Raw genomic sequence first — 57,671 nt, forward strand, 5'->3', positions numbered from 1 at the left:
GGAAGGTGCCGGCAGGCGTCGACTTCGGCGCCCCCGACGGGCCCGCGACGCTCGTCTTCCTCATCGCCGCCCCCGACAGCGGGGACGCGGCGCACCTGCAGATCCTCGCGGCGCTCGCCCGCCGCCTGGTCCACGAGTCGTTCCGTCAGTCCCTCAAGGACGCCACCGACCCCGCGACGGTGGCCGAGATCATCACCCGAGAGGTGGTCCCCTCATGAAGCTCGTCGCCGTCACCTCGTGCCCCACGGGCATCGCCCACACGTACATGGCCGCCGAGGCCCTCGAGCAGGCCGGCAAGGCCGCCGGTCACGAGGTCCACGTCGAGACCCAGGGCGCCGCCGGGTCCACGCCGCTCGACCCCGCGATCATCGCGGCCGCGGACGGCGTCATCTACGCCGCCGACCTCGAGGTCAAGGACAAGGAGCGCTTCGCCGGCAAGCCGTTCGTCGACGTCGGCGTGAAGAAGGCCGTGCACGACGCACCCGGCGTCATCGCCGCCGCGACGGCCGCCGTCGAGGCCGGGGTGCCCGCGCCCGTCGCCGGTGCACCCGCGGCACCCGCCGCCCCCGCGACGAAGGTCGACGCCAACGCCGGCGTCGGCACGCGCGTGCGGCAGTGGCTCATGACGGGCGTGTCGTACATGATCCCGTTCGTCGCCGCCGGCGGGATCCTCATCGCGCTGGGGTTCATGGTCGCCCAGTTCGCCGACGGCAGCCAGGGCGTCATCGACGTGACGCAGGTGCCGATCAGCCACCTGCTCAACGACTTCAGCGTGCTGTCCGGGATGGACTGGGCGGCGCTGCTGTTCCACACGGGTGCCCTCGCGTTCGGGTTCCTCGTGCCGGCGCTGTCCGGGTTCATCGCGTACGCGATCGCCGACCGGCCGGGCATCGTGCCCGGGTTCGTCGGCGGCGCCGTGTCCGTCGCGGTGGGCGCCGGGTTCCTCGGCGGCCTCGTCACCGGGTTCATGGGCGGCTTCCTGGCCCTGTGGATCTCCCGCTGGAAGGTCCCGAAGGGCGTGCGCGGCATCATGCCGGTCGTCGTGATCCCGCTGCTGTCCTCGTTCGTCGTGGGTCTCGTGATGTTCGTGATCATCGGGCAGCCGATCGCGTCGCTGATGGAGGGCCTGAGCAGCTGGCTCAACGGCCTGTCCGGCTCCAACCTCGTGATCCTCGGCGCGCTGCTCGGCGCGATGATGGGCTTCGACCTGGGCGGACCGATCAACAAGGTGGCGTACACGTTCGCCGTCACGGGCCTCGCGACCGAGGGCCTCGCGGCCGACGCGGTGCAGTACCGGATCATGGCCGCGGTCATGGCCGCCGGCATGGTGACGCCGCTCGCCATGGCGCTCGCGACGACCGTCCGCAAGAGCCTGTTCACGCACGCCGAGCGCGAGAACGGCAAGGCCGCCTGGCTGCTGGGCGCGTCGTTCATCTCCGAGGGCGCCATCCCGTTCGCGGCGGCCGACCTGTGGCGGGTCATCGTCTCGTCCGTGGCCGGCTCCGCCCTCACCGGTGCGCTCGTCATGGCCGGTGGGTCGGCGCAACGCGCGCCGCACGGCGGCATCTGGGTGCTGCCGCTCATCTCGCACCCGTGGTGGTTCGTGCTCGCCGTCGCCGCGGGCATGGTCGTGACGGCGCTCGTCGTCATCGCGCTCAAGACGACCCGTCGCGACCCTGTCCTGCAGGCCGAGCACGTCGCCGACGAGCAGGCCGAGCTCGTCGCCCAGACCGCCTGATCCCCCTCTTGTCGAACCGAGGAGCCACCATGGTCCAGCGCACCGTCGTCGTCGCCTCCCGCGTCGGCCTGCACGCCCGTCCCGCGATGCTGTTCACGCAGGCCGTCGCCGCGAGCGGCGTCCCCGTGACGATCGCCCGCCCCGGCGGTGAGCCCGTGGACGCGGGCAGCATCCTGTTCGTCATGTCCCTCGGCGTCCCGCACGGCGAGGAGGTCACGCTCGCCGCGGAGGGCGACGGTGCGGAGGCCGCGCTCGACGACCTCGTCGCGCTGCTGGCGACCGACCTCGACGCCGAGGACGCGCCCGCATCACCGGGCGGCGCGTCATGACCGCCCCGACCGTCGAGCGCGTGCTGCACGGCGTCGGCGTCGGCCGGCGCGGCGTGGTCGGACCCGTCGCGCAGGTGCAGCCCGCGCCGCACGTCCCGGCCGACGCGCCGCTGCTGGTCGACGGGGTCGAGGCCGACGTCGAGACGCGTCGCGAGGTCGTCGACCGGGCGTTCACCGACGTCGCCGAAGGCCTGCGCGACCAGTCGTCGCGGGCCACCGGCACGGTGCGCGACGTGCTCGCCGCGACCGCGCAGATGGCCGACGACAAGGCGCTGCGCAGCCAGGTCCTCGCGAAGATCGGCGCGGGCGAGCCCGTGGTGAGCGCGGTCGACGGCGTCGTCGAGATGTTCGCGACCATGTTCCAGCAGGCCGGCGGCTACCTCGCCGAGCGCGTCACCGACCTGCGCTCCGTGCGCGACCGGGTCGTGGCGCGTGCGCTCGGCCTCCCGGCGCCCGGCGTGCCCGAGCTGCACCGGCCGTCCGTCGTCGTCGCGAAGGACCTCGCGCCCGCCGACACCGCGGCGCTCGACCTGGCGAACGTGCTCGCGATCGTCACGGAGCTCGGCGGGCCGACGGGCCACACCGCGATCATCGCGGGCCAGCTCGGCCTGCCGTGCGTGGTCCGGGTGGCCGGCGCGACGGCGCTCGTCGACGGCACCGAGGTGGCCGTCGACGCCGCCGCCGGGACCGTGACGACCGACCCTGACGAGGCGCAGCGCGCCGACCTCGACCGCCGCGCCGGTGTCGAGCAGGCGCTCGCGGCCGACACCGCGCCGGGCGGCACCGCCGACGGCCGCAGGGTCCAGCTGCTCGCGAACATCGGCACCGCCGAGGACGCCGAGCGGGTCGCGACGGGCGCAGTCGAGGGCGTCGGGCTGTTCCGTACCGAGGTGCTGTTCCTCGAGCGGACCACCGCGCCGACCGAGGAGGACCAGGCCGCCGTGTACGCGCGGGCGCTGGCAGCGCTGGGGGACCGCAAGGTCGTGGTCCGCACGCTCGACGCGGGCGCCGACAAGCCGCTCGCGTTCGCGACGCAGCCCGACGAGGAGAACCCGGCGCTCGGCGTCCGTGGATACCGCCTCGTCCGGACGCACCCTGAGCTGCTCGAGACGCAGCTCGCCGCCCTCGGGCGCGCGCAGTCGCAGGCCGAGGCCGCGCCGTGGGTGATGGCACCGATGATCGCGACGGCCGCCGAGGCGCGGGACTTCGCGGCGCGGGCCCGGGCGCACGGCATCGCGAAGGTCGGCGTGATGATCGAGGTCCCCGCGGCCGCGCTGCGGGCGGGCGAAATCCTCGCCGAGGTCGACTTCGTGTCGCTCGGCACGAACGACCTCGCGCAGTACGCGATGGCCACCGACCGGCTCCGCGGCGAGCTCGCCGACCTGCTGGACCCGTGGCAGCCTGCGGTGCTCGACCTGGTCGACGCCACGGCACGTGCCGGGATCCAGGCGCACAAGCCCGTCGGGGTGTGCGGCGAGTCGGCATCGGACCCCGTGCTCGCGCTCGTGCTCGTCGGGCTCGGCGTGACGAGCCTGTCGATGTCCGCGGGAGCCGTGCCGGCGGTGCGGTACGCGCTGCGGCACCACACGGCGGCGCAGTGCCAGACGATGGCCGCCGCGGCGCTCGCGGCCGGGTCCGCGGTCGCGGCCCGGGGCGCCGTCGTCGGCCTGCTCGTCCCGGAGGTGCGCGCGACCCTGGGGCTGTAGGCGACGAAGCGACCCCCGAACGGCGGTGTCGCGGGGCGGACCCCACACCCCCCGCGGCATCGCTCGGCCGTGTCCCCGGGGCGGGGCGCGTGGCTTCCACGGGTGGCGCGCGTACCCTGGCGCGCATGGCGCACGACCCCGGACATGCGGAGCTCCACGACCCCGAGACCGACCCGCTCGCCACCTACGTGCTCGAGCCCGACGACGTGCGCACGCTGCTCGCGCGCGTGGTCGCGTCGCCCGGTGCGGCGACGCACACCTCGTACGCCCCGTTCACCGGCGGCCCCATCGCGGCCGTCCCGCTGTCCACGCCCGACGACGTGGCCCGGGCGGCACGCCGGGCGCGCGCGGCGCACCGGCTGTGGGCCGCGCGCCCGCTCGGCGACCGCACCGCGGTGCTGTCCCGCGTGCACGACCTGGTGCTGGAGCGGCAGAGCGAGGTGCTCGACCTCATCCAGCTCGAGTCCGGCAAGGCGCGCGTCTCGGCGTTCGAGGAGGTGTGCGACATCGCGATCGTCGCGCGCCACTACGCGGCACGTGCCGGCCGGTACCTCGCGCCCCGGCGCGTCCCGGGCCTGATTCCCGGCCTCACGACGACGAAGGTGCTGCGCCACCCGGTCGGCGTGGTCGGCATCGTCGCGCCCTGGAACTTCCCGCTCACGCTCACGCTGGGCGACGTGCTGCCCGCCCTGGTCGCGGGCAACGCCGTGCTGCTGCGGCCTGACCCCCAGACGGCGCTGACGGCGCTGTGGGCGGCCGAGCTGCTCGAGGACGCCGGGCTGCCCGAAGGGCTGCTGCAGGTGCTCGTCGGCGACGGCCCGACGGTCGGCGCCGCGGTCGTCGAGCACTGCGACCACGTGAGCTTCACCGGCTCGACGCGCACCGGCCGGGTCGTCGCCGCGCAAGCGGGGGAGCGGCTCGTGCCGGCCACCCTCGAGCTCGGCGGCAAGAACCCGATGTACGTCGCGGCCGACGTCGACGTCGAGGTCGTCGCCGAGGGGGCCGTGCGCGCGAGCTTCGTCGGCACCGGGCAGGTGTGCGTGAGCATCGAGCGCATCTACGTGCACGAGGACGTGGCCGACGAGTTCCTCGACGCCTTCGCCCGCCGCACGCGCGACCTGCGGCTCGGTGCCGGGCTCGACTACCGCTCGGACGTCGGGTCGCTCACGTCGGCCGCACAGCTCGCGACGGTCGTCGAGCACGTCGAGGACGCGATCGGCCACGGTGCGACCGTGCTGGCCGGCGGCGTGCACCGCACCGACCTGGGTCCGTGGTTCTACGAGCCGACGATCCTCACCGACGTGCCGCCCGAGGCCCGGCTGTTCCGGGAGGAGACGTTCGGCCCGGTCGTCGCCGTGTACCGCGTCGCGTCGGACGACGAGGCCGTCGCCGCGATGAACGACACCGAGTTCGGGCTCAACGCGAGCATCTGGACCGCGGACACCCGCCGGGGCGCCGCGCTCGCCGCGCGGGTCCGGGCGGGGACCGTCAACGTCAACGAGGGCTACGTGTCGACGTGGGGCTCGATGGCGGCGCCGCAGGGTGGAGTCGGTGCGTCGGGCCTCGGTCACCGGCACGGCCGTGAGGGCCTGTGGGAGACGACCCGGGTGCAGACGGTCGCGGTGCAGCACGGCGTGCACGGCGTCCTCGGTGGACCGGGCGTCGGCCTGCACCGGCTGTTCGACCTCGGCACCGAGACGTGGCCGCGCGTGTACACGCAGGTGCTGCGGGCCATGAAGGCGGCGCGGCTGCCCTGACCCGTCGGGCACGCCGGCGGGTGCCGCCCCGGCCCGTCACGCCTCGAGTCCCGTCACGCCCCGCGCGCGGCGAGGAGCTCCCAGCGGGCCACGGCCTCGCTGCGCGAGGAGACGCCGAGCTTGCGGTACGCCGAGATCGCCTGCGTCTTCACGGTGTTCCGCGACACGCCGAGCCGCTCCGCGATACCCGGGAACGTGAGGTGCGTCGACAGCAAGGGCAGCAGCCGGGTCTCGGCCGGGGTGAGCGTGTCCGGCAGGAGCGGTGCCGCGGCGACCTCCCGGACGAGCACGTCGACGGCCGCGACCCGGTCGGGCAGGTCGCCGCGCTCGGGGCGCCGCCGCAGCACGTCCCGCGCCTGACGGATCACCGAGGAGGCGGTCGGCAGGTCGCCGAGCCCGACGAGCACGCGCGCCGTCTCGACGAGCGCCTGCGTCGAGACGACGGGCAGCGCGTGCGTGAGCAACGGGCGCAGGGCCAGCGCGCGGTCGATGTGGACGAGCGCGTCGCCGCGGCGGCCTGCCCGCAGCGCGATCCGGGCGGCCCAGGCGTGCACGAGCGCGCTCGACCAGTACGCGTCGTACCGTCCGTCGCGCAGCAGGTCGGTGGCCGCGTGCACGAACCGGTCGACGTCCGGCCAGCGGTCCTGCGCGGCGGCCACGGTCGCGCGCTCGCACAGGGCCAGAGCGGCGAGCGGCTCCGCGCCCGACGCGACGGCCAGGTCGACGGCGTCTGCGAACAGGACGTCGGCGCCGTCCTCGTCGCCGTCGAGCAGCGCCGCCAGGCCCGCGGTGTGCCGCATCGTCGCGCGGAACGGGCTCGCCGGGGACAGCCCCGCCCAGCCCTCCTGCGCGTCCGTGCGCATCGCGTCGAGCCCGTGCCGAGCCTCGATCGCCCGCAGGTACGCGACCGTGCCCTCGATGGTGCTCCCGTCGGCGAGCGTGCCCGGGTGGACGGCGCGGGTCGCCAGGTCCGACCAGCGCTCGGCCTGCACCGGGTCGCCGACCAGCGCGAACGTCAGCGCGGCGTGCGCCGCGACCGCGGGGAACGTGTCGAGCTCCGTCGCCTCCTCGAGCCAGGCCATCCAGCGCCGCACACGGTCGACGCGCCCGACCGCCCACGTGCGCTGCGCCCAGCCGAGGACGAGCCCGGCCAGCAGCGCCTGGTCGCCGCTCGCGTGCGCGTGCTCGATCGCGGCGCCGCCGACACCCGCGTCGGCGTACCAGGCGGCGGCCCGGCGGTGCAGCGCCCGCAGGAGCGCGGGCTCCTTGCGGTGCAGCTCCGCCCGGAGCAGGTCGCGCAGCAGCGGGTGGCACCGGTAGCGCTCGCCGCCGCGGTCGACCGGCAGCACGACCCCGCACCCGGCGAGCCGCTCCAGGTCGGCGCCGCTCGACCACGTGAGGAGCACGGCGTCGCACAGCGGACCGCAGAGCTCGTCGAGGATCGAGGTGCGCACCAGCAGAGACGTGTCGCGCGGCGACAGGCCGGCCAGCAGCTCGGTGCGCAGGTAGTCCCGCATGAACCGGTCGTCGCCCGTGAACGGCGCCGGGTGCGGGCCGGACGCGCCGGGCCGGCGGGACGACTCCTGCACGGCCATCGCGGCCAGCGCGAGCGCGACCGGCCACCCCTCGGTGCGCGCGAGCAGGTCGCCCAGCTCCTCGAGGCCGAGCTCGACGCCGGTCCCGGCCAGGAGCTCGGCGGCCTCGTCGACGTCGAGCACGAGGTCGTCAGGACCGATCTCGAGGAGCTCGCCGTGCACGCGCAGGCGGGCGGTGGCGACGGGCAGGGTCGACCGGGAGGCGAGGGCGAGCCGCCACCTCGGCGGCAGCCGGTCCACGAGCCGGGTGAGCGCGTCGAGGCTCGCGGCGTCGCTGAGCGCCTGCACGTCGTCCACGAGGAGCGTGCGGGGCGGACCGGCCAGCAGGTCGGCCAACGCGCCGTCGAGCACCCCGGCGTCCGTGCCCGGCCGGCACGTGAGCACCACGACGTCGTCGCCGAGACGGTCGGCCCACTGGGTCAGGAGGGTCGTCTTCCCGTACCCCGGTGGGGCGACGACCGCCACGACCCGGGCCGGTGACGTCGTGACGAGGTCGAGCAGCGCGTCGCGCCGGACGACGACGAGCGCGGGGCGGCTGCGTCGCGCGCGCGGGCTCGGCGGCGTCTCGGTGGCGAGGGCGGTGGCGGACGAATCGTGCGAATCGGGAGGAGTCGCATCCACGTCTCTGGACGCTACCCCCGAACGCCTGGCGCGGCACCGCCCGGGCCCCGGGTCCAGGGTGGGGGACCGGCGGGACCGGCGCGGCGTCGGCCGAGGTCAGACCCTGGGCGGCTCCAGGTCGATGTGCGGGACGTCGTCCGTGGCGTCGCCCCAGGCGATCCGCCGGGGGCTGTCGTGCGACTCCACGGTCGCGGCGTGGTCGCGGTCGAAGTAGTCCCACGCCCAGCTGAGGAACGCGTCGGTGCGGCTGTGCACGCCGCTCAGCAGCATCGCGTGCACGCCGAGCCACGCGGCGAACGCGACGGGCCCGTCGACCTCGTGCCGGTGCCGGCCGACCTCGGCGACGGCCGCGTTCCGGCCGATCATCGCCATGATGCCCTTGTCCTTGTAGCGGAACGGCTCGGTCCCCTCGCCGCGCGTGGTGCGCAGGATGTTCTCCGCGGCCCAGCGCCCGGACTGCTGCGCGACGGAGCCGAGCTGGGGGAGCGTCGGGACACCCTCGCCCGGCCCGGACGGCACGTTGGCGACGTCGCCGACGGCCCACACGCCGGGGAAGCCGTCGACCGAGAGATCGGCGCGGACGTCGAGCCGGCCGCCCCGGCCGGTCGGCGCACCCGCCGCCGCGAGGACAGCGGGCCCCTTCTCGCCGCCGGCCCAGATGACGGTCCGGGTGGGCAGGTGCGTGCCGTCGCTGAGCTCGACGTGGTCGGGGTGCACGGCGTCGACGCCGGTGCCGAGGCGCAGCAGCACGCCGTCGTCGGTGAGCTTGCGGTGCGCGTACTGCTGCGCGCGCTCGGAGAACGGCCCGAGCACCGCGGGACCGCGGTCGACGAGGTGCACGCGGCCCTCGTCGGGCAGCCGGCCTGCCTTGCGCAGCGCCGTGAACAGCTCGGCGAGGGCGCCGGACACCTCGACGCCCGTCGGGCCGCCGCCCACGACCACGATGTCCAGGGCACCCGGCTCGACCGGTGCGCCGGCGGCCTCCGTCACCAGGGCGCGGTGGTGGCGGCGCAGCCGTTCGGCGTCCGCGACGGAGTACAGCGGGAACGTGTGCTCGGCCGCGCCCGGGATCCCGAAGAAGTTCGGGCTGCCGCCCGCGGCGACCACGAGGTGGTCGGCGGTGAGCGTGCGGCCGTCGTCGAGCGTGAGGCTGCGGTCGGCGAACGACGCGGCGACGACATCCTGGACCAGCACCTCGACGCCCGGGGCGGACGCGAAGATGGTGCGCAGCGGCCGGGCGACGTCCTCGGCCGGGAGCTGCGACGTGGCGACCTGGTACAGCAGCGGCTGGAACTGGTGGTAGTCGGCGCGGTCGACGAGGGTCGTCGTGACGCCGGCCGCGCCGAGCGTCTGCGCGGCCGCCACGCCGGCCAGCCCGCCGCCCAGCACGAGCGCGGTCGTCACAGCGACATCTCCCGCAGCCGTTCCGCCAGGATGATCCGGGCGGACGCCTCGAGGAGCGCGAGGTGGGAGAAGGCCTGCGGGAAGTTCCCGAGGTGCCGGGCCGCGCCGACCTCGAACTCTTCGGCGTAGAGGTTGAACGGCGACGCGATGCGCAGCAGCCGCTCCATGAGGTCGAGCGCCCGCTGCTCCTCCCCGACGACCATGAGCGCCGAGACGAGCCAGAACGAGCAGATGATGAACGTGCCCTCCTTGCCCGACATGCCGTCGTCCGTCTCGTCGGTGCGGTAGCGCAGCACGAAGCCGTTCTCGGACAGCTCGTCGGCGATGGCGAGCACCGTCGCGTGCAGCCGCTCGTCGGTCCCGGGGAGCAACCCGAAGTGCGCGGCGAGCAACGTCGAGGCGTCGAGCGCGTCCGTGTCGTAGTGCTGTCGCAGCACGCCACGGCCGTCCACCCCGTGCTCGAGGATGTCGGCCTTGATCTCGTCGGCCGTGGCGGACCACTGCGCCTCGAGGTCGGGCTCGCCGCGGATCTCGGCCAGCCGCGCCGCCCGGTCCATTGCGACCCAGCACATGATCTTCGACGACACGTAGTGCTGCGGCTTGCCGCGCGCCTCCCAGATCCCCTGGTCGGGCTCACGCCAGATCTCGGACGCGCAGCGCGCCTGGGCCTCGACGAGCGGCCACAGCCGCTCGGGCAGCCGCTCGCTGCGCCGGGTGTGCAGCAGGATCGAGTCGAGCACCGAGCCGTACACGTCGTTCTGCCGCTGGTCGAACGCGCCGTTGCCGATCCGGACGGGCCGGGCGTCCTGGTACCCGGTCAGGTCGTCGCGCGTCGACTCCGTGAGGTCCCGGCGGCCGTCGATGCCGTACATGATCTGCAGCCCGCCGTCCGCGACCGGCTCGACGTCCGCGACGAACTGCATGAACTCGTCGGCCTCCCAGTCGAGCAGCAGGTAGTGCAGCGCCTGGAGCGTGAACGTCGAGTCGCGGATCCAGGTGTACCGGTAGTCCCAGTTCCGCTCGCCGCCCGGCGTCTCGGGCAGCGACGTGGTCAGCGCCGCGACGGTCGCGCCGGTCGGCATGTACGTCAGACCCTTGATGGCCAGGGCCGACCGTTCGACGTACGGGCGCAGCCGGTGGTCGGGGATCCGGGCCCTGCTGAGCCAGCGGCGCCAGAAGTCGCGGGTCCGGCTGATCCGGTCGACGGCGTCGGCGGCGTCCTTCGGCCCGTCCAGGGACGTCGCCCAGGACAGCGTGACGAACGCGGTGTCACCGGCCGACAGCACGTGCCGCCCGCGGACGGAGTCGCCGCCCTCGACCCCGAGCGCGAGGTCGCTGTGCAGGCGCAGGTGCACGTCGCCGACGCTGATGTCGGCCGTGCTGCCGCCCGGTGCGTCGAGCGTCCACGTGCCGCGCGTGCGCCCGTAGTCGAACGCAGGCTCGCAGACCAGCTCGATCTCGACGTTGCCGTCCAGGCACGTGACCGTCCGGACGAGCAGGTGCTCGGCGTCGTCGTCGGCGGGCGGCCGGGTGTGGGGAGTCGTGTCGTCCTCGCCCGTGCGCGGGCCCATCGTCAGGGCGTCCCGGACCTCGACCCAGCCGTTCACGCCGTGCCACGTGGTGACGAGCACGTTCGTGCCGGGGTCGTACGCGCGCGACGTCGGCACGTTGATGCCGTAGGGCGCGAACCGGAACGAGCCGGCGCCGCGGTCGAGCAGGCTGCCGAAGATGCTCGGGCTGTCGAACCGTGGCACGCACAACCAGTCGACCGAGCCGTCCGGTGCGACGAGCGCACCGGTGTGGCAGTTCGACAGGAACGCGTACTCGGCGATCGGCGGGAAGGGCGAGGTGGGGCTGTTCGAGGTCACGACGACTCCTGGGAGGTCCGAGGGCTCAGCCGAGGCGGGCGAGGAGGTGGTCGCCGACGCGCAGCGCGTTGGCCATGGCCGTGAGCGCGGGGTTCACGGCGCCGATGCTGGGGAAGAAGCTCGTGTCGACGACGTACAGGTTGTCCACCTCGTGCGCGCGGCAGTCGGTGTCCAGCACCGACGTCGTGGGGTCGGTGCCGAACCGGACGGTGCCGGCCTGGTGCGCGCAGCCCGCGACCGGGATGTCGTTCTTCATGTAGACGTCGCGCGGCACGAGGTGGTGGGGGTGCATGCCGAGGTGGCCGAGGTTGTCCTTGACCCGCCGGTACAGCTCGTCGAGCGGCTGCCGGTTGTTCGGCGTGTAGCTCAGGGCGACGTGCCCGTCGGGGGCGAGCGTCACGCGGTTGTCGGGATCGGGCAGGTCCTCGGTGGACAACCAGAAGTCGACGGCGTGCTCGGCGACGTCCTGCAGCGCGAACAGCGGTGCGAGCCTCGCCTCGACGGGCTTCTCGCCGCGGTACATCGGCGCGGACGACTTCCCGACCATCTGCACGTTGCCCATCGGGTAGGGGAAGGCGTCGTCGCCGAAGTAGTAGTCGTTGAGGCCGAGCGTCTTCTGGAACCGCGTGTCGTTGCGTTCCAGGGAGATCGCCAGGAACGCGCGGCTGTTGTGGAACATGTAGTTGCGGCCCACCTGGTCGGACCCGTTCGCGAGGCCGCGCGGGTGGCGGTCGTTGGCGCTGGCCAGCAGCAGGCGCGCGGAGTTCGCCGCCCCGGCCGACACGACGACCACGTCACCGCTGAACCGACGTTCCTCGCCGTCGACCACCGCGACGACGTCCGTGACCGTCCGCCCGCTCGCGTCCGTCTCCAGGCGGCGCACCTCGGCGTTGCGCACGAGCGTCACGTTGGGGTGCTCGATCGCGGGCCGCACCGCGACGACGTCGGCGTCGGACTTGGCGTGCAGGAGGCACGCGAAGCCGTCGCACGTGCCGCACCGGATGCACCGGCTGAACGCCGGGTTCGCCTCGTCGAGCTGGACCCCCGACGGCGAGTGGAACGGGTGCAGACCGATCGCCGTCAGGTCGTCGAACAGCCGCTGGATGCGCGGCTCGTGCGAGACCGGCGGGTACGGGTACCCGGCGCTCGCGGGCGGCTCGGTGGGGTCCTCCCCGCGGGCACCGTGCACCTGGTAGAGCGACTCCGCCTGCGTGTAGTACGGCTCGAGCTCGTCGTACCCGATCGGCCACGCCGGCGACAGCCCGCCGTGGTGGTGCAGCTCGCCGAAGTCCTGCTCGCGCAGCCGGTACAGCGCCGCCCCGTAGAACTTCGTGGCGCCGCCGACGACGTAGTGCACCTGCGGCTGGAACGGCGTGCCGGCGCCGTCGTACCAGGTGTCGGGGGACACGTACCGGTTGTCGACGAACACCGCGGTCGCGTCCCAGTTCTCGATCTCGCGCGGCAGCCAGTCGCCGCGCTCGAGCACGAGCACCCGCTTGCCCGACGGCGCGAGCCGGTGTGCGAGCGTGCCGCCCCCCGCACCCGAGCCGACGATCACGACGTCGTAGTGGTCGGCCATGTCACAGTCCCGGGCTGCTGTGCATGATGCCGCCGTCCGCGAACACCGTCGTGGCGGTGAGGTACGAGGCGCCCTCGTCGGCGAGGAACGCCACGAGCGAGGCGATCTCGCTCGGTTCCGCCATCCGGCCGAGGGGGATCGCGGCGTCGAGCGTCTTCATCTTCTCGGGGTCGGCCATGGTCGAGGTGTTGATCGGCGTCGCCACGGCACCGGGACCGACGCCGACCACCTGGACGCCCTGCGGCCCGAGCTCGACGCCCGCGGTCCGGGTCAGCATCCGCATGCCGCCCTTGGACAGGCAGTACGGCGTGTTGCCCGGCATCGGCCAGTCCTCGTGCACCGAGGTCATGTTGATGATGCGGCCGCCCGTGCCCTGCTTGATCATCTGCTTGGCGGCGATCTGGGTGCCGAAGAACGCGCTCTTGAGGTTGATCTCCATGACCTTCTCGTACTGCTCCTCGGTGGTGTCGAGGATCGACGTGCGGGTCTCGATGCCGGCGTTGTTCACCATGACGTCGAGCCGCCCGAACGTCTCGACGGTCGTCGCCACGAGGCGTTCGAGGTCGGCGACCTTGCTCACGTCCGCCTGGACGCCGATCGCCTTGTCGCCGAGCGCGGCGACCTGCTTCTCGAGCAGCTCGGTCGCCTCGGGGTTCGCCACGTAGTCGATGACGACGTTCGCGCCGGCCTCGGCGAGGGCGAGCACGACCGCCTTTCCGATCCCGCTGTTGCCGCCGGTCACGACGGCCACCTTCCCGTGCAGGGTCATGTCAGGGCTCCTTCGTCGAGCGGGGTGGACGGACCCGGCACCGGGTCCGGGCGTGCGGGGACCGGCGGGCCCGTGACCCGACGGCGGAAGACGACGTACGACCAGCCCTGGTAGAGCAGGACGACGGGGACGAGGAACGCGGCGACGACCGTCATGACCTGCAACGCGTACTCGCCGGACGCGGTCCCGGTGACGGTGAGCGTGTACGCGGGGTCGGTGCTGGAGACGAGCACGCTGGGGTAGAGGGCCGCGAACACGGACCCGACCGTGAGGCCGACGGCGGCGGCGGTCGCGCCGAACGCCCAGCCGTCCCGGTGGGCGCGCAGGAGCAGCGCGGCGACGAGCACGGCGACGACCGCGAGCGCCGAGGGGACGACGCTGCGCACGGCCGGCGCGTCGGACAGGCTGGGCGTCCAGACGGCGAACGCGACGAGCAGGAGCGCCGCCGGCCACAAGGTGACGGTCGCGACGCGGTGCGCCCGGAGCCGGACCTCGCCGTCGGTGCGCAGCACGAGGAAGGTCGCCCCGTGCAGCACGCACAGCGCCAGCAGCGTCACCCCGACGAGGAGCCCGTAGCCCGTGACGGTGTCGGCGACGGTGCCCGTGAACTCCTCGTCCTGGCCGACCGGCAGGCCCGCGAGGAGGTTGCCCAGCGCGGTGCCGAGCAGCAGGGGGATCACGGCGCTGCCGACGGCCAGGCACCACGACCAGGTGTGCCGCCATCGTGCCGCGTCCACGCGGCCGCGGAACTCGAACGAGACGCCCCGGGCCATGAGCGCGACGAGCAGCAGCACGACGACCAGGTAGAGCGCCGAGAACCACGTCGCGTACCAGCCGGGGAACGCTGCGAACACACCCGCCGCACCGACGACGAGCCAGACCTCGTTGCCGTCCCAGAACGGTCCGACGGTGTTGATCGCGACCCGCTGCTCGAGGTCCGTGCGGCCGACGACCTTGTGCAGCATCCCCACCCCGAAGTCGAACCCCTCGAGCACGAAGAAGCCGGTCCACAGGAACGCGACCACCACGAACCACACCGTCGGCAGCGTCATCGACATCCCCTCAGAACGTGAGCACCGGGACGCCCGGCTGCCCGTCGGCCGGCTCGTCGGCGTCGTCGGGCTCGAGCTCGAGGCCCCGGCGCGCGAACCGCAGCATGAGGAACACGTTCACGGCGCCGAGCAGCGCGAACACCCCGTAGAACACCGCGATGCTGAGGACGAGCTCGGTGGTGCTGACCGACGGGGAGACGCCGTCGGTCGTCTTCATGAGGCCCTGCACGATCCAGGGCTGGCGGCCGTTCTCGGTGAGCATCCAGCCGGCGGTGTTCATGACGAGCGGCGCGGCGACCGCCCACGTCGCGACCCACAGGAACACGCGCGCGGTCGGCAGCCGCCCGCGCCACCACAGCCACGCGCCCCACAGCGCGAGCAGGGCGGCCAGCGAGCCGAGGTAGGCCATGACCCGCATCGACCAGTACTGGACGAAGACGTTCGGCACGTAGTTGCCGGGCCCGAACTCCTCCTGGTACTGCGCGTTCAGCTCGTTCATGCCGGCGACGTCGCCGTTCCACGTGCCCGTCGCGAGCACGGACAGCAGGTGCGGGATCGCGATGATCTTGGTCGGGTCCTGGTCGTTCTCGCCGCCGCCCACCTGGAACGCGGAGAACGAGCACGGCCCGCAGTCGGTCCACTGCGCCTCGGCGGCGGAGATCTTCATCGGCTGGTACGTCGCCTCGATCACGCCGAGGTGGCTGCCGACGCCGAGGTTGAGCAGGATCGCCGGCAGCAGCACGACGAGCGAGAGCTTCGCGGAGCGGGTGAAGAGCGGGACGTGCTCGCCGCGGCGCAGGTACCAGGCGGACACCCCGAGCATGACGAACGTCCCCGTCACGAGCGCCGCGAGGATCACGTGCAGGTAGCCCCAGACGAACACGGGATTCGTCATGACGGCGCCGATGTCGGAGAGCCGTGGCCGCCCCGACGAGTCGAGCGTGTACCCGACCGGGTGCTGCATCCACGAGTTCGCGGCCATGATGAACGCCGCGGACCCGGCGGCCCCGAGCGCGACGAGCCACGCAGACAGCAGGTGCACGCGCGGCGGCAGCACCCGCCAGCCGAACACCCACAGCCCGATGAACGTGGACTCGAGGAAGAACGCCGCGAGTCCCTCCATCGCGAGGGGCGCACCGAACACGTCGCCGACGAACCGGGAGTACGACGACCAGTTCATGCCGAACTGGAACTCCTGCACGAGCCCGGTGACGACGCCGACGGCGACGTTGACGAGCAGCAGGGTGCCGAAGAACTTGGTCAGCCGGCGGTGCTCGGGGTCGCCGGAGCGGAACCACATGGTGTGCAGCACCGCGACGAGGAACCCCAGGCCGATGGTGATGGGCACGAACAGGAAGTGGTAGATGCTCGTCGACGCGAACTGGAGCCGCGCCAGGTCGAGGTCGGACACCCCTGCTCCTCGAGGTCCTGGAGGCCCCGGGGGCGTGTCCCGCCCCCGGCGACCCGTTCGCCTCCAGCGTCCGACCGGCGCCGAGGCGACCTCATCACCCCGGGAGGATGAAACGGGCCGCCGCCCGTCCCCTCACCCGCACGGGATGAGGCCTCCGACGGTCGCGGGTGCTGGACTCGTCGTGCACCCCGCTGCCGTCGAGGAGGACGACGCGTGAACGACACCCCGCCCTCGGGCCGGCAGTACCGCATCCGCTCGGGCGGCCACGAGGCGGTGGTCACGCAGGTCGGCGCCGGCCTGCGCGAGTGCGCGCTGGGTGGCCTGGCGGTGCTCGACGGCTACGGCGTCGCCGAACGCGCGCAGGACGGGCGCGGGCAGGTGCTGGCACCGTTCCCGAACCGGCTGGCCGGCGGCCGCTACACGTTCGGCGGCCGCACGTGCCAGGTCGCGCTCGACGAGCCGCAGCAGGGCAACGCGATCCACGGCATGGTCCGCTGGCTCGACTGGGTCGAGGTCTCCGCCACGGAGCACGACGTCGTGCTGTCCTGCACCCTGCGACCCCAGCCGGGCTACGCGTGGGAGCTCGACCTGCAGGTGCACTACCGGCTGTCCGACGACGGCCTCACGGTGGCCTCGTCGGCGCGCAGCTCGGGCGACGAGCCCGCACCGTTCGGGCTGGGGTTCCACCCGTACCTCGCCCTGGGACCGCGGATCGACGACCTCGAGCTCCAGGTGCCGGCGCGCAGCCACTTCCCGGTGCCGGCGGACCGTGACGAGCGGCCCACGGCGACGGCCGTCGACGGGTCCCACCTCGACCTGCGGACGCCGCGGGCGATCGGGCCCGAGGTGATGGACGTCGTGCTCGGCGACCTCGTCCGGGACGGGGACGGGCGGGCGGTCGTGCGGCTGGTCGACCCGGCTGGCGGCCGGCAGGTGCACCTGTGGGTCGACGAGACGTTCCCGTACCTCATGGTCTACACGGCGGACCAGGTGCTCCCGCCCGAGCGCCGGCGGCGGTCCGTCGCGATCGAGCCGATGACCTGCCCGCCGCACGCGCTGCGGTCGGGCGCGGACCTCGTCGTGCTCACGCCGGGGACGGCATGGCACGGCACGTGGGGGCTCACGACGGGCTGACGCGCCAGGCGCTCACGCGTGCCCGGCGGCCGCCGGTGCCGGGTCCGACTCGTCGCTGGTGCCCTCCAGGCCCGCCGCCTCGATCGTCGCGACGGCCTGCCGCGCGATCGCGAGCTCCTCGTTGGTCGGCACGACCATGACGAGCGTGCTGGTCCAGTCGGGCGAGATGCGCGTCGGCGCCTTCTTGCGGCCGGCGTTGCGCTCCGCGTCGACCGCGATCCCGAGCGGTTCGAGCCCTGCCAGGGCCAGCGCGCGCACGATGTCGTCGTTCTCCCCGACACCCGCGGTGAACGTGATGACGTCCACCCGGCCCAGCACCGCGTGGTATGCGCCGATGTACTTGCGCAGGCGGTGGATGTACACGTCGAGCGCGCGCTGCGCCGCCGGGTCACCGGACTCGATGAGCTGGTGCAGCGCCCGGAAGTCGTTCTCCCCGGCGAGGCCCTTGAGCCCGGAGCGGCGGTTGAGCAGGTCGTCGACGTCGTCGACGGACATCCCGGCGTTGCGCTGCAGGTGGATGAGCACGGCCGCGTCGATGTCGCCCGAGCGGGTGCCCATCACGAGCCCCTCGAGCGGCGTCAGGCCCATCGACGTCTCGACGGCCACGCCGCCGCGCACGGCCGACGCGGACGCCCCGTTGCCGAGGTGGAGCACGATCTGGTTGAGGTCCTCGAGCGGGCGGCCCAGCACCCGGGCGACCTCCCCGGACACGTACTGGTGGGACGTGCCGTGGAACCCGTACCGGCGCACGCCGTGCTCGCGGGCCACGTCGACGTCGATCGCGTACGTGGCCGCCGCGTCGGGCAACGTGTGGAAGAACGCGGTGTCGAAGACGACGACGTGCGGCACGTCGGGCAGCAGCTCGCGGGCGACCGTGATGCCCGTGACGGCCGGCGGGTTGTGCAGCGGTGCGAGCGGGGACAGCGCGTCGATCTTGCCGATCACGTCGTCGTCGACGACCGCCGGTCCGGTGAACGTGGACCCGCCGTGCACGACGCGGTGGCCGACGGCGATCACGTGCGCCTCGGACAGCTGCGGCCCCACCTCGTCGAACAGCCCGAGCACGGTGCGCAGGCCGGCGGCGTGGTCGGGCACCGGGTCGGTGCGCTCGGCCGTGGTGTCGCCGAGGGTGTGCTTGACGACCCCCGCGTCCTCACCGATCCGCTCGACGATGCCGGACGCGATCGCCGAGCCCCCGACGGGGTCGACGAGCTGGTACTTGATCGACGACGAGCCGGAGTTGAGGACGAGGACCGTGCCGTGGGTGTGCTGCTGGTTCATCGGGTCGTCGCCTCCGCGGGCTCGTTCGTGGTGCCGGCGGCGAGCGCCTGGGCCTGGATCGCCGTGATGGCGACCGTGTTGACGATGTCCTGCACGAGCGCGCCGCGCGACAGGTCGTTGACGGGCTTGCGCAGGCCCTGCAGCACCGGACCGATCGCCACGGCACCGGCCGAGCGCTGCACGGCCTTGTACGTGTTGTTGCCCGTGTTGAGGTCGGGGAAGACGAACACCGTCGCACGGCCCGCCACGGTCGACTCGGGCAGCTTCGTCTGCGCGACCGACGCGTCGACCGCGGCGTCGTACTGGATGGGTCCCTCCACCGACAGGTCGGGCCGCCGCGCACGGACGAGCTCGGTCGCGGCACGGACCTTGTCGACGTCGGCGCCCGACCCCGACGCGCCCGTGGAGTAGGAGAGCATCGCGATGCGCGGCTCGATGCCGAACTGCACGGCGGTGGCCGCCGACGAGATCGCGATGTCCGCGAGCTGCTCGGCCGTCGGGTCGGGGATGACCGCGCAGTCGGCGTACACCAGCACCCGGTCCTCCAGGCACATGAGGAACGCGCTCGACACGCTCCCGACGCCCGGCTCGGTCTTGATGATCTCGAACGCCGGCTTGATGGTGTGCGCCGTGGTGTGGGCCGCGCCGGACACCATGCCGTCCGCGAGCCCGAGCTGCACCATCATCGTGCCGAAGTACGAGACCGACGGGACGATCTCCTTGGCCCGCTCGACCGTCATGCCCTTGTGCTTGCGCATCTCGGTGTACTCGGTCGCGAACCGCTCCAGCAGCGGGCCCGAGTGCGGGTCGACGACGTCGGCGTCCGTGAGGTCGAGGCCCAGCTCGGTCGCGCGGGCCCGGATCGCGGTCTCGTCGCCGAGGATGGTCAGCCGTGCGACGCCGCGACGCAGCAGCGTGGACGCGGCGCGCAGGATCCGGTCGTCGTCGCCCTCCGGGAGCACAATGTGCCGCTTGTCGGACCGGGCCCGGTCCAGCAGCGCGTACTCGAACATGAGCGGCGTGACGACCTCGGGGTGGGCGACGTCGAGGGCGGCCAGCAGCGCGGCGCCGTCCACGTGGGCCTCGAACAGCGCCAGCGCGGTGTCGACCTTGATCGGCGAGTCGGCGGACAGCCGACCCCGGACCGCCGCTGCGGCACTCGCCGACCGGAACGTGCCGAGGTCCGTCTGGATGATCGGCAGCCGCGTGCCGAGGCCGTCGATGAGGCGCGTGATGACCTCCGGTGGGCGGAACCCGCCGTTGAGCACGATGCCCGCGAGCGACGGGAAGCCCTCCGCCTGGTGCGCCATGAGCAGACCCAGCAGGATGTCGGACCGGTCGCCCGGCGAGATGAGGATGGCGCCGTCGGCGATCCGGTCGAGCAGGTGCTCCACGGACATCGCGCCGACGAGCATGTCGAGCACCTCGCGCGACATCAGGTCCTCGTCGCCGTGGATCAGCTTGCCGCCGACCGCGTCGGCGACCTGCCGCACGGTCGGCGCGGTGAGCAGCGGGTGCTCGGGCAGGGCGAACGACGGCAGCCCGGTGCCCTCGGCGAGCGCCCGCACCACGTCGTCCACGCGGCCCGTCGAGCACCGGTTCGCGACGACCGCGACGACCTGCGCGTGGTTGGCGTGCATCTCCGCGATGACGACCTCGGCGGTCTGGTGCACCGCCGCCGGCTTCTTGCCCGTCCCGTTGACCACGAGCACCACCGGCGCACCCAGGTTCGCCGCGATCCGGCCGTTGTAGGCCAGCTCGGTCGGCCCGGCGACGTCGGTGTAGTCGGTGCCCACCACGACGACCGCGTCGCAGCGCCGCTCCACGTCGTGGAACCGCTGCACGATGACCCCGAGGGCCGCCTCCGGGTCGGCCAGCACGTCCTCGTACGTCACGCCGACGCACTCGTCGTACGTGAGGTCGACGCCGTCGTGCGCGAGCAGCAGCTCGAGGACGTAGTCCCGCGTCTCCGTGGACCGGGCGACCGGGCGGAACACCCCGACGCGCTGGACGGTCCTGGTGAGCAGGTCGACGAGGCCGAGGGCCACGATCGACTTGCCGGAGTCCCCTTCGGGGGACGCGAGATAGATGCTGCGGGCCACGGTGGTCGTCTCCTGGTGCGGTGGTGGATCAGTGCCCGGGCGGCCGGGGTCGCCGGCCGCCCGGGCGTCGTGCGGTCTTACTCGTTGTCGCCGCCCGTCGAGAGCGTGGCGGCGACCTCGCCGGTGTCGGCGGCGTCGCCCGCGTCGGGCCACACCCAGTCGCGGACCTCCGGCAGGTCGTCGCCGTGCTCGCGCGTGTACTCGCGGGCCCGCAGGCGCGCGTCGACCATCTTCTGCCGGAGCCCCGCCTGCGCGGTGCCCAGGTGCGGGACCTGGTCGATGACGTCGATCACGAGGTGGAACCGGTCGAGGTCGTTGAGCATCACCATGTCGAAGGGCGTGGTGGTGGTGCCCTCCTCCTTGTACCCGCGCACGTGGATGTTGCTGTGGCCCGTGCGGCGGTAGGTGAGGCGGTGGATGAGCCACGGGTAGCCGTGGTAGGCGAACACCACGGGCTTGTCGGGCGTGAACAGGCCGTCGAACTGCCGGTCGGACAGGCCGTGCGGGTGCTCCCGCTCGTCCTGCAGCCGCATGAGGTCGACGACGTTGATGACGCGCACCTTGAGCTCCGGGAGCTCGCGCCGCAGGATGTCGGCGGCGGCGAGCACCTCGAGCGTCGGCACGTCGCCGGCGGCGGCGAGGACGACGTCGGGCTTCTCGCCGGGCACCTCCGTGCCCGCCCAGTCCCAGATGCCCAGGCCGCGCGTGCAGTGCGCGATGGCCTCGTCCATCGTGAGGAAGTTCGGCGCGGGCTGCTTGCCGGCGACGACCACGTTGACGTACTGACGGCTGCGCAGGCAGTGGTCGTACGTCGACAGGAGGGTGTTCGCGTCCGGCGGCAGGTACACCCGGACGACCTCGGCCTTCTTGTTCACCACGTGGTCGATGAACCCGGGGTCCTGGTGGCTGAACCCGTTGTGGTCCTGGCGCCACACGTGGCTCGACAGCAGGTAGTTCAGGCTCGCGACCGGCCGGCGCCACGGGATGTCGTTCGTGACCTTGAGCCACTTGGCGTGCTGGTTGAACATCGAGTCGATGATGTGGATGAACGCCTCGTAGCTCGTCAGCAGCCCGTGGCGGCCGGTGAGCAGGTAGCCCTCGAGCCAGCCCTGGCACTGGTGCTCGGACAGCATCTCCATCACACGGCCCGCGCGGGCCAGGTGCTCGTCGACGTCCGCGCCGTAGAACTCGGCGTTCCACTGCTTGTCCGTGACGTCGAACACGGCCTGCAGACGGTTCGACGCCGTCTCGTCGGGCCCGAAGATCCGGAAGTTCTCCGGGTTCTGCCGGATGACGTCCGTGAGCCACTGGCCGAGGACGCGTGGCGCCTCGCTGATCGAGCCGCCGGGCGCGGGCACGTCGACCGCGTAGTCGCGGAAGTCCGGCAGCCGCAGGTCCTTGAGGAGCAGGCCGCCGTTCGCGTGCGGGTTGTCGCTCATCCGCAGCGGACCGACCGGGTTGATCGCCCGGACGTCGTCGTGCACGCGGCCGTTCTCGTCGAACAGTTCCTCGACCTTGTACGACTCGAGCCACTGGCGCAGTACGTCGAGGTGCTCCGGGGTGTCCCGCGCGTTCGCGAGCGGCACCTGGTGGGCGCGCCACGAGCCGGTCGTCTTCTTGCCGTCGATGGTCGCCGGGCCCGTCCAGCCCTTCGGCGTGCGGAACACGATCATGGGCCACATCGGGCGCTGCTCGTCGCCCTCGCGCGCGCGGCGCTTGATCTCCGCGATCTCGTCGAGGACCTCGTCGAGCAGCGTCGCGAACCGGCGGTGGATCTCGACGTGCGACTCGTCGTCGAACCCGGCGACGAACACGTGCGGCTTGTGCCCGTAGCCGACCATGAGGGAGTCGAGCTCCTCGTCGCTGATGCGTGCGAGGACCGTGGGGTTCGCGATCTTGTACCCGTTGAGGTGCAGGATCGGCAGCACGACGCCGTCGTGCTCCGGGTTGACGAACTTGTTCGAGTGCCAGCTCGTGGCCAGCGGGCCGGTCTCCGCCTCGCCGTCGCCGACGATCGCCGCGACGAGCAGGTCCGGGTTGTCGAACGCCGCGCCGTACGCGTGGGACAGCGCGTAGCCGAGCTCGCCGCCCTCGTGGATCGAGCCGGGCGTCTCGGGGGCCACGTGCGACGGGATGCCGCCCGGGAACGAGAACTGCCGGAACAGCCGCCGCAGACCCTCCTCGTCCTCCGTCATGTCGGAGTAGACCTCGGAGTACGTGCCGTCGAGGTACGCGCTCGCGACGAGGCCGGGGCCGCCGTGGCCCGGGCCGATGATGTAGATCGTCGACTGCTGCCGCTCGGCGATCGCCCGGTTCAGGTGCGCGTACAGGAAGTTGAGGCCCGGCGTCGTGCCCCAGTGGCCGAGCAGGCGCGGCTTGACGTGGTCACGGGTCAGCGGCTCGCGCAGCAGAGGGTTGTCCAGCAGGTAGATCTGACCGACCGACAGGTAGTTCGCGGCGCGCCACCACTTGTCGATGCGCTCGAGCGTCTCGGTCTCGACCTCCCCACTTCCGGTGCGCCAGGCGGTGGACGCCGACGTCGTCGTGCTCATGCTTGCTCCCCGTGATCGTCCGAAGGTCCTCCGGCGACAGGGCCGCCGGTGCCGATGCCAGCCTTGCGTGGGACGGGGCCGCGACTCGGGACGTACGTCCCGGTAACCCCCTGCCAGTCACGTCGACGCCCACCAGTCATACAACCGCACTCGCGGCGCGGACGCACTGCTGTGGTCGATGCCACGCCGCCCGTCACCGCCGGTCCACGTGCAGGTCAGTGACCGTTCGCACGCGGTTGCCGGCGCCGCGGGCGACCGAGGTCGACGGTCCGCCGGGTTACCGTGGCGGCGTGACCGAGCCGCGCCCGCAGACGACGCTGCTGCGCGCCGCCGTGCGCCCTCGGATGATCGTGCTGCTGGTCGTGTTCCTGGCGGCCGCGGCGGTGTGCGCCCGGCTCGGGGCGTGGCAGCTCGACCGGGCGCAGGTGCGGGGCGCGAAGGCGGAGGACCGGCACGTCGCCGAGCTCGTCGCCGCACCGCCCGTGCCGCTCGCCGACGTGCTCACGCCGCAGACGTCGTTCCGCGGCGACATGGTCAGCCGCAAGGTGGCGGTGACCGGCACGTACGACGCCGCCGGGCAAGTGCTCGTCGGCGACCGCGCGCACGACGGGGTCACCGGGTACCTCGTCGTGACGCCGCTGCGCGAGCCCGGGGGAGCGGTGCTGCCCGTGGTCCGCGGCTGGGTCGCGACGCCGTCCGACGCCGACGTGCCGCCTGCCGGCGACGTGGCGCTCGTCGGGTACCTGCAGGCGTCCGAGCAGGCCGGCGACGGCGTCCACCTCGGCGACGGGGCATCGTCCGCCGGCCGGGCCGACGCGGTCTCGTCCGCCGAGCTGCTCAACGTGTGGGGCGGCCCCATCTACACCGGGTACCTCGTCGTCGCGTCGTCCGACCCCGCGCAGTCCGGCGCCGTCGTGCTGCTCGACCCGCCGCGCAAGCCCGGCGCCGGGCTCAACCTGCAGAACCTCGCGTACGCGGCGCAGTGGTGGCTGTTCGGCGGGTTCGCGGTGCTGCTCTGGCTGCGGCTGGTGCGCGACGAGGCCGCGGGGGTCCGTCCGGGGCACCCCGGTGCCGAGCCCACGGCGGCCGGGCCGCCGACGCCGCCGCAGGCTCCCGCGTCGGCGTGACGGCCGCGGCGGCTGACCGCGTGATCGTCCGTCGCTGGCTCGCCACGTGGCCTCCCGCGTCGTCGGCCGACTTCGGACGGTAGGCGGCCGCGCTCGCGCACCGGCGCGCGAGCCCTCGGGTCGACGTGCGCGTCGCGTCAGCCGAGCGGTGGCCTGCGGCGCAGCTCCTTGACCGCCCGCCGCTGCTTCTCGCCGGCGGCCCGCCGCTCGCGCGACGCGCGGCTCGGTCGGGTCGCCCGGCGGGGCGGTCGTGGGGGAGTGAGCGCGTCGTCGAGCACGGCGACGACCCGCGCGAGCGCGGCCTCCCGGTTGCGCAGCTGTGAGCGGTGCTCGGACGCGGCGACCGTGAGCACGTCACCCCGCAGCCGGCCCGCGAGCCGCCCCCGGACCCGCTCCTCCTGCTCCGGGACCGCCCACAGCACGGCGGTGAGGTCGACGGAGAGCTCGGCGCGCGAGTCCGCGGTGTTCACCGACTGGCCGCCCGGCCCGCTCGACCGGGAGAAACGCCACGAGAGGGCGTCGTCGGGAAGGACGACACCCCCTCGCAGCGTGATCGGGCCGGTCATGTCACTCGTGCTGCCACGAGTGCCACAAGGCGGCGTAGTCGCCGCCGGCGGCCACGAGCTCGTCGTGCGGGCCGATCTCCGAGATCCGGCCCGAGTCGACGACCGCGACCCGGTCGGCGTCGTGCGCGGTGTGCAGCCGGTGCGCGATCGCGACGACCGTGCGGCCCGCCAGCACGGCCGACAGCGACTTCTCCAGGTGCCGGGCCGCGCGCGGGTCGAGCAGCGACGTCGCCTCGTCCAGCACGAGCGTGTGCGGGTCGAGCAGCACGAGCCGCGCGAGCGCGACCTGCTGGGCCTGCGCGGGTGTCAGCGCGGCGCCGCCGGACCCGACCTCGGTGGCCAGGCCGTCGGGCATCGCGGCGACCCAGTCCCACGCCTCGACGGCCCGCAGCGCGCGCTCCAGGTCGGCGTCGGTCGCGGTGTCGTCGGCGAGCCGCAGGTTGTCCGCGAGCGTCCCGACGAACACGTGGTGCTCCTGCGTGACGAGCGCGACGTGCCCGCGCAGGTCCTCGAGCGGCAGGTCGACGAGCGGCACGCCGCCGACGGTGACCGTCCCGCCGGTCGGCGGGTGGATGCCGGCGAGCATGCGGCCGAGCGTCGACTTGCCCGCACCCGACGGCCCGACGACCGCCAGCCGCTCGCCGTGCCGCAGGTCGAGGTCGATGGAGTGCAGCACGTCGTGCCCCTCGCGATACGCATACCGCAGGCCGCGCGCGCTGATGTCCTCGTCGGCCGGGGTGCCCCCGCGTGTCTCGCGGTCCTGGTCCACGAGCTGCACGCCGACGATGCGCGCGAGCGACGTCGCCGCGACCTGGATCTCGTCGATCCAGAAGATCAGCTCCCAGACGGGGCCGGTCACCTGGTACGTGTACATGACGATCGTCACGACCGCGCCGAGCGAGACGTAGCCGTTCGACGCCAGGTACCCGCCCCACAGCAGCACCGCGACGGGGGCGAGCACGAACGCGAGGTCGATGCCGGGGAACAGGACCGTGCGCAGCCGCAGCGTCTCCTTCTCGGCGAGGAACGCCTCGTGCAGGTCCGCGTTCACGCGGCGCAGCCGGCGCGGGCCGAGCCGCAGCGCGTCGACCGTGCGGGCGCCCTCGACCGACTCCGTGATGGTGCCGTTGAGAGCGGCGTACGACGCCGACTCCCGCTGGTACGCGGGCGTCGCGCGCTTGAGGTACCAGCGGACGACGACGAGCATCCCGGGCACGCCGACGAACATCGCGAGCGCCACGAGCGGGGACATCAGCACGCTCGCGACCACCGTGAGCGTGATCGTGACGACTGCGACGATGACGCGGGGGACACCGAAACGGACGGCGTGCTGCAGCCGGTTGACGTCGTTCGTCGTGCGCGCGACCAGGTCGCCCGTGCCGGCGCGCTCGACGGTGGACAGCGGCAGCGACGTGACGGTCTCGATGAACTCCTCGCGGAGCTGGGCGAACACCATCTCGCCGAACACCATCGACGACTTCTGTGCGAACCGGATGAGCACGGTCTGCGCGAGCACGGCGGCCACGCCGAACGCGATGAGCCGGTCGACGGCCGAGACGGTCGTGCCGTCGTTCACGGCGTCGACGAGCCGTCCGAGCAGCCACGGCCCGGCGAGACCCGCGACCGCGGCGAGCGTGTGCAGCGTCGCGATCCTCGTGAGCGGACGGCGGTGCGTGCGCAGCAGGTGGGCGGCGTACGCCCGCACGGCGGCCGAGTCGGCGATGGGGAGCTTCACGAGCGTCCTCCTCCCTGCGAGACGGTGTCCTGCCCCGAGAGCAGGTCGAGGTCGGCGGCGTCCTCGGCGGCCTCCTCGTCGAGGTGGCGGCCGACGACGCGCCGGTAGGCGTCGGCGGTGAGCGCACCGGCCGCGCCGGAGAGCAGCTCGTCGTGCGTGCCGCGCGCCACGAGCTGCCCGTCCTGCACGAACTGCACCTCGTCGACGTGGTCGAGCACGAGCGGCGACGCGGTGACGACGAGCGTCGACCGTCCGCGTCGGGCGTCCGCGAGCCGCGCCGCGATCCGCGCCTCGGTGTGGGCGTCGACCGCGCTGGTCGGCTCGACGAGCACGAGGATCTCCGGGTCGAGCAGCAGCGCCCGGGCGAGCGCGACGCGCTGCCGCTGGCCGCCGGACAGCGACCGGCCCTTCTCGGGCAGCTCGCCCGCGAGCCCGTCGGGCACGGAGTCGAGCACGTCGTGCGCGTCGGCGAGCGCGACCGCGGCGAGCAGGCGGTCCTCGTCCTGGTCGCCGTGCACGTCGAGCTCCTCGGCGAGCACGCCCGAGAACAGGTGCGGCGTCGCCTCGGCGACCACGATCCGGCGGCGGACGTGGTCCTTGTCGATCTCCGCGAGCAGCACGTCGCCGAGCCGCACCGGCGTGTCCGCCTCGCCCTCGTCGTCGAACCGGCCGAGCCGGGTCGCGATGCGCGCGGACTCGTCCGGGTCGGCGCCGACGAGCGCGACCACGCGCCCGGGCTCGACCGTGACCCCGCTGGTCTCGTCGACGAGCGGCACCGCACCGGCCGGCGCCTCGGCCGTGGCCGGACGCGCACCCGTCGAGGGCACGACCTTGAGGACGTTGATGACCTTGCCGGCGCCGACGTGGGCGCGGGTCGCGGCCTGCAGCATCATCGTCGCGTTCTGCACGGGCCACGCGAGGAACGCGGCGTAGCCGTACGTCGCGACGAGCTGGCCGGGCGTGATCTCGCCCGCGAGCGCCATGTGCGCGCCGAGCCAGATCAGGGCGGCGACGAACAGGCCGGGCAGCAGCACCTGCAGCGCGTCGAGCCACGACTGGGTGGTCGCGACGGCGACGCCTCGCCCGCGCACGACCTGGGACTGCTCGCGGTACCGGGCGTTGAACACGCCCTCGCCGCCGATGCCGCGCAGGATGCGCAGCCCGGAGACGGTGTCGGAGCCGAGCGTGGTCAGGCGCCCCGACGCCTCGCGCTGCGCGACCTGCCGGCGCTGCAGCGGCTTGACGAGCAGGCCGAGCGCGACCGCGACGGTCGGCAGGCCGAGGAGCACGACGAGGCCGAGCGTGACGGACAGCCGCAGCATGACGACGGCGGCGACGCCGTACGCGACGATGCTCCCGATGAACCGGGCGGCAACCGCGTAGACCTCGCCGATGCGCAACGCGTCGTTCGCGACGGCCGAGACGACCTCGCCCGTGGGCAGCTCGGCGGTGATCGCGTGGCCGGACCGCGACACGGTCCGCCCGACGAGCTGGGAGGACGTGAACGCGGCGCGCAGCCAGTTCGCGATGTCGTAGCGGTGGCCGATCGCGGACGCGGTGGCGCTCACCACGCCGAGCACGCCGAGGGCGCCGGCGGCGCGCCACAGGTCGGGGCCGAAGCCGTGCGCGAGCCCGCCGTCGATCGCCCGCCCGGTCAGCGCGGGCAGGGTCGCCTGGCACGCGAACATGACGATGCCCAGCCCGACGGCGACGAGGAGGATGCCCCACTGCCGGCGGGCCAGCCACCACAGGAGCGCGACCGGGCCGGTGAGCGGCGGCGTGCCGGGGTCGTCGAGGGGGAGGGAGCGCACGAGCGTCAACGTTACGGGGCGGTACCGACAGGCCAGCAATCGTTTTCGGGCGCCTCTTGGCACACCGGCCGAAGAGCGGACGCCGTGCCGGAGAGCACCGCTCGCCCGACTACCCTGTGGGGGTGACGCAGACGCCTGAGCACACCGCCGACGCCGCCCCCGCGAACCACCGCCCCGTCCTCGTCGTCGACTTCGGTGCGCAGTACGCGCAGCTGATCGCCCGGCGCGTGCGCGAGGCCAACGTCTACTCCGAGATCGTCCCGCACACGGCGTCCGTCGCCGACCTGCTGGCCAAGGACCCCGCCGCGATCATCCTGTCGGGCGGGCCGTCGTCCGTGTACGCCGCCGGTGCGCCGTTCGTCGACCCGGCGCTGTTCGAGGCCGGCGTGCCGGTGCTCGGCATCTGCTACGGCTTCCAGGCGATGGCGCAGGCGCTCGGCGGCACGGTCGCGCAGACCGGCCAGCGCGAGTACGGCGGCACGTCCGTCGACATCACCGACGCCGGAACCGTGCTGGCGGGCAGCCCCGAGCAGCAGACCGTCTGGATGAGCCACGGCGACGCCGTGCACGCCGCACCCGCCGGGTTCGACGTGCTCGCGACGTCGGCGGGCAGCCCCGTCGCCGCGTTCGAGGACCGCAGCCGCCGCCTGTTCGGCGTGCAGTGGCACCCCGAGGTGAAGCACTCGCCGCTCGGCCAGAAGGCGCTCGAGAACTTCCTCTACGAGGGCGCGGGCCTCGCGCCCGACTGGAACCCCGGCAACGTCGTCGCCGAGCAGGTGGCCCGCATCCGGGCCCAGGTCGGCGACGCGCGCGTGATCTGCGGGCTGTCCGGCGGCGTCGACTCGTCGGTCGCTGCGGCGCTCGTGCAGAAGGCCGTCGGCGACCAGCTGACCTGCGTGTTCGTCGACCACGGTCTGCTGCGGTCGGGCGAGGCCGAGCAGGTCGAGAAGGACTTCGTCGCCGCGACGGGCGTGCAGCTCAAGGTCGTCGACGCGCGCGAGCGGTTCCTGCACGCGCTCGCGGGCCACACGGACCCGGAGACCAAGCGCAAGATCATCGGCCGCGAGTTCATCCGCGTGTTCGAGGACGCGGCGCGCGAGGTCGTGGCGGACGCGGGCGACCACGGCGCCGAGGTCAAGTTCCTCGTGCAGGGCACGCTGTACCCCGACGTCGTCGAGTCGGGCGGCGGCGAGGGCGCGGCGAACATCAAGTCGCACCACAACGTCGGCGGCCTGCCCGACGACCTGCAGTTCGAGCTCGTCGAGCCGCTGCGCACCCTGTTCAAGGACGAGGTGCGGGCCGTCGGCCTCGAGCTCGGCGTGCCCGAGGCGATCGTATGGCGTCAGCCGTTCCCGGGCCCCGGCCTCGGCATCCGGATCATCGGCGAGGTCACGCAGGAGCGGCTCGACGTGCTCCGCGCAGCCGACGTCATCGCGCGCGAGGAGCTGACGAAGGCCGGCCTCGACCGCGACATCTGGCAGTGCCCCGTCGTGCTGCTCGCGGACGTCCGCTCGGTCGGCGTGCAGGGCGACGGCCGCACGTACGGCCACCCGGTCGTGCTGCGACCCGTGTCGTCCGAGGACGCCATGACGGCCGACTGGACCCGGCTGCCGTACGACGTGCTGGCGACGATCTCGACACGCATCACCAACGAGGTGCCCGAGGTCAACCGGGTGGTCCTCGACGTCACGAGCAAGCCGCCGGGCACCATCGAGTGGGAGTGACGGAGCACGGACGCAGCGACGAGAGGACACCAGTGACCGAGACACCCACCAGCGGGCCGGCGGGCGACGTGACCGTCGACCCGTGGGTCCGCCGTGCCCGCGGGGCGCTCACGCGCTACCGGGTCATGGCCTGGATCACCGGCACCATGCTGCTGCTGCTCTGCCTGGAGATCGTGCTCAAGTACGTGCTTCAGGTGAACGGCGTCGACGCCGAGGGCCACGCCAAGCCCGTCATCGGGGCGTGGGTCGCGTTCGCGCACGGGTGGATCTACGTCGTGTACCTCGTCACCGTCGTCGACCTGTGGTCCACGATGCGCTGGCGTCTGGGCCGGCTCGCGTCGCTCGCCGCCGCCGGTGTGGTGCCGGTGATGTCGTTCGTGCTCGAACGCCGGGTCCACCGGCAGACCCTCGCGGCGATCGAGGACGCGGCCGCCCGGTGACGCGCGTCCGGGCCGCCGGGCGACGGACTCACGGTTAGCCTGTCGCGGTGCGGATCGTCCACGTCTCCGACTGCTACGCCCCGAGGACCGGAGGGATCGAGTCCCAGGTGGCGGACCTGGCCGCACGGCAGTCGGCCGCGGGGCACGAGGTGCACGTCCTGACGGCGACGCTCGGGACGGCGGGGGAGCGCGGGGGCGTCGTCGACGTCGAGCACGGCGTGCACGTGCACCGGCTCGGCGCCCGCATCCCGTTCGACCTCCCGGTCAACCCCGTCGGTTCGCGGCTGCTGCGCGACGCCTACGCGTCCCTGGCGCCCGACGTCGTCCACGTGCACGCGGGGCTCGTGTCGCCGTTCGCGTTCGACGGCTCGCGGATCTCGCTCGAGCGCGGGCTGCCCACCGCGATCACGTGGCACTGCATGCTCGACGGCGTGATCCCCGCGCTGCGGACCGCGGTGCACCGCACGCACTGGTCCCACCCCCGGGCGGCCCTCAGCGCGGTGAGCGCCGTCGCCGCCGAACGCGTGCGCCGGGTGTTCGACGCCCCCGTCTCGATCCTGCCGAACGGCCTCGACCTCGACGCCTGGGCACCGTCCGACGACGCGACGGCACCCACGGCCGTCGACGCCGAACGCGGTCCGCTGCGGCTCGTCGCCACCATGCGCCTCGCCCCCCGCAAGCGCGCCGTGCCGCTCGTCGAGCTCGTTGCCGCCGCCCGCGACCGCCTGCCCCCGGGGGCGCTCCGGCTGTCGCTCATCGGCTCCGGCCCCGCCGCGACCCGCGTGCGGGCCACGGTCGCGCGCCACCGCCTGCAGCACGTCGTCGACCTGCGCGGACGCCTCACGCGCGCCGCCGTCCGCGAGGCCTACCGCGAGGCCGACGTGTTCCTCGCCGTCGCCGAGCTCGAGGCGTTCGGCATCGCGGCGCTCGAGGCACGCACCTCCGGCCTCGCGGTCGTCGCCCGCAAGGGCACCGGCGTCGCCGAGTTCGTGCAGGACGGCGTCGACGGGCTCCTCGTCGCCGACGACGCCGAGATGACCGAGGCCGTCGTGCACCTCGCGCGCGACCGGCGCCTTCTCGACGGGATCCTCGCCCACAACCGTGCCGTGCGACCCGCGTTCGGGTGGGCCGACGTGCTCGGCCACGCCGAGGCCGAGTACGCCCGCGCACGCTCGCTCGCCTGACCCGCGACTCGCCCCCACGACTCGCCGCAGCCGCGTTCGTCCCTTTGGTCGTGTGTGTCCCGACCTGCGTCGCTACAGTCGATCTGGCAGGGCGCTTCTCTCGTGAGCTCATCAGGTGACCGGGTCCGGAGCACCGGGCCCCGGCTGTGGGGACAGAAGGGGAACGGGAACATGTCGACAACTGCTGTGGGGGACAAGTCGGGGACCGTCCGGGTCCTCGCGCTGCTGACGATCATCGCCGGTGTCGTGTACATCGTCCTCGGCGCGATCACGTGGGGGGCGGTCTCGAGCAACCTCGCGGCCGAGAAGATCACCGTGTCGGACGACGCGAGCAACTTCCAGGGCCAGCTCGTCGACACCCCCTGGGAGGCGTGGGTCCAGGCCGCCGTCATCAACAAGCACGCGCTCGAGGCCTCGGACGGCAAGACCTACGCCGAGCTGCCGCAGGACGACCCGACCCGCTCGACCGTCATGACCGCGTCGTTCCTGCGCGCGTCGCTGTTCACCTCGGTCGTGGCCTTCGGCGTCGGCCTCCTGGTCGTCGGCACCGGGATCGTGCTGATCCTCATCGGCTGGGCGCTGCACGCGGTCGCCGGCAGGAAGGTGCTCGTCGAGACCACGCCGGGGGTCACGGAGACCGCACCGGCCGCCAACCCGGCGGTCTGACGGCACCGCCCCGGCACGGCCTGAGGCCCGGCCCCCGACGACGGGGATCGGGCCTCACGTGCGCCGCCTTCAGCGCCGGGAGCTGCGCGCCCCCGACACGATCGACCCGACGAGCAGCGCCGTGCCGGCCGCCGCGAGCAGCACGATCACCGACAGCTGCAGATCGATCGAGAAACCTGACGCCCACGCCAGGATGCCCACGCCGATCGTCGCGATGACCAGGCCCCACACGACCGTGCTCACCCGCAGGCGAGGGCGGGGCCTGGCCGGTACGGCCGGGGAGACCGCCGCGGAGGTCGGGTCCGGCTGCGCGGCTGCGTGGTCCGGCAGCGGTGGCGTGAGCAGCGGCGCGCTCGGCGCGGCTGCGGGAGCGGGAGTCGCCGCGGCGACGAGCGGGATCGTCTCGTCGACGGGGAGCTCGTCCGCGCGGTGGTCCGGTGCGTCGTCGGTCGGCACGGGGAAGACGGCCGTGGCGTCCTCCGCGCGCGAGTCGAGCACCAGCGTGGGGTGCTCAGCCGGCTCGACGGCCGTGGCGTCCTCCTCGCGCGAGTCGAGCACGAGCGTGGGGTGCTCGACCGGTTCGACGGCCGTGGCCGCGGCGGTCGCTGCCTCGTCGACCTCGGGCGCGGCCCCTGCCCCGTCCTCGGCCGCGTCCTCGGCGAGGGCCGGTGCCGTGCCGGACGTGCCCTCCTGCGCGTCCGGCACGGCCTCGGAGTCGTCGTCCACCGCCGCCAGGACGGCCGTCGGCCGGTCCTGCGCGTCCGCGGCGTCAGCCTGCTGGTCGTCGACCTGCTCGTCGACCTGCGCGTCGCCCTGCTCGTCGACCTGCTCGTCCACCGGCGGCAGCACGGCGGTCACGTCCTCGTCGGGCCGGGGGTCCGGGCCGTCGTCCGGCCGGGTGTCCTGCGTGCTCATCGGTTCTCCTCCGTGATCCGGACGTCGCCGGCGCCGACACCGACGTGCAGGTGCAGCTGCGGCGTGCCCGTGTCGGCCTGGTCGTTCGAGTAGGTGAGGGTGCCCATGCCGACCCCGTCGTTCTTGGTCTGCTCCCCGTCGACGTCCCACGTGACGCTCCCGGCGCCGAGCCGGACGTCCGCGACCACCCCGGCGTCGTCCGGGACGACGATCGTGAGGTCGCCCGCGCCGAGAGAGACGGGCACGTCGAGAGTCTCGTTGGTGAGCGTGACCTGCGTGAGGTCGACCGTCACGTCGCCGAAGCCGAGGTTGTAGCCGCGCGCGGCGGTGACCCGGTCGGGGACCTGCACGGCCGCGGCGCTGAACGTGCGGTGCGCGCCGTCGGTCCACCACCACTCGCCGACGCCGGAGCTGGCGCCCACGGGTCCGGCGACGAGGATCGCGACGATCGCGAGGAACCCGAGCGTGCCGCTCGTGCGGCCCCGCAGACCGGAGACGATGATGCCGAGGCCGGCGAGCACGATCGCGACGCCCAGCGCTGTCAGCAGCACGGGACCGTCGAAGTCGCCGCTGCGCTCCGCGAGGAGCAGCACCGCGAGGCTGAGCAGGCTCAGGGCGACGACGATGCCGACCATCGCGACGCCGGGGCCCGAGCGCGGGGGCTTGGGGGGCTTCGGGGCCTTGACCGGGGCGGGCGGGGGAGTCGGGCGGACGGCGGTGGCGGGTCCGTACGGCGGCGGCGGGTTGCCGGGACCGGCAGGGGCGGTGGGGCCGTAGCCGCCGAGGGGCGCGGTCGGGCCGTAGCCGCCGACGGGGGCGGTCGGGCCGTAGCCGCCGACGGGCGTACCGGTCGGGTACGTGGTCGTCTGCTGGCGCCGGTCGCGGTGGTGGGTCGGGGCGGTCGTCGACGCGGAGGGCGCGGCGGGACCTGCGGGGGCCGTGACCGGGGCGGTCGGGTACGCCGACGCGGGGTAGGCCGACGGCGGGTACGTCGGGCGTGCGGGGGCTCCCGTCGCAGGGGCCGGTGCCGAAGCAGCCGCACCGTACGGGGGGTACCCGGCGGCGCGCGGCGGCACGGGCTGACGGCGGTTGAGCGCGACGACGACGAGCGCGATGCCGCCGACCACGAACGCGAGCCACAGCATGGCCTGGACCCATCCCGGCGGGCCGTTCCAGAACCAGAACCAGTGGTCGCCACGACCGAACCCGACGAGCACGAACGCGAGCGCCCCGAGCAGGGCCACGTCGAACCGCCCCGCGATCATCTCCTCGAGGTGGATGCGACCGTCGCGCTGCTCCGGCAGGAGCGCCCACGCGACGCCGTACACGATGAGGCCGAGGCCGCCGAGCAGCACGGTCACGGCGAACAGGCCGCGCACGAGCAGCGGGTCGAGCCCGAACCGCCGGGCGACGCCGTCGGACACGCCCGCGATCCAGCGGTCGTCGCCGCGGAACAGCCCGGTGCGGCGGATGCCCGCGAAGAAGCTGTTCTCGCCCGGCGGGCGTGTCGGGCCCGTCGCCGGGTAGGGGCCGTACGGCGCGTAGCCGCCCGCAGGCCCGGGGGCGGGGCCGGTGCTCCCGGCCGGAGGCGCCGTCGGTCCGGCGCCGGGTCCGGCGCTGAAGCCGGCGGGTTCCTCGGCAGAGGGGTTCGTGTCCATGACTCGATCGTGCCGCCCGGCCCGCGCGGACGGCATCGGGTGCCACCCTGAACCGACCCTGAACGTGGGGCCGGGCGCCCCTGAAGTCGGCCCGGATGGGGCCCTGAGGGACCCCGGGCGTGTGACGATCGGTCCGTGCACCCGTCATGGACCCCGCCCGCCGCCACGGCGCCGACGACCCGGCTGCCGCTGCGGCGCCCGGAGCACGGCCGCTGGTTCGGCGGCGTCGCCGTGGGCCTCGCCGCGCACCTGCACGCGCCCGTGGGGCTCGTGCGGCTCGCGTTCGTCCTGCTGGCACCGCTGGCCGGCGCAGGGGTGTTCCTCTACATCTTCTGGTGGCTCACGGTCCCGGCGGGCGACCCGGCGGATGCCGCGCGCGAGGCCCGACCGAGTGCGGTCTCGCGGCTCGCGACCCGGCAGGGGCTGATCCAGCCGGGCCGACGGCTGCCGCTCACGGACATCGCGGTGGGCGTCGTGCTCGTGGTGGGCGCCGCGCTGCTGATCGCGATGCGCTCAGGCGCGGACCTCAACCTGCAGTGGCTGCTGCCGGTGCTCGTCGTGCTCGCAGGCGTGGGTCTGGCGTGGAGCAATCTCGACGCGGTGCAGCGGGGCCGACTGCGGGAGCGGGCGGGAGGCCGCACCCCCGTGAGCGTGCTGCGACTGGTCGGTGGTCTGGTGCTCGCCGGTGCCGGTGTGCTGCTGGTCATCGGCCAGGGCACGGGCCGGGGCGTCGAGGCGGGGGTCCTCGTGCAGGCGGTGGTCGCGGCGGTCGCCGTGATCGTCGGCGCGGGCCTGGTGCTCGCGCCGTGGTGGCTGCGGCTGGTCCGCGAGCTGGGCGACGAACGTGCCGCACGCGCGCGCGAGTCGGAGCGCGCCGACATCGCCGCCCACCTGCACGACTCGGTGCTGCAGACTCTCGCCCTGATCCGCGCCCGCTCGGACGACCCGGCCGAGGTCGCCCGCATGGCCCGCGCGCAGGAGCGCGAGCTGCGCGAGTGGATGTACGACGAGCGACCCGCCCCTGGTACATCTCTCGCGGCGGCCGTGCGCGGGGTCGTCGCGGAGGTCGAGGACTCCCGCTCCGGGCCGTCCGGCGACCCCGTCGCGATCGAGGCCGTGCTGGTGGGCGACCGGGTGCCCGACGCGGACACCGAGGCGCTCATCCAGGCCACCCGCGAGGCTCTCGTCAACGCAGTGGTGCACGGCCGCCCGCCCGTGTCGCTCTATCTCGAGGTGGGCACGGCCGAGGTCGAGGTGTTCGTGCGCGACCACGGCGACGGGTTCGACGTCGAGGCCATCGGGCCCGACCGGTTCGGCGTCCGCGAGTCGATCATGGGCCGCGTCCGCCGGCGCGGGGGGACCGCGACCGTGACGTGCCGGCCGGGGCGGGGCACCGAGGTGCACCTCCGGGTGCCGGTACGGTCGACGACGGCGGCGGCCGACCCGCTCCTGGCACCGGCGGCAGGACCGGCTGCGGGGCCGGCTCCAGCACCGGCTGCCGTGCCGGCTCCAGCACCGGCCCCAGCGCCGGCCGCGGGGCCGGTCGCGGCCGGGGTGCCGGTCGGCGGGCTCGACCCGCAGGTGCCACCGCCGGTGGCCCCGGTGGACGACGAAGGAGGCGCACGATGAGCGGCGAGGTCCCGACGGTCCCGGGGGTGCCGGTCGACACGCCGGTCGACGTGGTGCTGGTCGACGACCACCACCTGTTCCGCACGGGGGTGCTCGCGTCGCTCGACGCGCGCGTCCGGGTGGTCGGCGAGGCGGACACGGTCGACTCGGCGATCTCGGTGGTGCACCAACTGCAGCCGCCCGTGGTGCTGCTCGACGTGCACCTGCCCGGCGGCGACGGCGGCGGGGGCGCCGAGGTCATCAAGGCGTGCGCGGACGTCGCGTCGCACACCCGGTTCCTCGCGTTGTCCGTGTCGGACTCGGCGGAGGACGTCGTGGCCGTCATCCGGGCGGGTGCGCGTGGCTACGTGACGAAGGCGATCGACGGCACGGCGCTGTCGGACGCGGTGCTGCGGGTCGCGGGCGGTGACGCGGTGTTCTCGCCGCGGCTCGCGGGGTTCGTGCTCGACGCGTTCGGCGCGGCGGCCGGCGACGTGGCGACCGGCGACGACGAGCTGGACCGGCTCTCCGCGCGCGAGCGCGAGGTGATGCGCCTGATCGCGCGCGGCTACTCGTACCGGGAGGTCGCCTCGGAGCTGTTCATCTCGATAAAGACGGTCGAGACCCACGTGTCGGCGGTGCTGCGCAAGCTGCAGCTGTCGAGCCGGCACGAGCTGACGCGCTGGGCGGCGGCGCGGCGGCTGCTCTGATCGAGAAGCGTTTATCTGACGCCGTGTCAGATCGAGTACCCTGACCCGCATGGACTTCCTCTACCACCTCCTTGTCGTCCTCCACCTGATCGGCTGGGCGATCGTGCTCGGCGGCACGCTCGTCAGCCTGCGCGAGCCGAAGATCGCCACGGGCGTGCTGCACGGCATCCTCACCGCGCTCGTGACCGGCATCCTGATGGTCGGGATCGCCTCGGCGAGCGACGAGATCCACGACCCGAACAACACGAAGATCGCGGTCAAGCTCGTCATCGCGCTCGTGGTCACGGGCCTCGTGGTCTACGGCACGCGTCGCCCGGAGAAGGTCACGCGCGGGCTGCTCGGCGCGATCGCGGGCCTCACGGTCGTCAACGTCGCGATCGCGGTGCTCTGGCGCTGATCCCCGCTGGCGGACGCCGGCTCTCCCGCTAGGGTCGGCGTCCGTGAGCCCGCTCGGAGAGGTCCTCGTCGGCCTCGTCATCGTGGTCGGCCTGGTCGGCGTCGTCGTCCAGGTGCTGCCCGGCGCCCTGCTCGTGCTCGGCGCCGTCGTCGTGTGGGGCGTCATGACGGGTGGTGCCGCGGGCTGGACGGTCGCGGTCGTCGCACTCCTGGTCACGGCGGCCGCGGAGGTCAGCAAGTACTTCCTCGCCGGCCGCCACCTCAAGCGCGCCGGGGTACCGCCGTCCACGCTGATCTGGGGCGGGGTCCTCGGCATCGTCGGGTTCTTCGTCATCCCCGTGGTGGGACTGCCCGTGGGCTTCCTGCTCGGCACGTTCCTCGCCGAGCTGGTGCGGCTGCGGGACGGCGCGACGGCCTGGCGCGCGACGGTCGCGGCGCTGCAGGCCACGGGCCTGACGATCCTGGTCGAGCTCGCCGGTGCGCTCCTCAGCACCGCGGTGTGGGTCGTGGGGCTGCTCGTCACGTGACCGGCGCGGACCGTCCACGACCGCGTCGTCGCACCGGGATGTCGGACGCGACGCCTACTCTGGTGGTGCCATGACGTCGCTCTTCGAGAACCTCGCCCTGCCGCTGCCCGGCCTCGCTCAGGCAGGCGCTCCCGCCGCCGGTCCCGCCGCGCCGGCCGCCCGCCCCGGCAAGCACACCGGCGAGCCCTCCGGCCTGCCCACTGTCGTCGCGCCTCGCCCCCAGGACGAGCAGGGTCACGACGACGAGGAGCGTCTCGCCCGTCGCCAGGCTGCCGCCGACGCGCTGCTCGTCGGGCTCAACCCGCAGCAGCGCGACGCGGTCGTGCACCACGGCGGCCCGTTGCTCATCGTCGCGGGCGCCGGCTCGGGCAAGACGCGCGTGCTCGCGCACCGCATCGCGCACCTGCTGGCCACCCGTCGGGCGCGGCCCGGCGAGGTGCTGGCCATCACGTTCACCAACAAGGCCGCCGCCGAGATGCGCGAACGCGTCGAGGGGCTCGTCGGCCCGTCCGCGCGGCACATGTGGGTGTCCACGTTCCACTCGGCGTGCGTGCGGATCCTGCGGCGCGAGGCCGCGACGCTGGGCCTGCGGTCGAGCTTCTCGATCTACGACGCCGCCGACTCGCAGCGGCTGCTCACGCTCGTCGCACGCGAGCTGGACCTGGACCCCAAGCGCTACCCGGCGAAGGCGCTCGCGAACAAGATCTCCGCGCTCAAGGACGAGCTCGTGGACCCCGAGCAGTTCGCGGCGACGTCGGGCGGGGGAGCGACCAACGACTTCGACGCCGCGCTGGCGCAGGTCTACACGCGCTACCAGGCGCGGCTGCGGCAGGCGCACGCTCTCGACTTCGACGACCTCATCATGACGACGGTGCAGCTGCTGCAGGCGTTCCCCGCGGTCGCGGAGCACTACCGGCGCCGGTTCCGGCACGTGCTCGTCGACGAGTACCAGGACACCAACCACGCGCAGTACGTGCTGGTCCGCGAGCTGGTGGGCGTGACGGCCGCAGGCGCCTCGGCGGACGAGGACGACGTGCCGCGCGGCGAGCTCACGGTCGTCGGCGACGCCGACCAGTCGATCTACGCGTTCCGCGGCGCCTCGATCCGCAACATCCTGGAGTTCGAGGCCGACTACCCGGACGCGCGCACGATCCTGCTCGAGCAGAACTACCGCTCCACGCAGACGATCCTGTCCGCCGCGAACGCCGTGATCAGCCGCAACCCGGGCCGCAAGCCCAAGCGGCTGTGGACCGACTCGGGCCAGGGTGCGCAGATCGTCGCGTACGTCGCGGACACCGAGCACGAGGAGGCCCGGTTCGTCGCGCAGGAGATCGACCGGCTCGGCGACTCCGACGGCGTCCGCCCGGGCGACGTGGCGATCTTCTACCGCGCGAACGCCCAGTCCCGGGCGCTCGAGGAGGTGCTGATCCGTGTCGGCCTGCCGTACAAGGTGGTCGGCGGCACGCGGTTCTACGAGCGCCGCGAGATCAAGGACGCCGTCGCGTACCTGCGGGCCATCGCGAACCCGGACGACGACGTCAACGTGCGCCGCATTCTCAACGTGCCCAAGCGGGGGCTGGGGGACCGGTCCGAGGCGATGGTGTCGAGCTTCGCCGAGCGCGAGCGGATCTCGTTCGGTGCCGCGCTCGACCGGCTCGACGAGGTGCCCGGACTGGGCACCCGCGCCGTCACGGGACTGCAGGCGTTCGCCGACATGATGACCGACCTGCGCGTGCTCGCCTCGACGGCCGGCCCGGCCGAGGTGCTCGGCGCAGTGCTCGACCGGTCGGGCTACCTCGCGGAGCTGCGCGCGAGCGAGGACCCGCAGGACGCGTCGCGCGTCGAGAACCTCGCCGAGCTGCACGCCGTCGCGTCGGAGTTCGAGCAGAGCGAGCCCGACGGCGACCTGGCCGACTTCCTCGAGCGCGTGTCGCTCGTCGCGGACTCCGACCAGATCCCGACGCCCGACGGCGGCGACGACGAGGACGGCGCCGGGAAGCCTGCCGACCAGGGCGTGATCACGCTCATGACGCTGCACACCGCCAAGGGCCTCGAGTTCCCCGTCGTGTTCCTCACGGGCATGGAGGACGGGACGTTCCCGCACATGCGGTCGCTCACCGACACCGACCAGCTCGCCGAGGAGCGGCGGCTCGCCTACGTCGGGCTCACGCGCGCCCGGGAGCGGTTGTACATCTCGCGGGCGGCCGTGCGTACGGCATGGGGCGTGCCCAACGAGTTCCCGCCCAGCCGGTTCCTCGACGACCTGCCCGACGAGCTCATCGACTGGCGGCGACGCGAGTCGTCGACGTCGCAGCTGCGCGGCGGCTGGGGCTCCGGCTTCGGCTCGGGCGGCAACCGGTCGGGTTCGTCCGGGTCGGGTGGCTACGGTTCGCGGGGCTCTGGGTCCGGCGGGTACGGGTCCGGCGGCTACGGGTCTGGCGGGTACGCGTCGGGCAGCCGGTCGGAGCGCGAGTCCCGGCCCTCGCTGCCGTCGACCGGCGCGAAGTTCGGGTCCGCGACGCCGCGGTCGGACGCCGCGATCCCGAACCTGGCGATCGGCGACCGCGTCACGCACGACTCGTACGGGCTCGGCACGGTCGTCGCCCTCGAGGGCGCAGGGCCGAACGCGGTGGTCAAGGTCGACTTCGGGTCCGAAGGGACCAAGCGGCTGCTCCTGCGGTACTCGCCCGTCGTCAAGCTGTAGGCGGCCGGCCCGAACGTCAGGGCCCGCACGAGGCTCGGGCGCGCGGCGGTCATGGCACCTCCTCGGCGCGGTGGTCGGTCGCCGGCCCATCGGTCGCCGGCCCGTCGGTCGCCGGCCCGCCGGTCGCCGGCCCCTCGGAGGGTGTCCCGCGGGAGCCGTACGTCAGGCGACGGGAGCGTCGGCCCAGGCGGCCATGACCGCGCGCTCGAGCTCGTCGCGCACGCCGTGGCCGGCCGTCGCGAGGGCCTGCTGGCCGGGCGTGCCGTCGAGCCGGGCGATGCCGAGCAGCAGGTGGCCGGTGTCGATGCGGTTCATCGAGAACCGGATCGCCTCGCGCAGCGCCACCTGGAGGGCCTTCTTGGCGTCCTTCTCGAACGGCAGGTGCTTGCGCCCACGGGTCTCGAGCGGCTCGTCGAGCGCACCAGGCCCGAAGGTCGCCTCGACCTGCGTGCGCACCGACTCCAGGTCGATCCCCACGCCCGCGAGGGCGTCGGCGTCGATCGCCCCGTGCGGCAGCGCGCGGACCGTGCCGGCGAGCGTGTCGTGGTCGAGCCCGAGCGAGGCGAGCGCGCGGGCGGCGACGGAGGCCGGGTCGGACACGGCGCCGAGCAGCAGGTGCGCGGAGTCGATCCGGTCGGCGCCGAGCCGTCGGGCCTCGTCCTGCGCCTGCACGACCGAGCCGCGGGCGTCCTTGGTGAACCTCTCGAACATCAGCGGAACCTCTTTCCGAACTTCTTGTGGACGGCCTGGCGGCTCACGCCCAGCACGGTGGCGATCTGCTCCCACGACCACCCGAGGCTGCGGGCACGCTCGACGTGCAGCGCCTCGAGGCGGTCGGCGAGCACGCGCAGGGAGTGCACGGCGAGCAGCCCTTCGCGGGGGTCGTCGCCGGCTGCGGCGGTCATGAGGTCGTCGGACATGACGTCAACATAGGTTGACGTCAGGAGGGCTGTCAACCTTTGTTGACGGGCGGCCGCGCGTGAGCGTCAGCGTCGCAGCAGCACCGGCCGCCCGACGTCGGTGTTGTCCACCACCACGTCGGCCCGTCCGGCAGGGTCCCGCTCCGCGAGGTAGAGCCGCTGGCCCTCGACGTACCGGCGGTTCGCGGGGTCCGCCGGGTCAGCCGGGCAGCCGTCGCGCACCGCCATCCGCCGGAACGTCTCGTCGAACCCCACCTGCAGGAACACGGTGAGGTCCCACCACGCGTCGAGCTCGGCCCGCTGCAGGAAGATGCCGTCGACCACGAGCACGGTGTCGTCCGCCGCGTGCTCGTGTGCGAGGTCCAGGGTGGCGTCGGTCGCGACGTCGCGGACCGCGCGGCGGAACCGCCGGGTCCCGGCGGGGGCCAACGGGTCGAGGAGCTCGGTGCGCAGCGCGTCGTAGTCGTAGGAGTCCGACCAGAACCCCTCGGGCGAGGACCGGCCGCGCCGGTACCGCACGTCGCGCGGCCGGTGGAACCCGTCGACGGACGCTGCCACCACGGTGCGCCCGGCCGCTCGCAGCGCGGCGACGAGCTCCGCCGCGAACACCGACTTGCCCGACCCGTCGACCCCGTCCACCGCGACCATCACAGGTCGGCCGAGGGGACGGGGGTCGGGCACCCGCGCGGCGACGGCCGCGAGCACGGCGGACCGCTGTGGCGTGCGGGCGAGGAGCGGGACCGAGACGGGCGTCGGCACGGCCACGGGGCATCGCTCCTCGTCGGATCGGGTGCCTGGACGCTAGCGCTCGCAGGGTGCCCGGGGGTCGCGTACGCCACATCTCTCGATGTGAAGATATCTTCGCCCGGCGGCTACCATCGATCGGGGCGAAGCGGCCGGACCGAGGGCGCGGATCGCCGGTCAACGAGAGGAAACCGGACCAGGTGGACCTGTTCGAGTACCAGGCACGTGACATGTTCGAGAAGCACGGCGTGCCCGTGCTCGGCGGCGTCGTCGCCACCACCCCCGAGGAGGCTCGCGCGGGCGCCGAGCAGCTCCTGGGCGGGCAGGACGGCGTGGTCGTCGTGAAGGCGCAGGTCAAGACAGGCGGCCGCGGCAAGGCCGGCGGCGTCAAGCTCGCCCGGTCCGCGGACGAGGCGGCCGAGAAGGCCGGCGAGATCCTCGGCATGGACATCAAGGGCCACACCGTGCACCGCGTGATGATCGCCGCGGGCGCGAAGATCGCGCAGGAGTTCTACTTCTCCGTGCTGCTCGACCGGGCCGAGCGTCGCTATCTCGCCATGGCGTCCGTCGAGGGCGGCATGGAGATCGAGCAGCTCGCCGTCGAGCGTCCCGAGGCGCTCGCCCGCGTCGCCGTCGACCCGCGCACCGGCATCGACCAGGCGAAGGCCGACGAGATCGTCGCCGCCGCCGGGTTCCCCGAGAAGACGTCGCCCGAGATCGCGGCCAAGGTCGCCGCCGTGCTGCAGAAGCTGTGGGCCGTGTACGACCAGGAGGACGCCACGCTCGTCGAGGTGAACCCGCTCGTCCTCACGGAGGACGGCGAGATCGTGGCGCTCGACGGCAAGGTCACGCTCGACGCCAACGCCGACTTCCGCCACCCGGACCACGCCGAGCTCGAGGACGCCGCCGCGGCCGACCCGCTCGAGGCTGCCGCCAAGGAGAAGGACCTCAACTACGTCAAGCTCGACGGCGAGGTCGGCATCATCGGCAACGGCGCGGGGCTCGTGATGAGCACGCTCGACGTCGTGGCCTACGCCGGCGAGAAGCACGGCGGCGTCAAGCCTGCCAACTTCCTCGACATCGGCGGCGGCGCGAGCGCCGAGATCATGGCGGCCGGACTGCACATCATCCTCACGGACCCGCAGGTCAAGTCCGTGTTCGTCAACGTGTTCGGCGGCATCACGGCGTGCGACGCGGTCGCGAACGGCATCGTGCACGCGCTCGAGATCCTCGGCGACGAGGAGAACAAGCCGCTCGTCGTCCGCCTGGACGGCAACAACGTCGAGGAGGGTCGCCGCATCCTCACGGAGGCCGGGCACCCGCTCGTCGTGCTCGCCGACACCATGGACGGCGGCGCCGACAAGGCTGCCGAGCTGGCCAACGCCTGAGACCCCCAGACGACGCAGAGAGAAGCAGACACCACCATGGCGATCTTCCTGACCGAGGCATCCAAGGTCATCGTCCAGGGCATGACGGGCTCCGAGGGCACCAAGCACACGACCCGCATGCTGGCCTCCGGCACGAACGTGGTCGGCGGCGTGAACCCGCGCAAGGCCGGCACCACGCAGTCCTTCGGCGACGTCGACGTCCCCGTCTTCGGCTCCGTCGCGGAGGCCGTCGACAAGACGGGTGCCGACGTGTCCGTCATCTTCGTGCCGCCGGCGCACACCAAGGGCGCCGTGATCGAGGCGATCGACGCGGGCGTGCCGCTCGTCGTCATCATCACCGAGGGCGTCCCGGTGGACGACACGGCCGAGTTCTTCGCGCACGCGCAGGACAAGGGCGTGCAGCTCGTCGGCCCCAACTGCCCCGGCCTCATCAGCCCCGGCAAGTCGAACGTCGGCATCATCCCGGCGGACATCACGGGCCCCGGCCGCGTCGGCCTCGTCTCGAAGTCGGGCACGCTGACCTACCAGATGATGTACGAGCTGCGGGACTTCGGGTTCTCGACGGCCATCGGCATCGGCGGCGACCCGATCATCGGCACCACGCACATCGACGCCCTCAAGGCGTTCGAGGCGGACCCCGACACCGAGGTCATCGTGATGATCGGCGAGATCGGCGGCGACGCCGAGGAGCGGGCCGCGGCGTTCATCGCCGAGCACGTGACCAAGCCGGTCGTCGGCTACGTCGCGGGCTTCACGGCCCCCGAGGGCAAGACGATGGGCCACGCCGGCGCCATCGTGTCGGGCTCGTCGGGCACCGCCCAGGCGAAGAAGGAGGCCCTCGAGGCCGCCGGCGTCAAGGTCGGCAAGACGCCGTCCGAGACGGCGCAGCTCGCCCGCGCACTGCTCTCCTGAGCTCCACCCGTCCGCTCGGGACGGGCTCCGACGACCCGGTGAGGCCCTGCGCCCACCGGGTCGTCGGCGTCCGGGGCCCGACGCGCCGACCGTGGTCCGGTCCCGGGCGGCCGGGCCCGGGGAGGATGACCCGGTGAGTGGTACTGGCCCCCGGACGGGGGGAACCCCGGTCGCGCAGCGTCCCCGTCGGCGGGTGCTGTCCGACGAGGTGCCGACGCGCCCCCAGTTCTTCGCGAGCGCGCTGGACGGCGCCCCCCGCTGGGCCACGGGCGCGCTCGCCGCCGTGCAGGCGGCCCTGCTGTCGCTGCTCGCGATCGTGCTGCCCGCGATCGCCGCGTTCGTCGCGACGTCGGCGGACCCCACGAACGAGGGCGTGAGCTGGTGGCGTGCGGTGGTCGTGGGTGCGTCCGTCTGGCTCCTCGGCCACGGCATGCCGACCGAGGTCGGCGGTGTCGCGGTCACGCTGGTCCCGCTCGGGATCGGCCTGCTCGCAGTCTTCACGTGCTACGCGTCGGCGCGCCGGTCCGGCACGGCAACGCGTACGGGGTTCGCCGCCGGGGTGGCCGCGTACGTCGCGTTCGTCGTCCTGGTCGCGCTGCTGGTCGGCGCCGGGCCGCTCGCGTGCCTGCGCGCGGCCGCGGGTGCGGCGGTCGTGGCGGGCGGGGGGCTCGGGCTCGGCCTGCTCCGCCGCCCGGAGGCTCCGTCGTGGCGTCGCCTGACCCGTCCCGCGTGGACCCGCGTGGCGGCGCCGGTGCGGGTCGGTGCGGCGGCAGGGCTGCTGGCGGTCGCGATGCTCGTGCTCGTCTCGGCGCTCCTGACCGCGCTGTGGGTGGTGGCCGGCCGCGCGACGATCGGTGACGTGGTCCGCGGGCTGGGGCTGGACGCGGTCGGCGGGATCGTCCTGGCGGTCGCCGAGCTCGCGTTCGTGCCGAACCTGGTCGTGTGGGCGCTGGCCTGGCTCGCGGGTCCGGGCTTCGGGGTCGGGACCGGGACGCAGTTCGCGCCCGACGGGGTCGTCGCCGCCCCGCTGCCGGCCGTGCCCATGCTCGGTGCGCTGCCGACGCCCGACGCGGTGGGGCCCGCGACGTGGGGTGCCCCGGCCGTGCTCGTCCTCGTCGGCGTGCTGGCCGGCTGGTACGTGCACCGCCGGACCACGGGCGGCCCCTGGTGGTCGTCAGCCGCCTCGGTGGGTGTGCTCGGTGGCGTCGTCGCCGTGGCGTGCGCGGTCGTGGTCACGCTCGCGAGCGGGGCGGCCGGGCCGGGGCGGCTGGAGCACGTGGGCGCGCAGGGGTGGCTGGTGGGGCTCGCGGCCGCCGCGGGCGTGCTGGTGGGTGCCGCGCTGGCGGCGCTGCCGACGGACCGGGCGGTCCGACGCCGGCTGACGGCGGGGCTGCGGTCTGCGTCGGGCCGCGCCGGTGCGTCCGACGGCCCGGCGACGGGCCAGGATCACGCCCGACCGGGTCAGGGGCGGGACCGCTCCTCGAGCGACACCCGCCAGTCCTCGATGTCCTGACGGTACTGGGCCTCGCACTGCGACTTCGCCGTGACCGTGAGCGCCCCGGCGAGGCACGCCTGATGGTCGCGCTGCGGCCCCCAGAGCACGAGCATGCTGGCCGACACGAGCGACAGCATGCCCGACACCAGCAGCAGCACCCCGAGCACCGCGGGGACGCCGCCCCGGACGCGGCCGCGGAGCGCGACGGCGAGGCCGCGGATCGCGGTCACGGCGGCGGCGAGCCCGAACCCGAGCGACGCGGCCTGCCACGGCACGGGGAACGACAGGACGAGGACGGACGCGAGCACGAGCAGCCCGGTGGTCCGCGCGAGGCTGATGCTCCGCGTCGCGGCCTTGGCGTCCGTGGGCGCGACCTCGGTCGGTCGGTCGTCACGCGGTGCGCCGGGGCCGCCACCGGGACGCGCGTCGTGCGGGTACCGGTGGGCCGGAGGCGGAGTCGGCGGGCCGGCGGGTGGCACGCCCGACGGTGCGTCCGACGGGGCGTCCGGCGTGCGCGGACGGTCCTCCGGCGGGGCGTACGGGTTGCTCACCCCGGCATTCTCGCCCACCGGGCTGTGGTCCTGGTCATCGCGCGTCCACCTGGTGGTCGTCGGACGTCCCGGCTCGGCCCGTGCCGCCGCCGGGGTAGGGTCGCCCGCGTGAACGCGCAGCACCCCGAGCCGCCCCGTCCACCCGAGCCGTCCACGCGGACCGCCGGGCGGCTCGTGGTCCTCGTGTCCGGCACCGGCTCGAACCTCGCGGCGCTCCTGGCGGCGCACGACGACCCGGCGTTCGGCGGGCGTGTCGTCGGGGTGGTCTCCGACCGGTCCGGGATCGCCGCGCTCGACATCGCCCGTGACGCGGGTGTCCCCACGGCCGTGGTGGCGCTCCCGGACTTCGACGACCGGGCCGCGTGGGACGCGGCGCTCACCGAGACCGTCGCCGTCTTCTCGCCCGACCTCGTGGTGCTCGCCGGTTTCATGAAGCTGGTCGGCTCGTCCTTCCTCGGGCGGTTCGGCGGCCGCATCGTCAACACGCACCCGGCGCTGCTGCCGTCGTTCCCCGGTGCGCACGGCGTCCGTGACGCGCTCGCGTACGGCGTCAAGGTGAGCGGCTGCAGCGTGATCGTGGTCGACGAGGGCGTGGACGCGGGCCCGATCCTGGCGCAGGAGGCCGTGCCGGTGCTCGACGGCGACGACGAGGGCGCGCTGCACGAGCGGATCAAGGTCGTCGAACGGGCGCTGCTCGTGGACGTCGTGGGCCGCATCGTCCGGGAGGGCCTGGTGGTCGAGGGACGCTCGGCGCGGATCGGCGCGTAGCCGCTCCCGAGGCGGCCGGCTCGCCGGTTACACTCGTGCACGGTCGTGACTGGCGCAGGTGGGGAGAACCACCGGGGAGCGGCCGAAGTCCCCTGCAGAGCACCGCCCGCCTGGGTGCCTGGGTCCCACCGCAGCCCGCGTCGACCCAGGAGTGAGCGAATGTCCGCCTCCGTGCCCGTGCCCAGCGCCCCCGCCGACGAGACCGCCCGACGCACCATCCGTCGAGCGCTCGTGAGCGTGTACGACAAGACCGGCCTCGTCGAGCTCGCGACGACCCTGCACGCCGCGGGCGTCGAGCTCGTGTCGACCGGCTCGACGGCCGCGACGATCGCTGCCGCGGGCGTCCCCGTGACCCCGGTCGAGGAGCTCACGGGCTTCCCCGAGTGCCTCGACGGCCGCGTCAAGACGCTGCACCCGCGCGTGCACGCGGGCGTCCTGGCCGACACCCGCCGCCCCGACCACCTGGCCCAGCTCGACGAGCTCGGCATCGCGCCGTTCGAGCTCGTGGTCGTCAACCTGTACCCGTTCACCGCGACGGTCGCGAGCGGCGCCGGCCCGGACGAGTGCGTCGAGCAGATCGACATCGGCGGACCGTCGATGGTGCGCGCCGGGGCGAAGAACCACCCGAGCGTGGCCGTCGTCGTCGACCCCGCGCGGTACGCCGACGTGGCCGCCGCGGTGGCCGAGGGCGGCTTCACGCTGGCCCAGCGCCGGTCGCTCGCCGCGCAGGCGTTCGCCCACACGGCCGCGTACGACGTCGCGGTCGCGTCGTGGTTCGCCGGCGACTACGCGCCCGACGAGGACGCGGCCTTCCCGGCGTTCGCCGGTGCCACGTGGACGCGCGCGGACGTGCTGCGGTACGGCGAGAACCCGCACCAGGCGGCCGCCCTGTACCTCACGCCGGACGGCGCCGCGGGCCGCGGCCTGGCCGGTGCCGAGCAGCTGCACGGCAAGCAGATGAGCTACAACAACTACGTCGACGCGGACGCCGCCTGGCGGGCGGCGCACGACCACGACGCCCCCGCGGTCGCGATCATCAAGCACGCGAACCCGTGCGGGATCGCGGTCGGCGCCGACGTCGCGGACGCGCACGCCAAGGCGCACGCGTGCGACCCGGTGTCGGCGTTCGGCGGTGTCATCGCGACCAACCGCACGCTCACCGCGGCGGCCGCCGAGCAGATCGCGCCGGTGTTCACCGAGGTCGTGGTCGCGCCCGACTTCGAGCCCGAGGCCGTCGAGGTGCTGAGCCGCAAGAAGAACGTGCGCCTGCTGCGCGTGACGGGCCTCGAGGGCGGTGCCCGCCGCGAGCAGCGCGCCGTGAGCGGCGGCGTGCTGGTCCAGGACGTCGACCGCCTCGACGCCCCGGGTGACGTCGCCGCCGGCTGGACGCTGGCTGCGGGCGAACCGGCCGACGACGCGACGCTGACGGACCTCGTGTTCGCCTGGCGCGCGGTCCGTGCGGTGAAGTCGAACGCGATCCTGCTCGCGGCCGACGGGGCGTCCGTGGGGGTCGGGATGGGGCAGGTCAACCGGGTCGACTCGTGCCGGCTGGCCGTCGAGCGGGCGAACGCCGACGGCGCCGACCGCGCGCGTGGTGCGGTCGCCGCGTCGGACGCGTTCTTCCCGTTCGCCGACGGCCTGCAGGTGCTGCTCGACGCCGGTGTCCGCGCCGTCGTGCAGCCCGGCGGCTCGGTGCGGGACGAGGAGGTCGTCGCCGCGGCGCAGGCCGCCGGCGTCACGCTCTACCTCACGGGCACGCGCCACTTCGCCCACTGACGAGCTGCGCCGGTCGGCGGGGAGGGGCGAGCTGCGCGCCTCCCGGCCGCGGGTCCTGGGCAGGGCGGCCAACGGCAACGCTCGGGGCGATGTCGGCGGCCGGTGGGATGGTGCGGGCATGGCCACCACCGCCGACGAGCTCCGGCAGCACTTCCTCGCTGCCTGGGGCGGCGCGATCGTCATTCGACTGCCCGTTGCTCGGCGTCGGCAACGGGAGCAGTACGAGCTCCTGCGTCGTCGGGTCCCCGATGCCTCGGCCGGGCGCTGAACGATGGCGGTCGTCGACGACGTCCGTGCGCTCGGCACCCAGCTCGAGCGGTCCTACCCCGTCTACGTGCGCGGGCGGCTGAAGTTCCGCGTCGGTCAGCTCGTGTACGTGGCCTTCTCGCTCGACGAGAAGGTCATGGGTTTCGCCTTCCCGAAGGAGGAGCGGGCGGCACTGGTCGGCGGGGACCCACAGACCTTCCACTTCCCCGCGGAGTCGGACCTGCGGTTCAACTGGGTCCACGCCGAGCTCGCGGCCCTCGACCCGGGCGAGGCCCGCGAGCTCGTCGTGGAGGCCTGGCGCATGGTCGTGCCGCAGAAGCTCTCCCGCGCCTACGACCTCGCCCACCCTGACGGCCCGCGCTGACGGCCCGCGCTGACGGACCGCGGCCGCGGAGACGACCAGGCGGTCGCCGGTCGGCGCCGGACGCTCGTCAGGTCAGGGCCGTCTCGCGCAGCGGGTGCGCCAGATCGCGCACGAGCCGCCGGTCGAGCCGGGGCAGGTCGCGTGCCCCGAACAGCCGCCGTGCGGCGCCGACGTCCCGCGGACGGTCGACCGTGAGGATCGCGGCCGCGTCGTCGGCGCCGGGACGGAACCACACCGCGGTCCAGCCGTCGCCGCCGGACGGGTCGCCCCGCAGCACCACGTCGTCGTCCGGCCCCGGCTGCCCGAACAGCGCGAGCTCGTGCCCGAGCTGGGTGGAGAAGACGTAGGGGGCGACGTCGGCGAGCACCCCGGCGACGCCGAGCAGGTCGGCGACGAGCACCTCGGGCCCGCGCAGGGCGCCGTCCCAGTGCCCGCCGGGCACCCAGCCGTGCCGTGCGGACCGGCGCAGCGCGACGTCGCCGACGGCTCGCACGTGCCGGGGCGCGCCGACGACGGCGAACCCCTCGTCGACGCGCAGGGACCCGTCGGTCTCGCGGGGGAGGGCACCGGCGAGCCACGCGGTCGCAGGCCGCGCACCGACGGCCGCGAGCACGACGTCGGCCGGTAGCACCTGGCCGTCCGCGAGCGTCACTCCGTCCGCGCGCACGTCCACGACCTGCGCGTCGCACAGGAGCCGCACCCCGGCAGCCGCGTACCAAGGGGCGGTCAGCCCCCCGACCGCGGTTCCGAGCGCGGACCCCAGCGGCCCGGCGGCGGCCTCGACGACCGTGACGTCGACCCCCGCGGCGGCTGCCACCCCGGCGACCTCGGCCCCGATCCACCCGGCGCCGATCACGACGAGCCGCGCCCCCGGCCCCAGCCGCTCCCGCAGCACCCGTGCGTCGTCCGCCGTGTGCAGCGTGAGCGCGGCCGACCACCCGGCAGGCCGCACGGCCGCCGCCCCGGTCGCGAGCACGACGGCGTCCGCGGCGACCGCACCGTGCGGCGTCGCGAGCTCCACGCCCGCACCGGTGACGACGAGGCCGGACGCGGGCGTGCCGAGCCGCACGTCGTCCGCGAGCGTGCGCAGGTCGGCGCCGACCTCGTCGGCGAGCCACGTCGGACGCGGGCGGTCGAGCAGGTGCTTGGACAGCGGCGGCCGGTCGTACGGCGGAACCGTCTCGGCGCCGAGCACCGTGACCCGGCCGTCGAAGCCCGCCTCGCGCAGCGCCGCGACCGTCTGCGTCGCAGCGAGGCCCGCGCCGGCGACGGCGACGTGACGGGGCGGCCCCGGCGAGGGAGCGGGCGGCGGTGCGGGCGCGTCGGCCACGACAGGCGGGGCGGGGGTCCGGGCCGTCACCCGGGCAACGGTAGTCTCCCGGGGAAAGGGGTGATCGATGGTCCAGGAGCGTGTGCACGGCGGCCCCGTCGGGCGACCCGTCGAGGCGCCCGCCGGCACCGGGCCTGTGCCCGTCGAGGAGGCGGCGCTCGACCCCCGGTCCATCGCGCGGGCGTCGCTGCAGGCGTCGAGGAACGCGTCGCTGTGGTGGACGAGCGCCGGCATCCTCGTGTCCGTGGCGGTCGCGCTGCTGGTCAGCACGAGGGCCGGTGCGCTCGCTCTCGCGGCGGTGGCGGCCGTGTGCGCCGTCGTGCGGCTGGTCCTGCCGTCCCCGGGGCCTGTCGCCGTGTCGGTGCGGTCGCGCCCGTTCGACGTGCTCGTGCTCCTGATGTTCGCCGGGGGCATCGGCTTCCTCGCCCTGATCCTGCCTGCCGGCTCGCGCTGAGCGCGCGGCGTCGCAGACGACGGACGCCCCGGGCCGAGCGGCCCGGGGCGTCCGTGACGATGCGGCTGAGGTCAGCGGCCTTCGACCACGACGACGTCGTCGGTCGTGACGTAGACCTCGTCCTCCTCGAGGAGGTTGTCCTCGATCGGCTCGGCCGCGAACGCGCGGTAGACGAGCGCCGCGATCGCGGCGCCGACGAGCGGCGCGACGCAGAACAGCCAGATCTGGTGCCACGCCCAGCTCTCGCTGAACAGCGCGGCGGCCACGGAACGGGCCGGGTTGAGCGACGCGTTCGTGACGGGCATCGCGACGAGGATGAGTGCGGACAGCGTCAGGCCGATCGCGACCGGCGCGTTGCCCTTGGCCGAGCGGCGGTCGGTGACCGCGAGGATGACGCCGACGAACACGGCGGCGACGACGAGCTCGATGAGGCCGGCGCCGATCCACGAGAAGCCCTGGCCCTGCGTCTGTGCCGCGATCGGCGAGTGCGCCTCGTAGCCGTTGGCCACCGACGAGAAGAAGCTCTTCTCGTTCTTGTCGAGGGCGGGCAGCGTCGTGATGACGACGTAGAGCACGCACGCGGCGGCGGCACCGCCGACGAGCTGCGCGAGCCAGTAGGGCACCACGTCCTTCCAGCTGGTGCGGCCGGCGAGGGCCGCCCCGAACGTCACGGCCGGGTTGAAGTGGCCGCCCGAGACGTGGCCGACGGCCGCGATCCCGGCGAGCACGGCCACGCCGAACGCCAGGGCGACAGCGAGCGCACCAGCACCGGTGACCTGTGCGTACAGGGCGGTGCCGAGGCCGGCGAGCACGAGGAAGAACGTGCCGAACGCCTCGGCGCCCACACGGGACACGAGGCCGGGGCCGGCCGTCACGACCGTGCCGGCGGGCACGACGTACGCGTCGACCTCGTCGTCGGCCTCGGGCTCCACGGCCTCGGGCTGGACGGGCGCGGGCGGCACCGGCGCGGGCGGCACCGGGGCGGCGGCGGCCGGCGCCTCTGCCGGGGCGGGCTCGACCGGCGCGGCCGGGGCCGCGTCGTCGGCGGCAGCGGCGGCGCTGACGTCCTCGGGGTCGGGCGTGCCGGCGGGCTGGGCAGGGGTGTCGTGGGACATGTCGGTCCTGTCGTGTCGCGTGCGGGACGGTCGGCCGCGGACGGGCGCTGAAGGTCCGCCGGGTTCGCCGTTGATCCGGCCCAATATGCCAGGACCCGTCGCCCCAGGTCACGGGAAGGCCGTGCCTCGGACGCTTTCCGCTGCGCCCGCTGTGCGCGTGCTGTGCGGGCACCCGAGGTGGGTCGCCCTGTCGTGCACCCGTGCCCGGAGATCTCTCGATGTCGAGTAATCTTGTCCGCGGACCCGCGCCGGCCTGCGCTGCGTCACCACCGCCGTCCCGGCCGGCCTCCTCACCAGTCCCCATCACAGGAGATCCCGCATGGCGAAGATCAAGGTCGTCGGCCCGGTCGTCGAGCTCGACGGCGACGAGATGACGCGCATCATCTGGCAGTTCATCAAGGACCGCCTGATCCACCCGTACCTCGACGTCGACCTGCGGTACTACGACCTGTCGATCCAGAACCGCGACGCCACCGACGACCAGGTGACGATCGACGCGGCGAACGCCATCAAGGAGCACGGCGTCGGCGTCAAGTGCGCGACGATCACGCCCGACGAGGCGCGCGTCGAGGAGTTCGGCCTCAAGAAGATGTGGGTCTCGCCCAACGGCACGATCCGCAACATCCTCGGCGGCGTCGTGTTCCGCGAGCCGATCATCATCAGCAACATCCCGCGCCTGGTCCCGGGTTGGAACAAGCCGATCATCATCGGCCGCCACGCGCACGGCGACCAGTACAAGGCGACCAACTTCAAGGTCCCCGGCGCGGGCACGCTCACGCTGACGTACACGCCGGCGGACGGCTCCGAGCCGATCACGCAGCAGGTCGTGACGTACCCCGAGGAGGGTGGCGTCGCGATGGGCATGTACAACTTCAACGAGTCGATCCGCGACTTCGCGCGGGCCTCGTTCGCCTACGGCCTGCAGCGCGGCTACCCGGTGTACCTGTCGACGAAGAACACGATCCTCAAGGCGTACGACGGCGCGTTCAAGGACATCTTCCAGGAGGTGTTCGACACCGAGTTCAAGGACCAGTTCGACGCCGCGGGCCTCACGTACGAGCACCGCCTCATCGACGACATGGTCGCCGCGGCCATGAAGTGGGAGGGCGGCTACGTCTGGGCGTGCAAGAACTACGACGGTGACGTGCAGTCCGACACGGTCGCTCAGGGCTTCGGCTCGCTGGGCCTGATGACGTCGGTGCTCATGACGCCCGACGGCAAGACCGTCGAGGCCGAGGCCGCGCACGGCACGGTGACGCGCCACTACCGCCAGCACCAGGCCGGCAAGCCCACGTCGACGAACCCGATCGCGTCGATCTTCGCGTGGACGGGTGGCCTCAAGCACCGCGGCAAGCTCGACAACACCCCCGAGGTCACGCAGTTCGCGGAGACGCTCGAGCAGGTCGTCGTCGAGACGGTCGAGAGCGGCGCGATGACGAAGGACCTCGCGGCCCTCGTCGGCCCCGACCAGCCGTGGCAGACCACCGAGGAGTTCCTCGCGACGCTCGACGCGAACCTCGCGGCGAAGCTGGCCTGACCGGCGCTCGCACGCCGCACGACACGACGGCGCCCACCCCGGAACGGGTGGGCGCCGTCGTGTCACGCAGCCCACATCATGCGGTCAGCGGATGCTGTACCCGAAGTACCACTTGCCCTCGTGCTTGAAGCACCAGAACTCGGTCTTGATGGCGCCTCCCTTTTCGTACGCGAACCGGACGCTCTCGCAGGTGGACAGCGACGAGTAGGGCCCCGCGTAGATGATGGCGGCCTGGGCGGGCGTCGCGACGGCGGCGCCCGCCGTGACCGCGGCAGCGCCGACGAGCGCGGTGATCGAGCGGCGCAGGGACGAGCGGACGCGCATGGACGAGCTCCTTCGACGAGGGGACATTCCGGACGGAGGGTAGTGCTGTGCCGCGTCCCTCTCGTCGGGTGTCCACGATCCACCTGGGCGGCCGTCCGGCGCCCACGGCGACGCGCGGCCCGGCCGGGGCGTCCGCCCGTCGCCCGGTGCGGCCCGCCGGGGTAGCGTGCCCGTAGCGCGGGCCTGCCGCGTGCCTGCCGTCGGCCGACCGAAGGAGCCCGTCCGTGCCCGTGAGCCAGCCCGTGAACGTGACCGTCACCGGTGCCGCCGGCCAGATCGGCTACGCGCTGCTGTTCCGCATCGCCTCCGGCCAGATGCTCGGCGCGGACACCCCGGTGCGGCTGCGACTGCTCGAGATCCCGCAAGCGGTCAAGGCCGCGGAGGGCACGGCGATGGAGCTCGACGACTGCGCGTTCGCGACGCTCGACGGCATCGACATCTTCGACGACGCGCGCGCGGCGTTCGACGGCACGAACGTCGCACTCCTCGTCGGCGCGCGACCCCGCACGGCCGGCATGGAGCGCGGCGACCTGCTGTCGGCCAACGGCGGCATCTTCAAGCCGCAGGGCGAGGCGATCAACGCGGGCGCGGCCGACGACGTGCGGGTGCTCGTGGTGGGCAACCCGGCGAACACGAACGCGCTCATCGCGCAGCAGCACGCGCCCGACGTGCCGGCGGACCGGTTCACGGCGATGACGCGGCTGGACCACAACAGGGCGGTGTCGCAGCTCGCGACGCGGACCGGCGCACGCGTCGCGGACATCGCGCGCCTGACCATCTGGGGCAACCACTCGGCGACGCAGTTCCCGGACCTGTCGCACGCGACGGTCGGCGGCCGACCCGCGCTCGAGGTGGTCGCCGACGACGCGTGGGTCACGGACACGTTCATCCCGACGGTCGCGAAGCGTGGCGCGGCGATCATCGAGGCGCGCGGCGCGTCGTCGGCGGCCTCGGCGGCGAACGCCGCGATCGACCACGTGCGGTCGTGGGTGCACGGCACGCCGGCGGGGGACTGGACGTCGGCGGGCGTGGTGTCGGACGGCTCGTACGGCGTGCCGGAGGGGCTGATCTCGTCGTTCCCGGTGACGTCCGAGGGCGGCGAGTGGCGGATCGTGCAGGGCCTGGAGGTCGACGGTCCGTCGCGGGCGCGCATCGACGCGTCGGTCGCGGAGCTCGTCGAGGAGCGGGACGCGGTCCGCGTGCTCGGACTGGTCTGAGCCGCGCCTGATCCGACCGGAAGGTTCGCGCGTGCGCCTCGCGGTCCGGGTGCGTCCGGGGGCGTCGCGGACGTCCGTCGGTGGCCTGCACGGCGACCGGCTGGTGGTCGCCGTGACGGCGCGCGCGGTCGACGGCGCCGCGACCGAGGCGGCCCTCCGTGCGCTCGCCGAGGCGCTCGGCGTGCGGCCGCGGCACGTGACGCTGGTGTCGGGAGCGACGAGCCGCGACAAGCTCGTCGAGGTCGCGGACGACGCGGTGGACGACCTTGCCGACCGGGTGGAGCGCCTGCGCGCCACCTGACCACCGAGGACGCCCAGAGCGCCTCGAGCAGCTGAAGTCGCCCGTTGACACCCGTCACGGACAGCCTCTACGGTCGTCATTGCCGGCGTGTCGAAGCGCTTCGATGCCGTCGGCACCGTCCCTCGTCATCGACCGTCAGAGCCGTCGGGAGATCGCACCGGGCGCCGGCCCCCGTCGCACCACCGCACCACGTCGTGCGGCGGCTTCCCCTGCCCTGACGGATGGCGAACCACACCACACTGCGCGGCGCAGCGACGCCGTGGACCGAGGGGGTTCCAGCTGTGAGGTTCTCATCGAGGCACCGCTGGGCGGTGCCGGGCGTCGTGTGCCTGGCGCTCGTCGGGCTCGTGCCCGCCACCTCCGCCCAGGCGGAGGACTACCCGTTCCGTGACCCGGGCCTGCCGCTGCAGACGCGGATCGACGACCTGCTCGGCAGGCTCACGCAGGACGAGGAGATCTCGCTGCTGCACCAGTTCCCGCTGCCGGTGCCGCGGCTCGGCATCGGGCACTTCCGCAGCGGTACCGAGGCGCTGCACGGGCTGGCGTGGACCACGTCGCCGGCCGACGGCGCGGTGCACACGGCCACCGCGACCACGTTCCCGCAGGCCGTCGGGCTCGCGAGCACGTGGGACACCGACCTGCTGCACCAGGTCGGCACCGTGGTGGGCGACGAGGCGCGCGGGTACCACTCGACCGACCCGGGCATGTGGGGGCTCAACCTGTGGGCGCCCGTCGTCAACCTGCTGCGCGACCCGCGCTGGGGCCGCAACGAGGAAGGCTACTCCGAGGACCCGGTGCTCACGGGCGCAATGTCGACCGCGTACGGCAAGGGCATGTCGGGCGACGACCCGCTCTACCTGAAGGCGGCCCCCACGCTGAAGCACTACCTCGCGTACAACAACGAGGTGCACCGGGACACGAGCAACTCGTCGGTGCCGCCGCGCGTGCTGCACGAGTACGACGAGCAGGCGTTCAAGCCCGCGATCAGCGCGGACGCGGCCACGGGCGTCATGGCGTCGTACAACCTGGTCAACGGACGCCCGGCCACGGTCGACCCGACGCTCGACAGCACGGTGCGGTCGTGGACCGACAAGACCCTGTTCAACGTGAGCGACGCGAACGCCCCGGCGAACCTCGTCGACTCCGAGGACTACTACGACACGCAGGCCGAGGCCGACGCGGCGCTCATCAAGGCGGGCCTCGACAACCACACGGTCAACGACAACAACCCCCAGCCGACGATCGCCGCGGTCAAGGAGGCCCTCGCGCAAGGCTTGCTCACCCAGGAGGACGTCGACACCGCCGCGTCGCACGAGCTGTCCATCCGGTTCCGGCTCGGCGAGTTCGACCCGGATGGGGGGCCGTACGGCGGCATCACGATGGACGCGGTCGACACGCCCGCGAGCCGTGAGCTCGCACGCACCACCGCCGACGAGGCGGTGGTGCTGCTGAAGAACCAGAGGGGCGCGCTGCCGCTCGACGCGAACCGCACGAAGAGCGTCGCCGTCGTGGGGCCGCTCGCCGACACCACGTACACCG

General features: G+C 73.8%; 50 protein-coding genes and 1 riboswitch (2 of these 51 running past the window's edge). Of the genes, 28 read left to right on the forward strand and 22 right to left on the reverse strand.

Annotated elements, in window-relative coordinates; translation table 11 throughout:
* From J7523_RS06495 to J7523_RS06515, 5 genes are all read left to right on the forward strand, one after another.
* On the forward strand, positions 1 to 218 hold the 3' end of the coding sequence (locus tag J7523_RS06495) for a PTS sugar transporter subunit IIA (protein ID WP_291883837.1). 238 nt of this gene lie to the left of the window's left edge; 218 of the gene's 456 nt are visible here — the last part of the coding sequence; the start codon falls outside the window, past its left edge; the stop codon is at positions 216 to 218.
* Positions 215 to 1,738: a PTS fructose transporter subunit IIBC gene (locus J7523_RS06500; protein ID WP_291883840.1), complete on the forward strand. Its 1,524-nt coding sequence runs from the start codon at positions 215 to 217 to the stop codon at positions 1,736 to 1,738. The genes J7523_RS06495 and J7523_RS06500 overlap by 4 nt, the downstream gene beginning before the upstream one ends.
* Positions 1,739 to 1,767: 29 nt before the next feature.
* Positions 1,768 to 2,067, forward strand: a complete 300-nt coding sequence (locus J7523_RS06505) for an HPr family phosphocarrier protein (protein ID WP_291883842.1) — start codon at positions 1,768 to 1,770, stop codon at positions 2,065 to 2,067.
* Entirely contained in the window at positions 2,064 to 3,773 is a 1,710-nt protein-coding gene (gene ptsP / locus J7523_RS06510; protein ID WP_291883844.1) for a phosphoenolpyruvate--protein phosphotransferase, read from the forward strand. The genes J7523_RS06505 and ptsP overlap by 4 nt, the downstream gene beginning before the upstream one ends.
* A gap of 125 nt (positions 3,774 to 3,898) precedes the next feature.
* Entirely contained in the window at positions 3,899 to 5,530 is a 1,632-nt protein-coding gene (locus tag J7523_RS06515; RefSeq protein WP_291883845.1) for a succinic semialdehyde dehydrogenase, read from the forward strand.
* A gap of 53 nt (positions 5,531 to 5,583) precedes the next feature.
* Here the strand turns inward: J7523_RS06515 and J7523_RS06520 are convergent, their stop codons facing one another.
* From J7523_RS06520 to J7523_RS06550, 7 genes are all read right to left on the reverse strand, one after another.
* Positions 5,584 to 7,746 carry a LuxR C-terminal-related transcriptional regulator gene (locus J7523_RS06520; protein ID WP_291883849.1) on the reverse strand — a complete coding sequence of 721 codons (2,163 nt, stop codon included), beginning with the start codon at positions 7,744 to 7,746 and terminating at the stop codon, positions 5,584 to 5,586.
* Positions 7,747 to 7,842: 96 nt separating this feature from the next.
* Complete coding sequence (locus J7523_RS06525) at positions 7,843 to 9,150, reverse strand: NAD(P)/FAD-dependent oxidoreductase (protein WP_291883851.1); 1,308 nt, start codon at positions 9,148 to 9,150, stop codon at positions 7,843 to 7,845.
* Positions 9,147 to 11,018 carry a glycoside hydrolase family 15 protein gene (locus J7523_RS06530; protein ID WP_291883854.1) on the reverse strand — a complete coding sequence of 624 codons (1,872 nt, stop codon included), beginning with the start codon at positions 11,016 to 11,018 and terminating at the stop codon, positions 9,147 to 9,149. The genes J7523_RS06525 and J7523_RS06530 overlap by 4 nt, the downstream gene beginning before the upstream one ends.
* A 25-nt stretch (positions 11,019 to 11,043) precedes the next feature.
* Complete coding sequence (locus J7523_RS06535; RefSeq protein WP_291883856.1) at positions 11,044 to 12,597, reverse strand: GMC family oxidoreductase; 1,554 nt, start codon at positions 12,595 to 12,597, stop codon at positions 11,044 to 11,046.
* Between the two features lies 1 nt (position 12,598).
* Positions 12,599 to 13,366 carry a glucose 1-dehydrogenase gene (locus J7523_RS06540; protein WP_291883857.1) on the reverse strand — a complete coding sequence of 256 codons (768 nt, stop codon included), beginning with the start codon at positions 13,364 to 13,366 and terminating at the stop codon, positions 12,599 to 12,601.
* On the reverse strand, positions 13,363 to 14,418 hold the full coding sequence (cydB, locus tag J7523_RS06545) for a cytochrome d ubiquinol oxidase subunit II (protein WP_291883859.1): 1,056 nt from the start codon (positions 14,416 to 14,418) through the stop codon (positions 13,363 to 13,365). The genes J7523_RS06540 and cydB overlap by 4 nt, the downstream gene beginning before the upstream one ends.
* A gap of 10 nt (positions 14,419 to 14,428) precedes the next feature.
* Positions 14,429 to 15,829, reverse strand: a complete 1,401-nt coding sequence (locus tag J7523_RS06550) for a cytochrome ubiquinol oxidase subunit I (protein WP_291883862.1) — start codon at positions 15,827 to 15,829, stop codon at positions 14,429 to 14,431.
* A 213-nt stretch (positions 15,830 to 16,042) separates the two neighbouring features.
* Here J7523_RS06550 and J7523_RS06555 point away from each other — a divergent pair, with 213 nt between their 5' ends.
* On the forward strand, positions 16,043 to 16,963 hold the full coding sequence (locus J7523_RS06555; RefSeq protein ID WP_291883866.1) for an aldose 1-epimerase family protein: 921 nt from the start codon (positions 16,043 to 16,045) through the stop codon (positions 16,961 to 16,963).
* Between the two features lie 12 nt (positions 16,964 to 16,975).
* On the opposite strand, the gene J7523_RS06560 is transcribed toward J7523_RS06555, so the two are convergent.
* The 3 genes from J7523_RS06560 to J7523_RS06570 form a co-directional block, all read right to left on the reverse strand.
* Positions 16,976 to 18,244, reverse strand: a complete 1,269-nt coding sequence (locus tag J7523_RS06560) for an acetate kinase (protein WP_291883868.1) — start codon at positions 18,242 to 18,244, stop codon at positions 16,976 to 16,978.
* Positions 18,241 to 20,346, reverse strand: coding sequence for a phosphate acetyltransferase (gene pta / locus J7523_RS06565; RefSeq protein WP_291883870.1), 2,106 nt, complete (start codon positions 20,344 to 20,346; stop codon positions 18,241 to 18,243). Before pta ends, J7523_RS06560 begins: the two co-directional genes overlap by 4 nt.
* A gap of 77 nt (positions 20,347 to 20,423) precedes the next feature.
* The gene (locus J7523_RS06570) at positions 20,424 to 22,898 is read right to left on the reverse strand and encodes a phosphoketolase family protein (protein ID WP_291883872.1); all 2,475 of its coding nucleotides are present in this window, start codon (positions 22,896 to 22,898) and stop codon (positions 20,424 to 20,426) included.
* A 290-nt stretch (positions 22,899 to 23,188) separates the two neighbouring features.
* Between J7523_RS06570 and J7523_RS06575 the strand changes: the two genes are divergently transcribed.
* Positions 23,189 to 24,025 carry an SURF1 family protein gene (locus J7523_RS06575; protein WP_291883875.1) on the forward strand — a complete coding sequence of 279 codons (837 nt, stop codon included), beginning with the start codon at positions 23,189 to 23,191 and terminating at the stop codon, positions 24,023 to 24,025.
* A 137-nt stretch (positions 24,026 to 24,162) separates the two neighbouring features.
* On the opposite strand, the gene arfB is transcribed toward J7523_RS06575, so the two are convergent.
* From arfB to J7523_RS06590, 3 genes are read right to left on the reverse strand one after another with little or no spacing between them, the layout of a single operon-like run.
* Positions 24,163 to 24,591, reverse strand: a complete 429-nt coding sequence (gene arfB / locus J7523_RS06580; protein WP_291883878.1) for an alternative ribosome rescue aminoacyl-tRNA hydrolase ArfB — start codon at positions 24,589 to 24,591, stop codon at positions 24,163 to 24,165.
* Between the two features lies 1 nt (position 24,592).
* Entirely contained in the window at positions 24,593 to 26,326 is a 1,734-nt protein-coding gene (locus J7523_RS06585) for an ABC transporter ATP-binding protein (RefSeq protein WP_291883881.1), read from the reverse strand.
* Complete coding sequence (locus J7523_RS06590; protein ID WP_291883883.1) at positions 26,323 to 28,137, reverse strand: ABC transporter ATP-binding protein; 1,815 nt, start codon at positions 28,135 to 28,137, stop codon at positions 26,323 to 26,325. The genes J7523_RS06585 and J7523_RS06590 overlap by 4 nt, the downstream gene beginning before the upstream one ends.
* A 122-nt stretch (positions 28,138 to 28,259) precedes the next feature.
* On the opposite strand from J7523_RS06590, the gene guaA reads away from it, so the two are divergent.
* The 4 genes from guaA to J7523_RS06610 all read left to right on the forward strand — a co-directional run bounded on the left by guaA (position 28,260) and on the right by J7523_RS06610 (position 32,151).
* Positions 28,260 to 29,861: a glutamine-hydrolyzing GMP synthase gene (gene guaA, locus J7523_RS06595; RefSeq protein ID WP_291883885.1), complete on the forward strand. Its 1,602-nt coding sequence runs from the start codon at positions 28,260 to 28,262 to the stop codon at positions 29,859 to 29,861.
* Between the two features lie 32 nt (positions 29,862 to 29,893).
* Positions 29,894 to 30,301, forward strand: coding sequence for a DUF3817 domain-containing protein (locus J7523_RS06600; RefSeq protein WP_291883887.1), 408 nt, complete (start codon positions 29,894 to 29,896; stop codon positions 30,299 to 30,301).
* Between the two features lie 47 nt (positions 30,302 to 30,348).
* Entirely contained in the window at positions 30,349 to 31,485 is a 1,137-nt protein-coding gene (locus tag J7523_RS06605; protein WP_291883889.1) for a glycosyltransferase family 4 protein, read from the forward strand.
* 171 nt (positions 31,486 to 31,656) lie between these two features.
* On the forward strand, positions 31,657 to 32,151 hold the full coding sequence (locus tag J7523_RS06610; RefSeq protein WP_291883892.1) for an aromatic ring-opening dioxygenase LigA: 495 nt from the start codon (positions 31,657 to 31,659) through the stop codon (positions 32,149 to 32,151).
* 69 nt (positions 32,152 to 32,220) lie between these two features.
* Here the strand turns inward: J7523_RS06610 and J7523_RS06615 are convergent, their stop codons facing one another.
* Entirely contained in the window at positions 32,221 to 33,066 is an 846-nt protein-coding gene (locus J7523_RS06615) for a hypothetical protein (protein WP_291883894.1), read from the reverse strand.
* Positions 33,063 to 34,724 carry a PspC domain-containing protein gene (locus J7523_RS06620; protein ID WP_291883898.1) on the reverse strand — a complete coding sequence of 554 codons (1,662 nt, stop codon included), beginning with the start codon at positions 34,722 to 34,724 and terminating at the stop codon, positions 33,063 to 33,065. The genes J7523_RS06615 and J7523_RS06620 overlap by 4 nt, the downstream gene beginning before the upstream one ends.
* 135 nt (positions 34,725 to 34,859) lie before the next feature.
* Between J7523_RS06620 and J7523_RS06625 the strand changes: the two genes are divergently transcribed.
* The 5 genes from J7523_RS06625 (at position 34,860) to pcrA (ending at position 40,669) form a co-directional block, all read left to right on the forward strand.
* Positions 34,860 to 36,353: an ATP-binding protein gene (locus J7523_RS06625; RefSeq protein ID WP_291883901.1), complete on the forward strand. Its 1,494-nt coding sequence runs from the start codon at positions 34,860 to 34,862 to the stop codon at positions 36,351 to 36,353.
* Positions 36,350 to 37,042, forward strand: a complete 693-nt coding sequence (locus J7523_RS06630; RefSeq protein WP_291883904.1) for a response regulator transcription factor — start codon at positions 36,350 to 36,352, stop codon at positions 37,040 to 37,042. The genes J7523_RS06625 and J7523_RS06630 overlap by 4 nt, the downstream gene beginning before the upstream one ends.
* A gap of 49 nt (positions 37,043 to 37,091) precedes the next feature.
* Entirely contained in the window at positions 37,092 to 37,439 is a 348-nt protein-coding gene (locus J7523_RS06635) for a hypothetical protein (protein WP_291883907.1), read from the forward strand.
* 43 nt (positions 37,440 to 37,482) lie between these two features.
* Positions 37,483 to 37,965: a DUF456 domain-containing protein gene (locus J7523_RS06640; RefSeq protein ID WP_291883909.1), complete on the forward strand. Its 483-nt coding sequence runs from the start codon at positions 37,483 to 37,485 to the stop codon at positions 37,963 to 37,965.
* A 70-nt stretch (positions 37,966 to 38,035) separates the two neighbouring features.
* Entirely contained in the window at positions 38,036 to 40,669 is a 2,634-nt protein-coding gene (gene pcrA / locus J7523_RS06645) for a DNA helicase PcrA (RefSeq protein WP_291883912.1), read from the forward strand.
* Positions 40,670 to 40,831: 162 nt separating this feature from the next.
* On the opposite strand, the gene J7523_RS06650 is transcribed toward pcrA, so the two are convergent.
* The 3 genes from J7523_RS06650 to J7523_RS06660 form a co-directional block, all read right to left on the reverse strand.
* Positions 40,832 to 41,380, reverse strand: coding sequence for a Clp protease N-terminal domain-containing protein (locus J7523_RS06650; RefSeq protein WP_291883913.1), 549 nt, complete (start codon positions 41,378 to 41,380; stop codon positions 40,832 to 40,834).
* Entirely contained in the window at positions 41,380 to 41,589 is a 210-nt protein-coding gene (locus tag J7523_RS06655; RefSeq protein WP_291883915.1) for an RNA polymerase subunit sigma-70, read from the reverse strand. The genes J7523_RS06650 and J7523_RS06655 overlap by 1 nt, the downstream gene beginning before the upstream one ends.
* Positions 41,590 to 41,655: 66 nt before the next feature.
* The gene (locus tag J7523_RS06660; protein WP_291883918.1) at positions 41,656 to 42,354 is read right to left on the reverse strand and encodes a uridine kinase; all 699 of its coding nucleotides are present in this window, start codon (positions 42,352 to 42,354) and stop codon (positions 41,656 to 41,658) included.
* A gap of 179 nt (positions 42,355 to 42,533) precedes the next feature.
* On the opposite strand from J7523_RS06660, the gene sucC reads away from it, so the two are divergent.
* The 3 genes from sucC (at position 42,534) to J7523_RS06675 (ending at position 46,146) form a co-directional block, all read left to right on the forward strand.
* Positions 42,534 to 43,721: an ADP-forming succinate--CoA ligase subunit beta gene (sucC, locus tag J7523_RS06665; RefSeq protein ID WP_291883921.1), complete on the forward strand. Its 1,188-nt coding sequence runs from the start codon at positions 42,534 to 42,536 to the stop codon at positions 43,719 to 43,721.
* A gap of 36 nt (positions 43,722 to 43,757) precedes the next feature.
* Complete coding sequence (gene sucD / locus J7523_RS06670) at positions 43,758 to 44,633, forward strand: succinate--CoA ligase subunit alpha (RefSeq protein WP_291883923.1); 876 nt, start codon at positions 43,758 to 43,760, stop codon at positions 44,631 to 44,633.
* Between the two features lie 193 nt (positions 44,634 to 44,826).
* Positions 44,827 to 46,146, forward strand: coding sequence for a DUF6350 family protein (locus J7523_RS06675; RefSeq protein WP_291883925.1), 1,320 nt, complete (start codon positions 44,827 to 44,829; stop codon positions 46,144 to 46,146).
* Here J7523_RS06675 and J7523_RS06680 read toward each other — a convergent pair.
* On the reverse strand, positions 46,095 to 46,679 hold the full coding sequence (locus tag J7523_RS06680) for a hypothetical protein (RefSeq protein ID WP_291883927.1): 585 nt from the start codon (positions 46,677 to 46,679) through the stop codon (positions 46,095 to 46,097). The genes J7523_RS06675 and J7523_RS06680 overlap by 52 nt on opposite strands.
* A 108-nt stretch (positions 46,680 to 46,787) precedes the next feature.
* Here J7523_RS06680 and purN point away from each other — a divergent pair, with 108 nt between their 5' ends.
* The 4 genes from purN (at position 46,788) to J7523_RS06700 (ending at position 49,854) form a co-directional block, all read left to right on the forward strand.
* Positions 46,788 to 47,447 (forward strand): phosphoribosylglycinamide formyltransferase, encoded by a 660-nt coding sequence (gene purN, locus J7523_RS06685; RefSeq protein ID WP_291883929.1) that lies wholly within the window; start codon positions 46,788 to 46,790, stop codon positions 47,445 to 47,447.
* A gap of 35 nt (positions 47,448 to 47,482) precedes the next feature.
* Positions 47,483 to 47,570: riboswitch (ZMP/ZTP riboswitch) on the forward strand.
* A gap of 36 nt (positions 47,571 to 47,606) precedes the next feature.
* The gene (purH, locus tag J7523_RS06690; protein ID WP_291883931.1) at positions 47,607 to 49,223 is read left to right on the forward strand and encodes a bifunctional phosphoribosylaminoimidazolecarboxamide formyltransferase/IMP cyclohydrolase; all 1,617 of its coding nucleotides are present in this window, start codon (positions 47,607 to 47,609) and stop codon (positions 49,221 to 49,223) included.
* Between the two features lie 118 nt (positions 49,224 to 49,341).
* A complete protein-coding gene (locus J7523_RS06695; RefSeq protein ID WP_291883933.1) occupies positions 49,342 to 49,491 on the forward strand; it encodes a hypothetical protein in 150 nt (49 codons plus the stop codon).
* 3 nt (positions 49,492 to 49,494) lie between these two features.
* A complete protein-coding gene (locus tag J7523_RS06700) occupies positions 49,495 to 49,854 on the forward strand; it encodes a hypothetical protein (protein ID WP_291883936.1) in 360 nt (119 codons plus the stop codon).
* 67 nt (positions 49,855 to 49,921) lie between these two features.
* Here J7523_RS06700 and J7523_RS06705 read toward each other — a convergent pair whose 3' ends face one another.
* The gene (locus J7523_RS06705; protein WP_291883938.1) at positions 49,922 to 51,214 is read right to left on the reverse strand and encodes an FAD-dependent oxidoreductase; all 1,293 of its coding nucleotides are present in this window, start codon (positions 51,212 to 51,214) and stop codon (positions 49,922 to 49,924) included.
* Positions 51,215 to 51,251: 37 nt separating this feature from the next.
* On the opposite strand from J7523_RS06705, the gene J7523_RS06710 reads away from it, so the two are divergent.
* On the forward strand, positions 51,252 to 51,638 hold the full coding sequence (locus J7523_RS06710) for a DUF3017 domain-containing protein (protein WP_291883940.1): 387 nt from the start codon (positions 51,252 to 51,254) through the stop codon (positions 51,636 to 51,638).
* Positions 51,639 to 51,709: 71 nt separating this feature from the next.
* Here the strand turns inward: J7523_RS06710 and J7523_RS06715 are convergent, their stop codons facing one another.
* Entirely contained in the window at positions 51,710 to 52,753 is a 1,044-nt protein-coding gene (locus tag J7523_RS06715; protein ID WP_291883941.1) for an MIP family channel protein, read from the reverse strand.
* Positions 52,754 to 53,072: 319 nt separating this feature from the next.
* Between J7523_RS06715 and J7523_RS06720 the strand changes: the two genes are divergently transcribed.
* On the forward strand, positions 53,073 to 54,290 hold the full coding sequence (locus tag J7523_RS06720) for an NADP-dependent isocitrate dehydrogenase (protein WP_291883942.1): 1,218 nt from the start codon (positions 53,073 to 53,075) through the stop codon (positions 54,288 to 54,290).
* Between the two features lie 84 nt (positions 54,291 to 54,374).
* Here J7523_RS06720 and J7523_RS06725 read toward each other — a convergent pair whose 3' ends face one another.
* Positions 54,375 to 54,614 (reverse strand): hypothetical protein, encoded by a 240-nt coding sequence (locus tag J7523_RS06725; protein ID WP_291883944.1) that lies wholly within the window; start codon positions 54,612 to 54,614, stop codon positions 54,375 to 54,377.
* A gap of 230 nt (positions 54,615 to 54,844) precedes the next feature.
* Here J7523_RS06725 and J7523_RS06730 point away from each other — a divergent pair, with 230 nt between their 5' ends.
* From J7523_RS06730 to J7523_RS06740, 3 genes are all read left to right on the forward strand, one after another.
* Positions 54,845 to 55,831 carry a malate dehydrogenase gene (locus J7523_RS06730; protein ID WP_291884187.1) on the forward strand — a complete coding sequence of 329 codons (987 nt, stop codon included), beginning with the start codon at positions 54,845 to 54,847 and terminating at the stop codon, positions 55,829 to 55,831.
* 31 nt (positions 55,832 to 55,862) lie between these two features.
* Positions 55,863 to 56,132, forward strand: a complete 270-nt coding sequence (locus tag J7523_RS06735) for a DUF167 domain-containing protein (RefSeq protein ID WP_291883946.1) — start codon at positions 55,863 to 55,865, stop codon at positions 56,130 to 56,132.
* 281 nt (positions 56,133 to 56,413) lie between these two features.
* Positions 56,414 to 57,671: the start of a glycoside hydrolase family 3 protein gene (locus tag J7523_RS06740; RefSeq protein ID WP_291883947.1), read on the forward strand. It continues 1,769 nt past the right edge of the window; the window shows 1,258 of its 3,027 coding nt (coding positions 1-1,258); it begins with the start codon at positions 56,414 to 56,416; the stop codon falls past the right edge of the window.

Source organism: Cellulomonas sp., assembly GCF_017744555.1.
Taxonomy (GTDB): Bacteria; Actinomycetota; Actinomycetes; order Actinomycetales; family Cellulomonadaceae; genus Cellulomonas.

Coding starts and splice junctions, on each gene's coding strand:
- J7523_RS06695 (WP_291883933.1), top strand. CDS start 49,342: ATGGCCACCACCGCCGACGAGCTCCGGCAGCACTTCCTCGCTGCCTGG.
- J7523_RS06515 (WP_291883845.1), top strand. CDS start 3,899: ATGGCGCACGACCCCGGACATGCGGAGCTCCACGACCCCGAGACCGAC.
- J7523_RS06655 (WP_291883915.1), bottom strand. CDS start 41,589: ATGTCCGACGACCTCATGACCGCCGCAGCCGGCGACGACCCCCGCGAA.
- J7523_RS06710 (WP_291883940.1), top strand. CDS start 51,252: ATGGTCCAGGAGCGTGTGCACGGCGGCCCCGTCGGGCGACCCGTCGAG.
- J7523_RS06540 (WP_291883857.1), bottom strand. CDS start 13,366: ATGACCCTGCACGGGAAGGTGGCCGTCGTGACCGGCGGCAACAGCGGG.
- cydB (WP_291883859.1), bottom strand. CDS start 14,418: ATGACGCTGCCGACGGTGTGGTTCGTGGTGGTCGCGTTCCTGTGGACC.
- J7523_RS06725 (WP_291883944.1), bottom strand. CDS start 54,614: ATGCGCGTCCGCTCGTCCCTGCGCCGCTCGATCACCGCGCTCGTCGGC.
- sucD (WP_291883923.1), top strand. CDS start 43,758: ATGGCGATCTTCCTGACCGAGGCATCCAAGGTCATCGTCCAGGGCATG.
- J7523_RS06560 (WP_291883868.1), bottom strand. CDS start 18,244: ATGAACCAGCAGCACACCCACGGCACGGTCCTCGTCCTCAACTCCGGC.
- J7523_RS06615 (WP_291883894.1), bottom strand. CDS start 33,066: ATGAGCACGCAGGACACCCGGCCGGACGACGGCCCGGACCCCCGGCCC.
- J7523_RS06620 (WP_291883898.1), bottom strand. CDS start 34,724: ATGGACACGAACCCCTCTGCCGAGGAACCCGCCGGCTTCAGCGCCGGA.
- J7523_RS06630 (WP_291883904.1), top strand. CDS start 36,350: ATGAGCGGCGAGGTCCCGACGGTCCCGGGGGTGCCGGTCGACACGCCG.
- J7523_RS06535 (WP_291883856.1), bottom strand. CDS start 12,597: ATGGCCGACCACTACGACGTCGTGATCGTCGGCTCGGGTGCGGGGGGC.
- J7523_RS06720 (WP_291883942.1), top strand. CDS start 53,073: ATGGCGAAGATCAAGGTCGTCGGCCCGGTCGTCGAGCTCGACGGCGAC.
- J7523_RS06500 (WP_291883840.1), top strand. CDS start 215: ATGAAGCTCGTCGCCGTCACCTCGTGCCCCACGGGCATCGCCCACACG.
- J7523_RS06715 (WP_291883941.1), bottom strand. CDS start 52,753: ATGTCCCACGACACCCCTGCCCAGCCCGCCGGCACGCCCGACCCCGAG.
- arfB (WP_291883878.1), bottom strand. CDS start 24,591: ATGACCGGCCCGATCACGCTGCGAGGGGGTGTCGTCCTTCCCGACGAC.
- ptsP (WP_291883844.1), top strand. CDS start 2,064: ATGACCGCCCCGACCGTCGAGCGCGTGCTGCACGGCGTCGGCGTCGGC.
- J7523_RS06700 (WP_291883936.1), top strand. CDS start 49,495: ATGGCGGTCGTCGACGACGTCCGTGCGCTCGGCACCCAGCTCGAGCGG.
- J7523_RS06505 (WP_291883842.1), top strand. CDS start 1,768: ATGGTCCAGCGCACCGTCGTCGTCGCCTCCCGCGTCGGCCTGCACGCC.
- J7523_RS06570 (WP_291883872.1), bottom strand. CDS start 22,898: ATGAGCACGACGACGTCGGCGTCCACCGCCTGGCGCACCGGAAGTGGG.
- J7523_RS06635 (WP_291883907.1), top strand. CDS start 37,092: ATGGACTTCCTCTACCACCTCCTTGTCGTCCTCCACCTGATCGGCTGG.
- pcrA (WP_291883912.1), top strand. CDS start 38,036: ATGACGTCGCTCTTCGAGAACCTCGCCCTGCCGCTGCCCGGCCTCGCT.
- J7523_RS06610 (WP_291883892.1), top strand. CDS start 31,657: ATGTCGACAACTGCTGTGGGGGACAAGTCGGGGACCGTCCGGGTCCTC.
- J7523_RS06650 (WP_291883913.1), bottom strand. CDS start 41,380: ATGTTCGAGAGGTTCACCAAGGACGCCCGCGGCTCGGTCGTGCAGGCG.
- purH (WP_291883931.1), top strand. CDS start 47,607: ATGTCCGCCTCCGTGCCCGTGCCCAGCGCCCCCGCCGACGAGACCGCC.